The sequence below is a fragment of the Streptomyces sp. NPDC049687 genome, assembly GCF_044465285.1.
Taxonomy (GTDB): domain Bacteria; phylum Actinomycetota; class Actinomycetes; order Streptomycetales; family Streptomycetaceae; genus Streptomyces.
The window spans coordinates 56,598-110,474 of the sequence record NZ_JBITLN010000020.1 but is presented as its reverse complement, the minus strand read 5'-3'; the positions used below and the strand labels follow the sequence as shown (position 1 = coordinate 110,474).

The 53,877-nt window shown below is 71.4% G+C and carries 50 protein-coding genes (1 of these 50 cut by a window edge); 30 read left to right on the top strand and 20 right to left on the bottom strand.

Going from position 1 to position 53,877, the window contains the following annotated elements; all coding sequences use genetic code 11:
• Window positions 1-90 precede the first annotated feature (90 nt).
• Window positions 91-600: a MarR family winged helix-turn-helix transcriptional regulator gene (locus tag ACIBVL_RS39450; protein ID WP_399105413.1), complete on the bottom strand. Its 510-nt coding sequence runs from the start codon at window positions 598-600 to the stop codon at window positions 91-93.
• A gap of 166 nt (window positions 601-766) precedes the next feature.
• Here ACIBVL_RS39450 and ilvA point away from each other — a divergent pair, with 166 nt between their 5' ends.
• From ilvA to ACIBVL_RS39435, 3 genes are all read left to right on the top strand, one after another.
• Entirely contained in the window at window positions 767-1,996 is a 1,230-nt protein-coding gene (gene ilvA, locus ACIBVL_RS39445; protein ID WP_399105411.1) for a threonine ammonia-lyase, read from the top strand.
• Between the two features lie 183 nt (window positions 1,997-2,179).
• Complete coding sequence (locus ACIBVL_RS39440; protein ID WP_399105409.1) at window positions 2,180-3,172, top strand: ATP-binding cassette domain-containing protein; 993 nt, start codon at window positions 2,180-2,182, stop codon at window positions 3,170-3,172.
• Complete coding sequence (locus ACIBVL_RS39435) at window positions 3,169-3,966, top strand: ABC transporter permease (RefSeq protein ID WP_399105407.1); 798 nt, start codon at window positions 3,169-3,171, stop codon at window positions 3,964-3,966. The genes ACIBVL_RS39440 and ACIBVL_RS39435 overlap by 4 nt, the downstream gene beginning before the upstream one ends.
• 67 nt (window positions 3,967-4,033) lie before the next feature.
• On the opposite strand, the gene greA is transcribed toward ACIBVL_RS39435, so the two are convergent.
• Both greA and ACIBVL_RS39425 read right to left on the bottom strand, forming a co-directional pair.
• A complete protein-coding gene (greA, locus tag ACIBVL_RS39430) occupies window positions 4,034-4,534 on the bottom strand; it encodes a transcription elongation factor GreA (RefSeq protein WP_399105405.1) in 501 nt (166 codons plus the stop codon).
• Between the two features lie 212 nt (window positions 4,535-4,746).
• Window positions 4,747-5,148 carry a DUF4307 domain-containing protein gene (locus ACIBVL_RS39425; RefSeq protein WP_399105403.1) on the bottom strand — a complete coding sequence of 134 codons (402 nt, stop codon included), beginning with the start codon at window positions 5,146-5,148 and terminating at the stop codon, window positions 4,747-4,749.
• Window positions 5,149-5,283: 135 nt separating this feature from the next.
• Here ACIBVL_RS39425 and mca point away from each other — a divergent pair, with 135 nt between their 5' ends.
• Window positions 5,284-6,144 carry a mycothiol conjugate amidase Mca gene (mca, locus tag ACIBVL_RS39420; RefSeq protein ID WP_399105421.1) on the top strand — a complete coding sequence of 287 codons (861 nt, stop codon included), beginning with the start codon at window positions 5,284-5,286 and terminating at the stop codon, window positions 6,142-6,144.
• Complete coding sequence (locus ACIBVL_RS39415) at window positions 6,137-6,388, top strand: hypothetical protein (RefSeq protein WP_399105401.1); 252 nt, start codon at window positions 6,137-6,139, stop codon at window positions 6,386-6,388. Before mca ends, ACIBVL_RS39415 begins: the two co-directional genes overlap by 8 nt.
• Before the next feature lie 91 nt (window positions 6,389-6,479).
• Here ACIBVL_RS39415 and ACIBVL_RS39410 read toward each other — a convergent pair whose 3' ends face one another.
• Window positions 6,480-9,686: a tetratricopeptide repeat protein gene (locus tag ACIBVL_RS39410; RefSeq protein ID WP_399105399.1), complete on the bottom strand. Its 3,207-nt coding sequence runs from the start codon at window positions 9,684-9,686 to the stop codon at window positions 6,480-6,482.
• 216 nt (window positions 9,687-9,902) lie between these two features.
• Between ACIBVL_RS39410 and ACIBVL_RS39405 the strand changes: the two genes are divergently transcribed.
• Window positions 9,903-11,945, top strand: coding sequence for a thioredoxin domain-containing protein (locus ACIBVL_RS39405; protein WP_399105397.1), 2,043 nt, complete (start codon window positions 9,903-9,905; stop codon window positions 11,943-11,945).
• A 210-nt stretch (window positions 11,946-12,155) separates the two neighbouring features.
• Here ACIBVL_RS39405 and ACIBVL_RS39400 read toward each other — a convergent pair whose 3' ends face one another.
• The 4 genes from ACIBVL_RS39400 to ACIBVL_RS39385 form a co-directional block, all read right to left on the bottom strand.
• Window positions 12,156-12,881, bottom strand: coding sequence for a Mut7-C RNAse domain-containing protein (locus tag ACIBVL_RS39400; protein WP_399105395.1), 726 nt, complete (start codon window positions 12,879-12,881; stop codon window positions 12,156-12,158).
• Between the two features lie 34 nt (window positions 12,882-12,915).
• On the bottom strand, window positions 12,916-13,551 hold the full coding sequence (locus tag ACIBVL_RS39395) for a TetR/AcrR family transcriptional regulator (RefSeq protein WP_399105393.1): 636 nt from the start codon (window positions 13,549-13,551) through the stop codon (window positions 12,916-12,918).
• A gap of 2 nt (window positions 13,552-13,553) precedes the next feature.
• The gene (locus ACIBVL_RS39390; RefSeq protein WP_399105391.1) at window positions 13,554-15,122 is read right to left on the bottom strand and encodes a DHA2 family efflux MFS transporter permease subunit; all 1,569 of its coding nucleotides are present in this window, start codon (window positions 15,120-15,122) and stop codon (window positions 13,554-13,556) included.
• Window positions 15,123-15,245: 123 nt separating this feature from the next.
• Window positions 15,246-15,959, bottom strand: coding sequence for a hemolysin III family protein (locus tag ACIBVL_RS39385; protein ID WP_399105389.1), 714 nt, complete (start codon window positions 15,957-15,959; stop codon window positions 15,246-15,248).
• A 342-nt stretch (window positions 15,960-16,301) separates the two neighbouring features.
• Between ACIBVL_RS39385 and ACIBVL_RS39380 the strand changes: the two genes are divergently transcribed.
• Window positions 16,302-18,125, top strand: coding sequence for a phosphoenolpyruvate carboxykinase (GTP) (locus ACIBVL_RS39380; RefSeq protein ID WP_399105387.1), 1,824 nt, complete (start codon window positions 16,302-16,304; stop codon window positions 18,123-18,125).
• Window positions 18,126-18,312: 187 nt separating this feature from the next.
• On the opposite strand, the gene ACIBVL_RS39375 is transcribed toward ACIBVL_RS39380, so the two are convergent.
• The gene (locus ACIBVL_RS39375; RefSeq protein ID WP_399105385.1) at window positions 18,313-18,741 is read right to left on the bottom strand and encodes a GtrA family protein; all 429 of its coding nucleotides are present in this window, start codon (window positions 18,739-18,741) and stop codon (window positions 18,313-18,315) included.
• 100 nt (window positions 18,742-18,841) lie between these two features.
• Here ACIBVL_RS39375 and ACIBVL_RS39370 point away from each other — a divergent pair, with 100 nt between their 5' ends.
• A complete protein-coding gene (locus ACIBVL_RS39370; RefSeq protein WP_399105383.1) occupies window positions 18,842-19,834 on the top strand; it encodes a glycosyltransferase family 2 protein in 993 nt (330 codons plus the stop codon).
• Here the strand turns inward: ACIBVL_RS39370 and ACIBVL_RS39365 are convergent.
• The 4 genes from ACIBVL_RS39365 to ACIBVL_RS39350 form a co-directional block, all read right to left on the bottom strand.
• Window positions 19,777-21,030 carry a glycosyltransferase 87 family protein gene (locus ACIBVL_RS39365; protein WP_399105381.1) on the bottom strand — a complete coding sequence of 418 codons (1,254 nt, stop codon included), beginning with the start codon at window positions 21,028-21,030 and terminating at the stop codon, window positions 19,777-19,779. The two genes, ACIBVL_RS39370 and ACIBVL_RS39365, sit on opposite strands and share 58 nt — an antisense overlap.
• On the bottom strand, window positions 21,027-21,617 hold the full coding sequence (locus ACIBVL_RS39360) for a tetratricopeptide repeat protein (RefSeq protein WP_399105379.1): 591 nt from the start codon (window positions 21,615-21,617) through the stop codon (window positions 21,027-21,029). Before ACIBVL_RS39360 ends, ACIBVL_RS39365 begins: the two co-directional genes overlap by 4 nt.
• 99 nt (window positions 21,618-21,716) lie before the next feature.
• Complete coding sequence (locus tag ACIBVL_RS39355) at window positions 21,717-22,139, bottom strand: hypothetical protein (protein ID WP_399105377.1); 423 nt, start codon at window positions 22,137-22,139, stop codon at window positions 21,717-21,719.
• Window positions 22,140-22,240: 101 nt separating this feature from the next.
• On the bottom strand, window positions 22,241-23,452 hold the full coding sequence (locus ACIBVL_RS39350; protein ID WP_399105375.1) for a pyridoxal phosphate-dependent aminotransferase: 1,212 nt from the start codon (window positions 23,450-23,452) through the stop codon (window positions 22,241-22,243).
• A gap of 125 nt (window positions 23,453-23,577) precedes the next feature.
• Here ACIBVL_RS39350 and ACIBVL_RS39345 point away from each other — a divergent pair, with 125 nt between their 5' ends.
• On the top strand, window positions 23,578-24,195 hold the full coding sequence (locus ACIBVL_RS39345) for a hypothetical protein (RefSeq protein WP_399105373.1): 618 nt from the start codon (window positions 23,578-23,580) through the stop codon (window positions 24,193-24,195).
• A 155-nt stretch (window positions 24,196-24,350) separates the two neighbouring features.
• Window positions 24,351-25,217: a serine protease gene (locus ACIBVL_RS39340; RefSeq protein WP_399105371.1), complete on the top strand. Its 867-nt coding sequence runs from the start codon at window positions 24,351-24,353 to the stop codon at window positions 25,215-25,217.
• Between the two features lie 33 nt (window positions 25,218-25,250).
• Here ACIBVL_RS39340 and ACIBVL_RS39335 read toward each other — a convergent pair whose 3' ends face one another.
• Both ACIBVL_RS39335 and ACIBVL_RS39330 read right to left on the bottom strand, forming a co-directional pair.
• The gene (locus ACIBVL_RS39335; protein WP_399105369.1) at window positions 25,251-26,861 is read right to left on the bottom strand and encodes an amidohydrolase family protein; all 1,611 of its coding nucleotides are present in this window, start codon (window positions 26,859-26,861) and stop codon (window positions 25,251-25,253) included.
• A gap of 10 nt (window positions 26,862-26,871) precedes the next feature.
• On the bottom strand, window positions 26,872-28,140 hold the full coding sequence (locus tag ACIBVL_RS39330; RefSeq protein WP_399105367.1) for an amino acid deaminase: 1,269 nt from the start codon (window positions 28,138-28,140) through the stop codon (window positions 26,872-26,874).
• 111 nt (window positions 28,141-28,251) lie between these two features.
• Here ACIBVL_RS39330 and ACIBVL_RS39325 point away from each other — a divergent pair, with 111 nt between their 5' ends.
• The 5 genes from ACIBVL_RS39325 to ACIBVL_RS39305 all read left to right on the top strand — a co-directional run bounded on the left by ACIBVL_RS39325 (window position 28,252) and on the right by ACIBVL_RS39305 (window position 32,687).
• The gene (locus tag ACIBVL_RS39325) at window positions 28,252-29,316 is read left to right on the top strand and encodes a sugar kinase (RefSeq protein WP_399105365.1); all 1,065 of its coding nucleotides are present in this window, start codon (window positions 28,252-28,254) and stop codon (window positions 29,314-29,316) included.
• Window positions 29,313-30,083, top strand: a complete 771-nt coding sequence (locus ACIBVL_RS39320) for an IclR family transcriptional regulator (RefSeq protein WP_399105363.1) — start codon at window positions 29,313-29,315, stop codon at window positions 30,081-30,083. The genes ACIBVL_RS39325 and ACIBVL_RS39320 overlap by 4 nt, the downstream gene beginning before the upstream one ends.
• Complete coding sequence (locus tag ACIBVL_RS39315) at window positions 30,080-30,490, top strand: RidA family protein (RefSeq protein WP_399105361.1); 411 nt, start codon at window positions 30,080-30,082, stop codon at window positions 30,488-30,490. The genes ACIBVL_RS39320 and ACIBVL_RS39315 overlap by 4 nt, the downstream gene beginning before the upstream one ends.
• A gap of 111 nt (window positions 30,491-30,601) precedes the next feature.
• A complete protein-coding gene (locus ACIBVL_RS39310) occupies window positions 30,602-32,083 on the top strand; it encodes a GntP family permease (protein ID WP_399105359.1) in 1,482 nt (493 codons plus the stop codon).
• A gap of 64 nt (window positions 32,084-32,147) precedes the next feature.
• Complete coding sequence (locus ACIBVL_RS39305; RefSeq protein WP_399105357.1) at window positions 32,148-32,687, top strand: hypothetical protein; 540 nt, start codon at window positions 32,148-32,150, stop codon at window positions 32,685-32,687.
• Here the strand turns inward: ACIBVL_RS39305 and ACIBVL_RS39300 are convergent.
• Window positions 32,684-34,051, bottom strand: a complete 1,368-nt coding sequence (locus ACIBVL_RS39300; RefSeq protein ID WP_399105355.1) for a M14 family metallopeptidase — start codon at window positions 34,049-34,051, stop codon at window positions 32,684-32,686. The genes ACIBVL_RS39305 and ACIBVL_RS39300 overlap by 4 nt on opposite strands.
• A gap of 306 nt (window positions 34,052-34,357) precedes the next feature.
• Here ACIBVL_RS39300 and ACIBVL_RS39295 point away from each other — a divergent pair, with 306 nt between their 5' ends.
• The 4 genes from ACIBVL_RS39295 to ACIBVL_RS39280 all read left to right on the top strand — a co-directional run bounded on the left by ACIBVL_RS39295 (window position 34,358) and on the right by ACIBVL_RS39280 (window position 39,756).
• Entirely contained in the window at window positions 34,358-36,760 is a 2,403-nt protein-coding gene (locus tag ACIBVL_RS39295; protein WP_399105353.1) for an ATP-binding protein, read from the top strand.
• A gap of 42 nt (window positions 36,761-36,802) precedes the next feature.
• Window positions 36,803-37,717 carry an anti-sigma factor RsbA family regulatory protein gene (locus tag ACIBVL_RS39290; protein ID WP_399105351.1) on the top strand — a complete coding sequence of 305 codons (915 nt, stop codon included), beginning with the start codon at window positions 36,803-36,805 and terminating at the stop codon, window positions 37,715-37,717.
• 82 nt (window positions 37,718-37,799) lie between these two features.
• Window positions 37,800-38,249, top strand: a complete 450-nt coding sequence (locus ACIBVL_RS39285) for an ATP-binding protein (protein WP_399105349.1) — start codon at window positions 37,800-37,802, stop codon at window positions 38,247-38,249.
• Window positions 38,250-38,430: 181 nt separating this feature from the next.
• The gene (locus ACIBVL_RS39280) at window positions 38,431-39,756 is read left to right on the top strand and encodes an Nramp family divalent metal transporter (protein ID WP_399105347.1); all 1,326 of its coding nucleotides are present in this window, start codon (window positions 38,431-38,433) and stop codon (window positions 39,754-39,756) included.
• Between the two features lie 46 nt (window positions 39,757-39,802).
• On the opposite strand, the gene ACIBVL_RS39275 is transcribed toward ACIBVL_RS39280, so the two are convergent.
• Entirely contained in the window at window positions 39,803-41,065 is a 1,263-nt protein-coding gene (locus ACIBVL_RS39275; protein WP_399105345.1) for a hypothetical protein, read from the bottom strand.
• A gap of 67 nt (window positions 41,066-41,132) precedes the next feature.
• Window positions 41,133-41,642, bottom strand: coding sequence for a SigE family RNA polymerase sigma factor (locus tag ACIBVL_RS39270; RefSeq protein ID WP_399105343.1), 510 nt, complete (start codon window positions 41,640-41,642; stop codon window positions 41,133-41,135).
• Between the two features lie 211 nt (window positions 41,643-41,853).
• Between ACIBVL_RS39270 and ACIBVL_RS39265 the strand changes: the two genes are divergently transcribed.
• Window positions 41,854-42,162 (top strand): hypothetical protein, encoded by a 309-nt coding sequence (locus ACIBVL_RS39265; protein ID WP_399105341.1) that lies wholly within the window; start codon window positions 41,854-41,856, stop codon window positions 42,160-42,162.
• A gap of 51 nt (window positions 42,163-42,213) precedes the next feature.
• On the opposite strand, the gene ACIBVL_RS39260 is transcribed toward ACIBVL_RS39265, so the two are convergent.
• On the bottom strand, window positions 42,214-42,672 hold the full coding sequence (locus ACIBVL_RS39260; protein WP_399105339.1) for a DUF5707 domain-containing protein: 459 nt from the start codon (window positions 42,670-42,672) through the stop codon (window positions 42,214-42,216).
• A 216-nt stretch (window positions 42,673-42,888) separates the two neighbouring features.
• On the opposite strand from ACIBVL_RS39260, the gene ACIBVL_RS39255 reads away from it, so the two are divergent.
• The 3 genes from ACIBVL_RS39255 to ACIBVL_RS39245 are packed head-to-tail and all read left to right on the top strand — an operon-like array spanning window position 42,889 to window position 46,174.
• On the top strand, window positions 42,889-45,183 hold the full coding sequence (locus ACIBVL_RS39255; protein WP_399105337.1) for a histidine kinase: 2,295 nt from the start codon (window positions 42,889-42,891) through the stop codon (window positions 45,181-45,183).
• A complete protein-coding gene (locus ACIBVL_RS39250; protein WP_399105335.1) occupies window positions 45,180-45,860 on the top strand; it encodes a response regulator in 681 nt (226 codons plus the stop codon). The genes ACIBVL_RS39255 and ACIBVL_RS39250 overlap by 4 nt, the downstream gene beginning before the upstream one ends.
• Window positions 45,861-45,883: 23 nt before the next feature.
• Window positions 45,884-46,174, top strand: a complete 291-nt coding sequence (locus ACIBVL_RS39245; protein WP_399105333.1) for an SCO4225 family membrane protein — start codon at window positions 45,884-45,886, stop codon at window positions 46,172-46,174.
• Window positions 46,175-46,273: 99 nt separating this feature from the next.
• Here ACIBVL_RS39245 and ACIBVL_RS39240 read toward each other — a convergent pair whose 3' ends face one another.
• Entirely contained in the window at window positions 46,274-47,983 is a 1,710-nt protein-coding gene (locus ACIBVL_RS39240; protein WP_399105331.1) for a chitinase, read from the bottom strand.
• A gap of 239 nt (window positions 47,984-48,222) precedes the next feature.
• On the opposite strand from ACIBVL_RS39240, the gene ACIBVL_RS39235 reads away from it, so the two are divergent.
• The 7 genes in view from ACIBVL_RS39235 to ACIBVL_RS39205 are tightly spaced (at most 56 nt apart) and all read left to right on the top strand, a layout consistent with a single transcriptional unit that may run on beyond the window.
• Window positions 48,223-49,092: a hypothetical protein gene (locus tag ACIBVL_RS39235; protein WP_399105329.1), complete on the top strand. Its 870-nt coding sequence runs from the start codon at window positions 48,223-48,225 to the stop codon at window positions 49,090-49,092.
• A gap of 56 nt (window positions 49,093-49,148) precedes the next feature.
• Complete coding sequence (gene cpaB, locus ACIBVL_RS39230; protein WP_399105327.1) at window positions 49,149-49,856, top strand: Flp pilus assembly protein CpaB; 708 nt, start codon at window positions 49,149-49,151, stop codon at window positions 49,854-49,856.
• Window positions 49,857-49,869: 13 nt separating this feature from the next.
• The gene (locus ACIBVL_RS39225; RefSeq protein WP_399105325.1) at window positions 49,870-51,123 is read left to right on the top strand and encodes a CpaE family protein; all 1,254 of its coding nucleotides are present in this window, start codon (window positions 49,870-49,872) and stop codon (window positions 51,121-51,123) included.
• A 4-nt stretch (window positions 51,124-51,127) separates the two neighbouring features.
• Window positions 51,128-51,523 (top strand): TadE/TadG family type IV pilus assembly protein, encoded by a 396-nt coding sequence (locus ACIBVL_RS39220; RefSeq protein ID WP_399105323.1) that lies wholly within the window; start codon window positions 51,128-51,130, stop codon window positions 51,521-51,523.
• Window position 51,524: 1 nt separating this feature from the next.
• Window positions 51,525-51,881: a TadE/TadG family type IV pilus assembly protein gene (locus ACIBVL_RS39215; RefSeq protein WP_399105321.1), complete on the top strand. Its 357-nt coding sequence runs from the start codon at window positions 51,525-51,527 to the stop codon at window positions 51,879-51,881.
• Between the two features lie 17 nt (window positions 51,882-51,898).
• A complete protein-coding gene (locus tag ACIBVL_RS39210) occupies window positions 51,899-53,236 on the top strand; it encodes a CpaF family protein (RefSeq protein ID WP_399105319.1) in 1,338 nt (445 codons plus the stop codon).
• A 5-nt stretch (window positions 53,237-53,241) separates the two neighbouring features.
• Window positions 53,242-53,877 carry the 5' portion of a type II secretion system F family protein gene (locus ACIBVL_RS39205; RefSeq protein WP_399105317.1) on the top strand. Its footprint extends 309 nt past the window's final position, so only the first 636 of its 945 coding nucleotides appear in the window; its start codon is at window positions 53,242-53,244; its stop codon lies off the right edge, out of view.

Genomic DNA, 53,877 nt, shown 5'->3' with positions numbered 1-53,877 from the left:
CGTGCACACCGTCCGCAAACCAGGCACTACGAAACAGCGAACCAAGAAGTCAACAACCCCACGACCCCGCCGCACAGGTTAAAGATCAAGCTAGGAGGCGGCGGGTGCCGGCTCCGTGCCCGGCAGGCCCTGGGCGGCCATCCGGGAGGACAGCGCGAGGTTGAAGCGGGTGAGGAGCGTGCAGAAGGCCTCCCGCTCCTCCGGGGCCCACTCCTCCGTCAACTCGGCCATCAACTGCCGCCTGGAGGACCGCACTTCCTCCAGCCGCGACTGCCCGCGCGGGGACAACTGGAGCACCACGGCCCGGCCGTCCTCGGGGTGCGAGGTCCGCTTGACCAGGCCGGTGTCGACGAGCGGAGCCACCTGCCGGGTGACGGTCGACGAGTCGATCCCCATGCTCGCGGCGAGCGCCTTGACGCCCATCGGGCCTTCCTTGTCGAGGCGGTTGAGCAGGAGGTACGCGGCGCGGTCCATGGAGTTGCGCACCTGCCCGACGCCGCCGAGCCGGGTCTGTTCGGCACGGCGCGCGAAGACCGCGACCTCGTGCTGCAGCGCGTCGAGAAGACCGGTGTCACCGACGGTCGTCATGTCCATCGACATTTCAGGTGTTGTGGGCATGGCCGGGGGCTCACTTCATGAAGGGGGTGTGGCTGGAATGGGGGACAGAGTACGCGGCTGGAAGCCGGGCCGTACCGGCGCTGCGCAAACCAGTCTCGGTGGTTGGTCACAGCGGCCGTTCCCGCCTGTGAACTGCGATGCTGATGTCATGAGCTATGGCACGGCTGACTCCTTGCGGCCCGTCACCCTCGACGACGTGCGCGGCGCCCAGAAGATGCTCTCGGGCGTGGCGCGGGTGACCGCGATGGAGGGCAGCAGGCATCTGTCCCAGCTCGTCGGGGCGCCGGTGCACCTCAAGTGCGAGAACCTCCAGCGGACGGGATCGTTCAAGCTGCGCGGCGCGTACGTCCGCATCGCCGGGCTGCTGCCCGAGGAACGGGCCGCCGGGGTCGTCGCGGCGAGCGCGGGCAACCACGCGCAGGGCGTGGCGCTGGCCTCGTCGCTGCTGGGCGTGCGCTCCACGGTGTTCATGCCGAAGGGCGCCCCGCTCCCGAAGATCAGCGCCACCCGGGAGTACGGCGCGGAGGTTCGCCTGCACGGTCAGGTGGTCGACGAGACGCTGGCCGCCGCGCAGGAATACGCGGCCGGGACGGGCGCGGTGTTCATCCACCCCTTCGACCACCCGGACGTGATCGCGGGGCAGGGCACGGCCGGCCTGGAGATCCTGGAGCAGTGCCCCGAGGTGCGGACGATCGTCGTCGGGATCGGCGGCGGGGGTCTCGCGGCGGGCATCGCGGTCGCGGTGAAGGCGCTGCGGCCGGACGTGCGGATCGTGGGCGTGCAGGCGGAGGGGGCGGCGGCGTATCCGCCCTCGCTGGCGGCCGGGCGGCCGGTGTCGATCGAGAGTCCGGCCACGATGGCCGACGGGATCAAGGTCGGCCGGCCCGGTGACGTGCCGTTCGCCATCATCGGCGACCTGGTGGACGAGGTGCGCACGGTCACGGAGAACGAGCTGTCCACCGCGCTGCTGCTGTGTCTGGAGCGGGCCAAGCTGGTCGTGGAACCGGCCGGGGCGAGCCCGGTCGCGGCGCTGCTGAGCGATCCCGGGGCGTTCGAGGGGCCGGTGGTCGCGGTGCTGTCCGGAGGCAACGTCGACCCGGTGCTGATGCAGCGCGTGCTGCGGCACGGCATGGCCGCGCAGGGCCGCTACCTCGCGGTCAGCGTGCGGCTGACGGACCGGCCGGGGGCGCTCGCCACGCTGCTCGGGGTGTTGTCAGTGGTCGACGCTAACGTCTTGGACGTGAGCCATGTGCGGACCGACCCGCGTCTCGGGCTGACCGAGGCGGAGGTCGAGCTGCATCTGGAGACGAAGGGGCCGGCGCACTGCGCCGAGGTCGGCCAGGCCCTCCGCGAGGCGGGGTACCGGATCGTCGGCTGAGGCGCAGGACCGCCATACGATCGACGAAACCCCAGGTCACAGCCCCTTTCTCACTCGAACGAGCGAACTCCATTGTGAGTCGCGATACATCGCGTTATGGTGGACGCGGTCGCCCGTCGCGGGCGGCCCCAACAGCGCAAACCTAGGCTTTTCGAAGGATCCCCGAAGACGTGGAGAACTTTTATGCCAGGCGCCATCTATGCCGAAGGCCTGGTGAAGACCTTCGGTGACGTAAGGGCTCTGGACGGCGTCGACCTCGACGTCCCGGAGGGCACCGTCCTCGGCCTGCTCGGGCCGAACGGCGCAGGCAAGACCACCGCGGTCCGCTGCCTCACCACCCTCCTGCGCCCCGACAGCGGCCGTGCGCAGGTCGCCGGCCTCGACGTGCTCAAGCAACCCAACGAGGTGCGCCGCTCGATCGGCCTGTCCGGCCAGTTCGCCGCGGTCGACGAGTATCTGACCGGCCGCGAGAACCTCCAGATGGTCGGACAGCTGTACCAGATGAAAGCAAAGCCCGCGAAGGCCCGAGCCGACGAACTGCTCGAGCAGTTCGACCTCACCGACGCCGCCGACCGCACGGCCAAGACCTACTCCGGAGGCATGCGCCGCAGGCTCGACCTGGCCGCCGCGCTGGTGGTCTCGCCCCCCGTGATGTTCATGGACGAGCCCACCACCGGCCTCGACCCCCGCAACCGTCAACTGCTGTGGGACGTGATCAAACGCCTCGTCTCCGGCGGTACGACCCTTCTGCTCACCACCCAGTACCTGGAAGAGGCCGACCACCTCGCGCACGACATCGCGGTCGTCGACCACGGCCGGGTCATCGCCCGCGGCACCTCCGACCAGCTCAAGGCCCGCACCGGCGGCGAGCGCATCGAGGTCGTGGTCCACGAACGCGAGCAGATCCCCACCGCCCGCGAGGTACTCGCCGGCTTCGGCAAGGGCGACACCACCGTCGAGGAGCACACCCGCAGACTCACCGTGCCCGTCACCGGCGGTGCGAAGCTCCTCGCCGAGGTCATCCGGGAACTGGACACACGCGGTATCGAGATGGACGACATAGGCCTGCGCCGCCCCACCCTCGACGACGTCTTCCTCTCTCTGACAGGACACGTGGCCGAGGCGAGGAACGGAGACGCGGAGGACCGGAAGCCGGCCGAGGGAGCGGTGAAATGAGCGACTCACTGGTCGTTGCAAAACGCAACCTGATCCGGATGTCACGGATTCCGGAAATGGTGATCTTCGGGCTCATTCAGCCGATCATGTTCGTGGTGCTGTTCACCTATGTCTTCGGTGGCTCCATGCAGATCGGCGGCAGTACCAGCGCCACCGACTACAAGAACTTCCTGATGGCGGGGATCTTCGCCCAGACCGTCACCTTCGCCACCGCGGGGGCCGGCGCGGGTATCGCCGACGACATGCACAAGGGCCTCATAGACCGCTTCCGTGCCCTGCCCATGGCCCGCGGCGCGGTCCTCACCGGCCGCACCCTCGCCGACCTCGTCCAGACCGCGCTCACCCTGCTCGTCCTCGCGGTCGTCGCCCTCCTGGTCGGCTGGCGCGTGGGATCCGACGGTTCCACCAACGCCGCCCGGGTCCTGGCCGCCTTCGGTCTGCTGCTCCTGCTCGGCTACGCGTTCACCTGGATCGGCGCCCTGATCGGCCTGAGCGTGCGCACCCCGGAGGCGGCCACCTCCGGCGGGCTGATCTGGCTCTTCCCGGTGACCTTCATATCCAACGCCTTCGTGGACACCAGCAACATGACGCCCTGGCTGCGCCACATCGCGGAGTGGAACCCCTTCAGTGCCACCGTCCAGGCGTGCAGGGTGCTCTTCGCCAACCCCGGTCAGTCCCCGTCCGACGCCTGGCCCATGCAGCACCCGGTCTGGGCCTCGCTGATCTACTCGGTGCTGATCGTCCTGATCTTCCGCACGCTCGCGGTCCGCAAGTACCGTTCGGCGACGGCCTGACCCCGGACACGGCGAAGCCCCCGGCGGCACGGGTCGCCAGGGGCTTCGCCGACGAAAGGATGGCGGCTCAGCCGCTGTAGGGCTCGGCCTTGAGGATGCGCACGGAGGCCTTCTTGCCGTTCGGCAGTTCGTACTCCGCGTCCTCGCCGACCTTGTGGCCGATCACGCCCGTGCCCAGCGGGGACTGGGGCGAGTAGGTCTCGATGTCGGCGCTCGCGTACTCGCGCGAGGCGAGCAGGAAGGTCATCGTGTCGTCCTCGTCACCGTCGAAGGCGATCGTCACGACCATGCCGGGCGCCACCGCACCGTCCGCGGAGGCCGGGGCCTCGCCGACCTTGGCGTTCTCGAGAAGCTGGGTCAGCTGGCGCACACGGAGCTCCTGCTTGCCCTGCTCCTCCTTGGCCGCGTGGTACCCGCCGTTCTCGCGCAGGTCGCCCTCCTCGCGCGCGGCCGCGATCTTGGCGGCGATCTCCGTGCGCGCAGGACCAGTAAGGTACTCAAGCTCGTCCCTGAGCTTGTTGTACGCCTCCTGGGTAAGCCAGGTGACGGACTCGCTGGTCTGGGTCACAGGTGCTCCTCGTCGGTACTGGGAATACAAAGCATCGCCCTACCCACAAGCATGTTCCTCATGGGATGGGCGAAACCACGAGCCTAACAATTCCGTGGGCAAAGGGGGAGGACATAAGCCACCAGAATTACGTCTACGCAGGTCAGCGTGTACGCATTGCGGCGTATCGACCGGCGGACGGCGTGGCGGACCGGGCGTAGGTGTCCTCGGCCTCAGCTCGCATGGCAGCCCAGTAGCTGGGCCGTCGTCCCCTTGGCCGTCGTACGGAGGGTGACCACCTTGTCGATGCGCGTGTCCGAGCCGGAGAAGTGGAAGTCGGCCCGGCCCACCTCGGCGCCGTCGGCGGCCTGCGAGCGCACCGTGCAGTAGCCGTCGGCCCCGGCGTCCTTGCGGACCTCCAGGTGGATCTGCACCGCCTCGTCCGAGGTCGCCTTGAAGGTGATCACCTCGGCGCTGATCTTGTTCTGGCCGACATACTGGTAGCCGAAGTAGCCCACGACCACGAGCAGGATGCCGCCGAGCGCGGCGCCGACGATCTTCAGGGTGCGGTCGGCCCGCTGGTCCGAGGCACGGCCGTAACGGCCCTCGGGCAGTCGCGCGCTCGCCGTACTCATGATCGTCCTCTCGGCAGGCCAGGGCCCCGGAATTATTCGCCCCCCGATTCGGTCACTATAGAAGCCTGCGATCGCGCCGGTTCACACGGGCGCCGACTTACCGAGGATTGAGTCTTGACTGACCAGCTGCGACTGATGGCCGTGCACGCGCACCCCGACGACGAGTCGAGCAAGGGCGCGGCCACCATGGCGAAGTACGTGTCCGAGGGGGTGGACGTGCTGGTCGTGACCTGCACGGGCGGGGAGCGTGGTTCCATCCTCAACCCCAAGCTTCAGGGCGACAAGTACATCGAGGAGCACATCCACGAGGTACGCAAGAAGGAGATGGACGAGGCGCGCGAGATCCTCGGCGTCAGGCAGGAGTGGCTCGGCTTCGTCGACTCCGGGCTGCCCGAGGGCGACCCGCTGCCGCCGCTGCCCGAGGGCTGCTTCGCGCTGGAGGACGTCGACAAGGCGGCCGGCGAGCTGGTGAAGCAGATCCGCTCCTTCCGTCCCCAGGTGATCACCACCTACGACGAGAACGGCGGGTACCCGCACCCCGACCACATCATGACCCACAAGATCTCGATGGTGGCGTTCGAGGGCGCGGACGACACCGAGAAGTACCCCGAGGACGAGTACGGGCCCGCTTACCGCCCGCGCAAGCTGTACTACAACCAGGGCTTCAACCGCCCCCGCACCATGGCGCTGCACCAGGCGATGCTCGACCGTGGCCTGGAGTCGCCCTACGGGGAGTGGCTCAAGCGCTGGGAGGAGTTCGGGGTGAAGGAGCGCACGCTCACCACGCACATTCCGTGTGCGGACTTCTACGAGATCCGCGACAAGGCGCTGATCGCCCACGCCACGCAGATCGACCCCGACGGCGGCTGGTTCCGGGTGCCGATGGAGATCCAGAAGGAGGTCTGGCCCACGGAGGAGTACGAGCTCGCGAAGTCACTCGTCGATACCTCCCTCCCCGAGGACGACCTCTTTGCGGGCATCCGAGACAATGCCTGACATGAGTGCAAGCGTGAGCCTGGCAATGACGCATCTCGTCCCCCTCGCCAAGGAGGTCGACGAGAACAAGGTCACCCCCGGCGTCCTCGGCTTCATCGTCTTCGCGGCGATGGCACTGGCGGTGTGGGCCCTGATGAAGTCCATGAACAAGCACATGGGCAAGGTCGACTTCAAGGAGTCGCCGGAGACGGACGACACCTCCGCCTCCGGTGCGACGGGGAAGACCTCGCCGGCGAAGGGCTGAGGCAAGGGGTGGGGGGTACGACGGGTACGGCCCCCGCCCCTTGCTTGACCCGCCCCTTGCTTGACCCTCCCTTGCTTGAACATCGCCGCCGCTACGCCTGGCTCACCGCCACCCCCATCACCTCCCGCTCGTGCCGTCCCGGCACGAGCCCCAGCCGCCAGGCCTGCCAGCCCGCCTCCAGACGTATGCCCCGCTCCAGCAGCACGGCGTACGCCTCGATGCATTCGGTGAGCTTGGCGTCCCGGAGGGGGTGGGAGGAGCGGCCCAGCTGGGTCAGCTCCTCCTGGGCCACGGCGGCGCCGACCTCCACCCCGCCCGGTGCCCCGTACGGCAGGAGGGTGCAGCGCAGGAAGCGCGCCCAGTCCTCGCCGCGGCGGTCGCCGTAGGAGGCGAAGAGTCCCGCCGCCTCGTCGCACAGAACCAGCGCCTGCTGGGTACGGGCGTTGCCCGCCTCGACGATCGCCAGTTCCAGGCAGGTCCACGCCTCGCCGTGGGCGACGCCGATGCGCTGGAAGTCGGCACGGGCGTCGACGAGGAGCTGCCGGGCGAAACCGGAGTTGCGCAGGGAGCCGGTCTGGGCCGCCCGCTGGTCGCGGGTCACCCGGGCCGAGTGGTGGCGGGCGCAGGCCAGGCCGTAGACGTCGCGCATCCGGGAGAAGAGGGAGCGGGAGCGTTCGAGCTCGCGGACGGAGTTGTCCAGGTCGCCGGTCTCCTCCAGGGCGAGGCCCAGGTAGTACACGGTCCAGGCCTCGCCGCGGGCGTCCTCGTTGTTGCGGTGCCGGGCCGCCGCGGCGCGCAGCCCCTGCACGGCCGGCGACGGATCACCGGCGATCATGCGGGCTCGGGCCAGCTGGGTCAGCGCCCAGGCCTCGCCGCGGGCGTCGCGGGTACGGCCGTACAGATCGAGGGCGCGGCGCAGGTCGGCCTCCGCGGCGGGGACATCGCCGCGGCGCAGGTTCAGCTGGCCCAGCTGGAAGTGGGCCCAGGCTTCCCCGTGCACGGAGCCGCCCTCGCGGTGCAGTACCAGGGAGCGGGTCAGCAGGTCCAGGGCCTCGCCGAGACGGGCCCGGTCCCGCTCCACGGCCGCGAGCGCGTGCATCGTCCAGGCGCGGTCCGTCGCCAGCTCGGGCGGGGACTGCAGGTCCATGGCCTCGCGCAGTTTCGCCGCCGCCTCCGTGAGGTTGCCCTGGTGGTGCAGGGTGATGCCGAGCGAGCACAGGGCGCGGGCCGCGCCCGCGTCGTGATGGGCCTGGAGGTAGAGGTCGACGACCGAGCTGAGGGTCGTCCGTGCCTTGTCCAGTTCGCCCAGCTGACGCGCCGCGATGCCGGTGCGCCACTGCACGGACCGCACCAGCAGGTCCTGGCCGACGGACTGGGCCAGCTCGCTGATCTCGCCGAGGCGGTAGAGGTCGCCGCGCAGCAGGCAGTAGTCGCACAGCGCGCCCAGCAGGCTCAGTACGGCCGTCTCGTGCACGCCCTCCGCCTTGCGCAGGGTCGCGGTGATGAAGCTCGACTCGTCGTCCAGCCAGCGCAGCGCCTCGTCGAGGGAGGTGAAGCCGTGCGGGGTGAAGCGGTCCGAGCGGGTGGACATGTTGCCGTCGACGAGGCGCAGGACGGAGTCGGCGAGTTCGGCGTAGCTGACGATCAGGCGTTCCTGGGCCGCCGTGAGTTCCGCCTGCTCCTCCTCGTCCAGCAGCCGGGCCTGTGCGAAGGCGCGGACGAGGTCGTGCAGGCGGTAGCGGTCGCCGCGGACCCGGTCGGCCAGGCCGGCGTCCGCGAGTGCCGTGAGGTGCCGGGCGGCCTCGCCGCGGTCGGTGGCCAGGAGAGCGGCGGCCGCGGCGACGCCGAGGGAGGCACGTCCGGCGAGCGCCAGGCGTCGCAGCAGTCGGCGGGTGCCCTCGGGCTGGTCGGTGTAGCGCAGCCACAGGGCGCGCTCGACGGGTTCGACGGGGCCGTACGCCCCGAGGTCCGTGGCCAGCGCGCGCGGTGAGCGCGGACCGAGGGAGGAGCCGGCGACGCGCAGCGCCAGCGGTAGCCCGCCGCACAGCTCCCGTATCAGGTCGGCGGATTCGGCGTCGTACGGGCCCGACGTGTCCTGGGCGGCCGCGCTCAGCAGTTCCTCCGCGCCCGCCGCTTGCAGGGGCCGCACCGGCAGCTCGTGCACCCAGGCGGACAGCTCGGCGGGGAGCTCCAGGGGGGTCCGGGAGGTGACCAGGACCAGGCTGTCGGAGCGTTCCGGGACGAGCGCGCGCACCTGCTCCGGGTCGGCGGCGTCGTCCAGGACGACGATGACCGGCAGACCGGTGAGGTGCTGGTAGTAGAGGTCCGCGAGGCGTTTGACCTGCTGGTCGGGGGAGGAGCGCTCACGGAAGAGCAGCTGTTCGCGCGGTGCGCCGAGCCGGTTCAGCAGGTGCAGCAGGGCGTCCCGGGTGGGCAGGGCGGCGGCGCCCTCGGAGCTGTTGCCGCGCAGGTCGACGACGCATGCTCCGCGGAACTGGTCCCGCAGGTCGTGCGCGGCCCGCACGGCGAGTGTGCTGCGGCCGCTGCCGGGCGGGCCGTGCAGCACGACGACCGTGGGTCTGGTCTGGGTACTGGCGCGCGCGGCCTGTACCCACTGCCGGATCTGCGCCAGTTCGGATCGCCGCCCGGCGAACGGCCCGACGGGCTCGGGCAGTTGTCCGAAGGACTGCTCGAGCACGGTCCGTCCGCGTGCCGCCGCGCTCTTGTCCGCACCCCTCAGCTGCGGCCCGGGCGCCTTCTTCGGCCCGGTGGTCGCGCTCAGCATCCGCTGCTGATCGAGGAACGGCCGGATCCCCCGTACTTCCAGCGCCGCCAGCCACTGCAACCGCAACTGCTCGGCGCCGCCCGGCTGTCCGGCCTCGCCGGCGCGGTGGTGCGCGGCCGGCAGATGCGACCCGGCCACCTTCACCACGGTCGCCGCGGCCCCCACCACGCCGACGGTCACGCCGGCCCCCAGGGCCGTACCGGGACCGGTCCCCAGCACCAGGTCGGCGACCGCCGCCGTCACGGCCGCGACTCCCGCCACCAGCAGGGGAGTCCGGCCACCGCCCTCGCGGGCGTACCGCTGCGCGAAGCTGACCCGGTCGGCCTCGCGCTCGTCCAGGGCGCGGGCGTACGCCTCGTACTCCTCGGCGGCGGTCCGCGCCATGGCGTCCAGCGCCCCGCGCGCCCGGGTCATGAGCACCTGCCGGTCGGTCCGGCCACCGGAACGCCGTACCTCCTCCTCCACGGCCCGCACCAACAACCGCTCCGCTTCCGCTTTATGGCTGTCCCGCATGTCCCGTCCCCCTCGAGCGGCCTCACCTTTCGGTTGGTCAAGTGTGCGGCGGGCGGCTCCGGGGCGCGAGGGTGCGGAGCGTTCCCCTGCTCGCCTCCTGGATCCGAGGCTCACCTCAGCGACCCCAGAGGCCCCAGTGGCCCCGCAGGACGCGAGGGCACCGTCCGGTGGGCGCCTGACGCGTCACGGGCTGGGTACTGCGGCAGGATGGACCCCATGGCGAACCGACTGGCCCATGAGACATCCCCCTACCTCCTCCAGCACGCCGACAACCCCGTCGACTGGTGGCCCTGGTCGGAAGAGGCCTTCGAGGAGGCGCGCAGGAGGGGTGTCCCGGTGCTGCTCAGCGTCGGGTACAGCAGCTGTCACTGGTGCCATGTCATGGCGCACGAGTCCTTCGAGGACCAGGAGACCGCCGACGATCTCAACGCGCACTTCGTGAGCGTCAAGGTCGACCGGGAGGAGCGCCCGGACGTGGACGCCGTCTACATGGAGGCCGTCCAGGCCGCCACCGGGCAGGGCGGCTGGCCGATGACGGTGTTCCTGACGCCGGATGCCGAGCCCTTCTACTTCGGTACGTACTTCCCGCCCGTCCCCCGGCAGGGCATGCCCTCGTTCCGGCAGGTGCTGGAAGGGGTGCGGCAGGCCTGGGCCGACCGGCGGGAGGAGGTCGCCGAGGTGGCCGGGAAGATCGTGCGGGACCTGGCCGAGCGGGAGATCTCCTTCGGGGACGGCCGGGCGCCGGGGGAGCAGGAGCTGTCGCAGGCCCTGCTCGGGCTGACCCGCGAGTACGACCCGCAGCGCGGTGGGTTCGGCGGGGCGCCGAAGTTCCCGCCGTCCATGGTGATCGAGTTCCTGCTGCGGCACCATGCGCGGACCGGCGCGGAGGGCGCCCTGCAGATGGCCCAGGACACGTGCGAGCGCATGGCGCGGGGCGGGATCTACGACCAGCTCGGGGGCGGGTTCGCCCGGTATTCCGTCGACCGTGACTGGACCGTGCCGCATTTCGAGAAGATGTTGTATGACAATGCTCTGCTGTGCCGGGTCTATGCGCATCTTTGGCGTGCCACCGGCTCTGAGCTCGCCCGCCGCGTAGCCCTCGAGACCGCCGACTTCATGGTGCGGGAGCTGCGTACCGCGGAGGGCGGGTTCGCCTCGGCGCTCGACGCCGACAGCGACGACGGGAGCGGGAAGCACGTAGAGGGTGCCTACTACGTGTGGACGCCCCAGCAGCTCACCGAGATCCTCGGCGCCGACGACGCCGGGCTCGCCGCGCACTACTTCGGCGTCACCGACGAGGGCACCTTCGAGCAGGGTTCCTCGGTCCTCCAACTCCCGCAGCAGGACAGTGTCTTCGACGCGGAGAAGATCGCCGGCATCAAGCGGCGGCTCCTCGACGCCCGTGCCCGGCGCCCCGCCCCCGGCCGGGACGACAAGGTCGTCGCGGCCTGGAACGGGCTCGCGATCGCCGCGCTCGCCGAGACCGGCGCCTACTTCGACCGCCCCGACCTCGTCGAGGCCGCGCTCGGCGCCGCCGATCTCCTCGTACGGCTGCATCTCGACGAGCAGGCCCGGCTCTGCCGTACCAGCAAGGACGGGCGGGCCGGGACCAACGCGGGCGTGCTGGAGGACTACGCCGATGTCGCCGAGGGGTTCCTCGCGCTGGCCTCGGTGACCGGGGAGGGTGTCTGGCTGGAGTTCGCCGGGTTCCTGCTCGACCATGTGCTGGTGCGGTTCGCCGACCCCGAGTCCGGTGATCTGTACGACACGGCCGCCGACGCCGAGCGGCTGATCCGCCGGCCTCAGGACCCCACCGACAACGCCACTCCCTCCGGCTGGTCGGCCGCCGCGGGCGCGCTGCTGGGCTACGCCGCCCACACCGGCTCCGCTGCGCACCGCACGGCCGCGGAGAAGGCGCTCGGTGCCGTCAAGGCGCTGGGTCCTCGGGTGCCCCGGTTCATCGGCTGGGGGCTGGCCGCCGCCGAGGCGCGGCTCGACGGGCCGCGCGAGGTCGCCGTCGTAGGACCCACGGCGGACGATCCGGCCGCGAAGGCCCTGCACCGTACGGCCCTCCTCGGCACCGCTCCCGGCGCTGTCGTCGCCTACGGCACCACCGGGAGCGACGAGTTCCCCCTGCTCGCCGACCGCCCGCTGAGCAACGGTGAGCCGACCGCCTATGTCTGCCGCAACTTCACCTGTGACGCCCCGACGACCGACCCCGAAAGGCTCAGCGCCGCGCTGAGCGGGTTAAACGCCTGACAACGCGGCGGGACTTGCACAGCACGCCTAGGGGGTGTTTCGAAAGTCCCGCACAGCACCCACGGCGCCCGGCACGCTCCCCCCAGGGGGCGCCCCCACTCGCCGCACCGGCCGAAAGCCCAAGTACGTCCAGTACGAGGGCTTCCCTCCGGCACACCGAGAGCACGCACCGGACACCGCGGGCACCGCACAGGACTTTCGACACACCCCCTAGCTCGCGAACTCGGCCAGGGCACGCTCCACGATGGCCTCCAGCTGTTGGTGGTGTGCGCCCTTCCAGTAGGCGCGGCCGCAGGACTCGCACTGGGCGAAGACGTCGTACGAGCGGTGGGTGCCGTGTTCCAGCTGGGCGGCGACCTCGTCCTTGGTGGCCTCGCGGAGCAGGCCGTTGCAGGCGGTGCAGCGGGTCCAGGGCCGCAGGCCGGGGCGGAAGCGGTCGAGGATGTCGCGGAGCTGGTCGTCGGGGCTGGTGCTGTAGACGAAGGCCCCGGACCAGAGTTCGCGGCGGCGGAGCAGGCCGCGGTCGCGGCTGAGCATGACCCGGTGTTCGGCGGCCGAGCGGGCGGCGAGGGCCGGGTCGCCGATGTCCGTGGACTCGTAGGCCGTGTCCACGCCGAGGAGGCGCAGCCGGCGGGCGAGGGTGCCGAGGTGGACGTCGAGGAGGAAGCGGAGAGGGGCGCCCGGGACCTGCTGGGGGCGGGTGACCGGGCGGACGGTGACCGACTCGCCGTTCGAGGGGATGTGGGAGACCGGGACCTCCCGCCCGTCCACCACGAGGGTGCCGACCTCCGTCAGCGGGACGCCGAGGGACTCGATGACATGGCCGAGGGTGGAGACGCCGTCGACGCTGAGGGGGTGGGCGCCGGCCCGCCGGGCGTGCGGGACGAACACCGCCAGCTCGGGGGCCACTTCGACGTGGATCTCGGGTGCGTTCACCTGGTCAGGATGGCACGGGGGAGGAGCGCCGGTCTCAGGGGTTCTGCCCGGGGAGACCGTGCTCCAGGACGTCCAGGGTGCGCTTGACGAGGTCGACGAAGTCGTCCCGGTGGTCCCGCTCGCCCCAGTACAGGGAGGTTTCCATCAGCCCGCCGACGAGGGACATCGCGTACACGCGGACTTCCAGGCTCTCCGGGTCGCGGCCGGTGCGCTCGCCGATCGCGGAGCAGAGCATGCGGCCGGTGACCGACATGCTCTGCATCATCCGCGAGCGCACCGCGGGCACATGGACGACCAGGTGGCTGCGCATCCGCGCGACCTCGGGGTCGTCCTGGAAGGCCTGGCGGGCCGCCAGCAGTATCACGTGCCGGATGGTCTCGGGCCACGGCTCGTCCGCCGGCCGGGCGCGCAGTTCCTCCACGATGACCGGGTCGTACTCGTCGGTGAGGACGATGTCCTCCTTGGTCGGGAAGTACCGGAAGACCGTCGACGGCGACACCTCGGCGCGTTCGGCGATCTGGTCGATCGTCGTGGCGTCGTAACCCTGCTCCTCCACCAGCGCGTACATCGCCGTGCGGATCGCTTCGCGGGTCTTGATCTTCTTGCGCTCACGGAGGCTCGGCCCGGGGCGGTCGGCGGAGGAGGTGCGTGCGGCCGTCATGGGAGTCATTGTCAGGCATCCGTCTTCACCGCGGCCATCTCGGGGCCTCCGCTTTCCGTACGGCGCCTCCCGGTCGTCCCAGCCGTCCCCGGCAGGAAGGCCGCCGACAGCAGCGCCGAGACGAGGGCGGCGATTCCGCATACCAGCAGGGCCAGGGTCATGCCGTGGACGTAGGCGCCGTTCGCGGAGGCCGCGAGGTGCGCCGAGCCGGTCCTCTCGGCGATCAGATGTGCGGCGACCACCGAGTCCCCCGCGGTGTCGGTGAGTCCGGCGGGCAGGCCGGTCACGTCGAGGCGGTCCCGGTAGGCGCTCGCCAGCAGGCTGCCGAGAAGGGCGATGCCGATGGCGCTGCCGACCTGACGCAGGGTCATCAGCAGTCCGGAGCCGCTGCCGGCCCGGTCGGCGGGCAGGGTGCCGAGGGCGCCGGACATCGCGGGCACCACCGAGAACCCGAAGCCGAGGCCGGCGACGGACAGCCACAGCGCGGTGAAGCCGTAGCCCGAGTCGCCCGTCGTACGGCTGCCCAGGAGCGCGGCGAAGGCGAGGACGACGAGTCCCGCGCTGACCACGGCCCGTGGGCCGAAGCGGTCGACGACCGGCTGCGCGGCCCGCGCGGCGACCATCAGCCCGCCCATCATCGGCAGCAGCCGCACCCCGGTGCCGAGGGCGTCATGGCCGAGGACGGCCTGGAGGTAGGGCGGCAGGACGAAGAGCAGGCCGGACAGGACGAACATCACCAGGGTCGCGGCGAGCGTGTTGAACAGGAATCCGCGCTGGGCCAGCAGCCCCATGTCCAGCATGGGCCGCACGGCCCGCCGCTCACGCAGGACGAGCACGGTGATCAGGACGACGGCTGCGGCGGACATCGCGAGCACCAGGGGGTCGCCCCAGCCCCGGGTGGGCGCCTCGATGATCGCGTAGATGAGCGCGCCGAGTCCGGTCGCGGTGAGCGCGGTGGAGACGGTGTCGACCCGGGGCGAGGCGGGGTCGCGGGTCTCCGGCAGCAGCAGGACGCAGGCGGCGATGCCGATCGCGGCCATCGGCAGGTTGATCAGGAAGACCGAGCCCCACCAGAAGTGGTTGAGCAGCCAGCCGCCGATGATCGGACCGAGCGGCAGACCGAGGGTCGAGGCGGCGGAGACGATGCCCACGGCCTTGGTGCGCTCCTCGGGCCGGAACAGGGACGGCAGCACCGACAGCGCGAGCGGGGTGACCAGCGCGCCGCCGACGCCCATCAGCGCGCGGGCCGCGATCACCCAGTTCACGTCCTCGGCCAGCGCGCCCATACCGGAGCCGACGAGGAAGATCGCGAGGCCGGTGATGAGCATCCGGCGCCGTCCGAAGCGGTCGCCCAGCAGGCCGGCCGGGAGCATCAGTGCCGCGAAGACGACGACGTAGGAGTCCGCCATCCACTGCTGCTCGCCGGTGGTCGCGTCGAGTTGCCCGGCCATGGTCGGCAGGGCCACGTTGAGGATCGTCATGTCGAAGCCGAGCGTGAGCATGCTCGCGACCAGGGCGCCGAGGGCCCACCAACGGCGGGGGTCGCGCCCCGCCTCCGAAGCGTTCGTGACAGTAACCATGAAATGACAGTAGCTATCAAAATCCAGTTACTGTCAAACTCTCCCCGATGTCAGAGCATGAAAATGGCCACGGCTCGCAAGCCGTGGCCAGGAAGGAGGCGGGAAGTAGGCGGAAAACCGACCCTACGCGTGCTGATACGCCACCAGCGAGATGCCGACGTAGTGGACGACGAACGCGGCGAGCGTGAGGGAGTGGAAGACCTCGTGGAAGCCGAACCAGCGCGGTGAGGGGTTCGGCCGCTGGATGCCGTAGATCACGCCGCCCGCGCTGTAGAGCAGCCCGCCGACGATCACCAGGACCAGCACGGCGATGCCGCCCGTGCGCATGAAGTCCGGGAGGAAGAACACCGCCGCCCAGCCCATCGCGATGTAGCACGGCGTGTAGAGCCAGCGCGGGGCGCCGACCCAGAAGACCCGGAAGGCGATGCCCGCCAGCGCCGCGCCCCAGATGCTCCACAGCAGCCACTGGCCCTTGGACTCCGGCAGGAGCAGCAGGGTCAGCGGGGTGTAGGTGCCGGCGATGATCAGGAAGATGTTCGCGTGGTCCAGGCGGCGCAGGACGCCGTCCATGCGCGGGCTCCAGTCGCCGCGGTGGTAGAGCGCGCTCACGCCGAACAGCAGGCAGGCGGTGAGGGCGTAGATGCCGCAGGCGATCCGGCCCCGGGTGGAGTCCGCGAGGGCGGTGAGGACCAGGCCGGCGATGAGTGCGGCCGGAAACATCGCGAGGTGCAGCCAGCCGCGCAGCTTGGGTTTGACCGGATGCGGCAGGGAGAGCGCGACGGGACCACGGCCGGCGGCCGGCGTGTCCGTGGGCGCGTCGGGAACGGGCGCAGTCATGGGCCGCATCGTACCTACGGAACCGTAAGTTACGGATCAATCAAGCCGGTTAAGCGGCGAAGAGTGGCCATCATCTCACGGTGCCGTGCAGCCACGCCTCCCTGCTTCATCTCAAGGAATCTTCCGCTGAACGCCAAGTGGACGCAAAGAGACGCGGTTATGCGTGGCAATCCTCACTCTGCTCACCTGTGACGCCGTCTGGACAGATGGGCGCGAGCGTCGGATGATCAGATGAGTGCGGTCGGCACCGGATGAGCGCCCAGAGGTCGAACCCGTGAAGCAGCATCCGGGCCGCAGCCCCCACGGGGCCTCCAACACAAAACCCCTCATTTAGGAGCGATCGTGGCGCGCGACATCGCGGCTCCCACCGTCATCCCCACCAACCATCAGGAACTGATCTCGTGGGTCAACGAGATCGCCGAACTGACGCAGCCGGACAGCGTGGTCTGGTGTGACGGATCCGAGGCCGAGTACGAGCGACTGTGCGGGGAGCTCGTCGAGAAGGGCACCTTCAAACGCCTCGACCCGATCAAGCGCCCCAACTCCTACTACGCCGCTTCCGACCCGACCGATGTCGCCCGGGTCGAGGACCGGACGTTCATCTGCTCCGAGAAGGAGGAGGACGCCGGCCCGACCAACCACTGGAAGGCCCCCGCCGAGATGCGGGAGATCTTCGCCGGTGAGAAGGGCGTCTTCCGCGGATCGATGCGGGGCCGGACGATGTACGTCGTCCCGTTCTGCATGGGTCCCCTCGGCTCGGACCTCTCCGCGATCGGGGTCGAGATCACCGACTCCGCCTATGTCGCGGTCTCCATGCGCACCATGACCCGCATGGGACAGCCCGTCCTGGACGAGCTGGGCTCCGACGGTTTCTTCGTGAAGGCCGTCCACACGCTCGGCGCCCCCCTCGAGGAGGGCCAGGCGGACGTCCCGTGGCCGTGCAACTCCACCAAGTACATCTCGCACTTCCCCGAGGGCCGCGAGATATGGTCCTACGGCTCCGGCTACGGCGGCAACGCGCTGCTCGGCAAGAAGTGCTACGCCCTGCGCATCGCCTCCGTCATGGCCCGCGACGAGGGCTGGCTGGCCGAGCACATGCTCATCCTCAAGCTCACCCCGCCGCAGGGCGAGTCCAAGTACGTCGCCGCCGCCTTCCCGTCCGCCTGCGGCAAGACCAACCTCGCCATGCTGGAGCCGACGATCTCCGGCTGGACGGTCGAGACGATCGGCGACGACATCGCCTGGATGCGCTTCGGCGAGGACGGCCGCCTCTACGCGATCAACCCCGAGGCCGGCTTCTTCGGCGTCGCGCCCGGCACCGGTGAGCACACCAACGCCAACGCGATGAAGACCCTGTGGGGCAACTCGGTCTTCACCAACGTGGCGCTGACCGACGACAACGACATCTGGTGGGAGGGCATGACGGAGGAGACCCCGGCCCACCTCACCGACTGGAAGGGCAACGACTGGACTCCGTCCTCGGAGACCCCCGCCGCCCACCCCAACGCCCGCTTCACCGTGCCCGCCTCGCAGTGCCCGATCATCGCGCCCGAGTGGGAGGACCCCAAGGGCGTGCCGATCTCGGCGATCCTCTTCGGCGGGCGCCGCGCCAGCGCGGTCCCGCTGGTGACGGAGTCCTTCGACTGGAACCACGGCGTCTTCCTCGGCGCGAACGTGGCCTCCGAGAAGACCGCCGCCGCCGAGGGCAAGGTCGGCGAACTGCGCCGCGACCCCTTCGCCATGCTGCCGTTCTGCGGCTACAACATGGGCGACTACATGGGCCACTGGGTCGACGTCGCCAAGGGCAAGGACCAGGCGAAGCTGCCGAAGATCTACTACGTCAACTGGTTCCGCAAGAACGACGAGGGCAAGTTCGTCTGGCCCGGCTTCGGCGAGAACAGCCGCGTCCTGAAGTGGATCGTCGAGCGCCTCGAGGGCAAGGCCGAGGGCGTCGAGACCCCGATCGGCATCCTGCCGACCAAGGAGGCCCTCGACACCAAGGGGCTCGATCTGGCCGACGCCGACCTCGACTTCCTCCTCACGGTCGACAAGGAGATCTGGCGCGAGGAGGCCGCACTGGTCCCCGAGCACCTCAACACCTTCGGCGACCACACCCCGAAGGAGCTGTGGGACGAGTACCACGCTCTGGTGCAGCGCCTGGGCTGACGCCCTCCCCCTACGCCGCGGCCGGCGCCGATCGTGCCCTGACCAGCTCCATCGTCACAGCCGGCCGCGGTGACAGCACCAACCGCACCACAGACCGGCGAGGTTCCGCACAACGGCGTGGGGAGCCACAGGCCTGTCGTCACGCCCGTCCGCCCCGACGGGAGGTGACGGCAGGCCTTCGCCCGTCTCACCGTGGCGCGAAGACCCACATCCGCAGCAGCGTGAAACGCAGCACCGTCGCGGCGCCATTGGCGACGATCAGTGCGCCGACCTCAACGGACGTCGAGTCCGACAGGGTCCGGTGCACCAACGCCAGGGCGCCGCTGCTGAGCGCGAGCCCGGCGGCGAAGGCCACCAGCCCCTGGAGCTGATGCCGGGCGGCTCCCTCCGTGCCGCGCACCCGGAAGGTGAACCGGCGGTTGGCGGCGGTGTTCGCCACCGTGGTGACCAGCAGCGCGACCAGGTTGGCGAGCTGGGCGTCGAGCACCGGCCGCAGCGCCGTGAACAGGCCGAGATGGGCGAGGGTGGACAGCACACCGATGACCGCGAACAGGGGGAGCTGCTGGGCCACCCCGGCGGCGGGGCGGGGTGCGTGTGTCTGGGCGCGCTGAGCCATCCCAGCATTGTACGGTAAGTGAGCAAATATTACCGTAGGTGAGCAAGCCGGGCGCTTTTCGCTACCCCGGCCCGCTCCGGAGACGTACAGGGACCGCCGCATGATCGAGTCGTCAGTCGAGGTGCAGGTCGAGCCGTCGGTCGAGCTGTCGGTCGTGATCCCGATGTTCAACGAGGAAGAGGCCCTGCCCGCTCTGGCGGAGCGGCTGCGGCCGGTGCTCGACGGGACGGGGGAGACGTACGAGGTCCTCGCGGTGGACGACGGTTCCACGGACGGCACGGCCGGTCAACTGGCGCGCCTGCGGGACGGCTGGCCCCAGCTGCGGGTGGTGCGACTGCGCCGCAACAGCGGACACCAGGCCGCGCTGACCGCCGGCCTGCACCACGCCCGCGGCCACTACGCGGCGAGCCTCGACGCCGACCTCCAGGATCCCCCGGAGAAGATCCCCGAGATGCTCGCGCTGGCCCGCTCCCGGCACCTGGACATCGTCTACGGCGTGCGCGGCAACCGCTCCAGCGACACCGGCTTCAAACGCCGTACCGCCGCCGTCTACTACTGGCTCATGCGCCGCATGGTCGGCGACCATGTCTCCGCCCAGGCCGGCGACTTCCGGCTGCTGTCGCGCAACGCCCTCGACGCCCTGCGGGCCCTGCCCGACCAACCGCAGGTGTACCGGCTCCTCATGCCCTGGTTCGGCTTCCCCAGCGGCGAGGTCGTCTACCGCCGCGACCCCCGCGTCGCCGGTCGCACCAAGTACCCCCTGCGCAAGATGGTCCTGCTGGCGGTCGACAGCGTCATCAGCTTCTCCGTCGCCCCGCTGCGGCTGGCCGTCTGGCTCGGCACGCTCGCCTTCTGCGTCTGCCTCGCCATGGTCGGCTACACGCTGGCCGTGTACGCGGCGGGCGACACCACCCGCGGCTGGACCTCGCTGATCATCGCCGTGCTCTTCGTCGGCGCCGTCCAGCTCATCTGCCTGGGCGTGCTGGGCGAGTACATCGGCCGTCTCTACACCGCCGCCCAGCAACGCCCGACGTACTACGTGGCCGAGGACACCGGTGACCGGGTTCCCGCGGCGGTCGCGGGACGTTCGTAGGACACCCCCGGCTCCCGCCCCCGGCGCAGCTCGCGGGCGGTCGTACGGACCACGGCCAGCAGCGCCAGCAGCATCAGCGCGCTGTGCGCGGGCATCGACAGATACGGTGCCAGCTGCCCGGAGTTGCACTTCAGATAGCTGCCGAACGAGGCGAGCTGAACCAGCACCGGCACATACCAGAGCCGCCGGGGCAGCGCGAACGCGGCCGTCACGGTGAGCACGTCCGCGACATAGAAGTACCGCTCGTGCATCGAGGGCAGCAGGAAGGGCACCACGATCGCGGAGCAGACGGCCGTCAACACGACCTGGGTGTCGGTGGGTCGGGGCCCGTCGGGCCGGCCGCGCCGCAGGGCCCACACCGTCAGTGCGGCCAGGAGCGCCACGAGCGTCCCCGCGACCAGCACACCCGCCGTGCGCACGGCGTCCGTGTCACCGGGCACCGAGACGAACTCGTAGAGGGACGGCGCGTTGACGGACAACAGGCGGTAGGTGCCCGTCTGCCGGGCGTAGACCGTCAGCAGCCGCCACGGGTCGGCGCCGAGCGCGAGAGCGGGCAGGTCGAGGACGAGGTACGCCCCCGGAACGGCGAGCAGGCTCCGCCACGGCACCCGGCCCAGCAGCACCAGCACGAGCAGGAACGGGAAGAGGAACACGGCCTGGAACTTGAACGCCAGCGCGACCCCGAAGAACGTGCACGCCCACCACGGCCGGTGGCGCAGCACCTGGTGGATTCCACCGACCAGGAAGGCCGCGTAGACGGCGTCGCACTGTCCCCACCAGCCGCTGTTGGTCACGACGGTCGGCAGGAAGAGCACCACCGCGCCCGCGCCGAACGCCGCCCAGGAAGGGGTGGGCCGGAGCCGGGCGACGATCCGGAAGGTGGTGTACGCCAGTGCCAGGTCGAAGAGGATCGAGACGCACTTGATGCCCGTCAACGGGGACAGCGGCAGGTAGGTCAGCGCGGCCAGCAGGTAGAGGTAGGGGACGTTGTAGTCCGAGAAGCCGGGGTCGGCGAGGGCCTGGAACCCGCCGTGGTCGGCGATGTGCCGGGTCCAGGGCTCGAGAAAGGTGACGTAGTCCCCCGACTTGTCGGCCATCAGGAAGACGCGGGCCGAGAGGGCTGCCACCACGGTCGTGTACGCGGCCAGCGCAAGCACCGTCCGGTCGACCCGCACCGGCGAGGCGTTGGACGTCATGTCGTGCTCCCGTTCCTGAACGGTGCCGGCACTTCGGAACGGAGCGAGGGATCGGCCGTCATGGCCAGACGGAATTCCTCCGCGGCTTCCCGGCCGCGGTTCTTGCGCGCCCAGATCTCCCCGAGGTGCAGATGGGCCGAGGCCGCCTGTGGCTCGATGCCGACGACGCGTTCCAGGAGTCCCATGGCGCGGTCGGGATCGCTCGGCTTCAGCAGGATCGCCTCGTTGAAGAGGGCCGACACGAAGGTCGGATCGATCTTCAGGGACTTCTCGTAGGCCGTGCGGGCCTCGGCCGTCCGTCCGCCCTCATGGGCGATGACGCCCAGGTTGTACCAGGCGAACTTGTTCCGCGGGTCCAGTCTCAGCACCTGCTGGTACGTACGGACGGCCCCTTCGGAATCGTGGCTCCCCTGCAGCAGAAGGCCGACCTGGACCAGTGCGGCGGCCTGGCTCGTCGGATTCACCGACGGCCGGGCGGCCGGGGACTCCGGGGTCGCCGCCGCGTGGGAATGCACCGCCCACGCCATCACTGCGGTGGCGACCGCGGCCGCAGCGGTGAGCATGACCAACAAATGCCTGCGTTTCACCGTGTCAAATTACGACAAACGCAGAAAAAAATATGGCGCCCGGTCCGCGCGTCGCTGCGGGTGCACGCGGACCGGGGCCGTCTGGGGGACCCCGGAGGGTCAGCCGGCGGTGCTCAGTTCCTTCTCCTCTGCCAGGGCGGCGGCGTGCGCGTCCATGCGCTCCGCCGCCAGGATCGCCGCCGCCGTGTCCGCGCGGGACGCGGCGACGACCAGGGCGCGCCCGGCGAGGGAGTGCGCCCGCTGGTGCAGGGCCGCGCGGCGGGACATGCGGCCGGCGGAGGGGGCGGCGCGGACCGGCGTCCGTCCTCCCCGCAACCGGGTCACCTGCTGCGCGAGCCGTGCGGCCGCGGCGTCGAGATCGGCGGACGGTGCCGGTCCGCGCAGTTCGTCCGTGACGGCGAGCAGCGCCGCGAGATGACCGGCGAGCTGAATGTCCAGCTCCTCCTCGCGGGAGCGGTGGGGGAAGTCCGAGGCGCCGGCCATCGTGCTGTGGACCGACTTGGTGCGGATCGGCTCGTACATGAGGATGGCCTCCTGTGCTCTGACAGGAAGCCATCCTAGCTTAGATTTCGTCTAAAGTTGAGCCGTTCACAGAACAGGACGAATGCTCACCGATCGTGAGCTCAGGGCTGGCCGTAGCCGTCGAGGAAGCGTCCGATGCGGCCCACGGCGTCCCGCAGATCCGTCGCCGTCGGCAGGGTCACCACCCGGAAGTGGTCCGGCTCCGGCCAGTTGAAGCCGGTGCCCTGGACGACCATGATCTTCTCCTGCCGCAGCAGGTCCAGGACCATCTGCCGGTCGTCCTTGATCTTGAAGACGGTGGGGTCGAGCCGGGGGAACAGATACAGCGCCCCCTTCGGCCGTACGCACGTCACCCCCGGGATCTGCGTCAGCAGCTCGTACGCCGTGTCCATCTGCTCCTTGAGCCGCCCGCCCGGGAGCACCAGGTCGTTGATGGACTGCCGTCCGCTGAGGGCGGCCACGACTCCGTGCTGGCCCGGCATGTTCGCGCACAGGCGCATGTTCGCCAGGATCGTCAGGCCCTCGATGTAGGAGTCGGCGTGCGCGCGCGGGCCGGAGATCGACATCCAGCCGACCCGGTAGCCGGCCACCCGGTAGGCCTTCGACATCCCGTTGAACGTGAGCGTCAGCAGGTCCGGGGCCACGGCGGCGGTCGGCGTGTGCGTGGCGCCGTCGTAGAGGATCTTGTCGTAGATCTCGTCGGAGCAGACGAGCAGGTTGTGGCGCCGCGCGATGTCGGTCAGCCCCTGGACCATCGCCCTGTCGTACACCGCCCCCGTCGGATTGTTCGGGTTGATGATCACGATCGCCTTGGTGCGGTCGGTGACCTTGCGCTCGACGTCCGCGAGGTCGGGCATCCAGTCCGACTGCTCGTCGCAGCGGTAGTGGACGGCCGTACCGCCGGAGAGCGACACGGCGGCCGTCCACAGCGGATAGTCGGGCGACGGCACGAGCACCTCGTCCCCGTCGTCCAGCAGCCCCTGCATCGCCATCACGATCAGCTCGGAGACGCCGTTGCCGATGAAGACGTGCTCGACGTCCGTCTCTATCCCGAGTGTCTGGTTGTGCATCACGACGGCCCTGCGCGCGGCCAGCAGTCCCTTGGCGTCGCCGTAGCCGTGCGCCGTCGAGACGTTGCGGAGGACGTCCTCCAGGATCTCCGGCGGGGCCTCGAAGCCGAAGGCGGCCGGATTGCCGGTGTTCAGCTTCAGAATGCGGTGACCAGCCGCTTCGAGACGCATCGCCTCCTCGAGAACCGGACCCCGGATCTCGTAACAGACATTGGCGAGCTTGGTCGACTGGATCACCTGCATGTCTGGGAGCTTACGGCTCGGTAACGCTCCTTGGGGCGTGTTTCTCGCCACGCGGGTCGGGTGATTTGTTCGGTTATCGCCCGCGGCTGTCCCAGGGACCCCACCCGTCCCTACAATGCGCGGCCATGTCCAGGCCAGGTGAGAGTGGCGTGCCCCCGGTGCGGCCGATCGTGTACCACCCCGACGCCGAGACCGACCCGTCGTCGTACGAGCGGTACGCCGATCCGGCGGCGGCGCACGGGTGGCAGAACGCGTACGACGAGACCCAGCAGCTGCCGCGGATCGCTCCCGTCGAGGGCGACGTTCCGGCCGGCCGGGCGGAACGCCGGCGCGCCGCGCGCCGGACGGGCGGCCGGCGCTCGCGGCGGGTGGTGGCCGCGGCGGGGGCGGTGGGCGCGGTGTCGCTGGCCGCCCTGGTGGCGGGGGTGTCCCTCACCTCCTCCGGTTCGCCGGCGGGGGTGGAGCAAAGCGAGCACGGGGGTACGCGCTCGGCGTCCGGTGACACGGTGAGCCCGTCGGAGTCCCCGTCCGCGAGCGGCTCCGCCGGGGCCGCGAGCGCGTCCGCGTCGCCGAGCGAGGGTTCGGTGCGGTCCGGGGCCACGGCGTCCGGCTCGCCGCCGGCTTCGTCGTCGGCCGGGGTTGCCGGCAGTCCGGCGGTGAGCGGCTCGACCTCCGCTTCGGCCTCCGGGGCGGCGAAGGGGAAGGCCGGGAAGGGGCGGGGAGCGGGAAAAGGCGGCCGGTAGGCCGGGTGCCTACCGAGTCGGGTGATGCCTCTGTGGACTCCGGTGGCTGAAAGGCGACCCTTGTTCTCTCCTCTGTGTGCACTAACAATGCGCATGACAAAACAGCGGGCGGCCGGAAGATCTCCGGTCGCCTTGTCGTAAGAGGGGACCCCCACATGAGAAAGCCTCTCGTTGCCGTCGTTTTCGCCCTGGCCGTCGCCGGGGCCGGTGCGGCACCCGCGGTCGCGGCACCCGTGAGCGCGGAGCCCGCGGCCAAGGCGCAGACCAAGGCGGCCGCGCCGACGCTCCAGGCGGTCAACCTCGCCGGGACCGTGGCGCTCAGCAACTGTTCGGGATCGGTCATCCGCTTCCCGAACTCCCTGGACACCGACCCCGCACTGGTGCTCAGCAACGGTCACTGCCTGACCTCCGGCTTCCTGGACCCGGGCGAGGTCGTCACCAACCAGACCTCCACCCGTACCTTCGGGCTGCTCAACTCCGCCGGCACGCGGGTCGCGACGCTGCGCGCAAGCAAGCTCGCCTACGCGACGATGACCGACACGGACGTCTCGATCTACCAGCTCACCAGCACCTACGCGACGATCAAGAGCTCCTACGGGATCTCCGCGCTGACCGTGCAGGCCACCCACCCGACCGCCGGCACCGCCATCACCGTGGCGTCCGGCTACTGGAAGACGCTCTACAACTGCAACATCGACGGGTTCGTGTACCGGCTGAAGGAGGGCGACTGGACCTGGAAGGACTCAGTCCGTTACACCTCGGCCTGCCAGACCATCGGCGGCACCTCCGGCTCGCCGGTGATCGACCAGTCCACCGGCAAGGTCGTCGCCGTCAACAACACCGGCAACGAGGACGGCCAGACCTGCACGGAGAACAACCCGTGCGAGGTCGACGCGAGCGGCAACGTCACCGTCCGCGAGGGCATCAACTACGCCCAGGAGATCTACCAGATCCCGGCCTGCTTCACGACCGGCAACCAGCTCAACCTGAACGCGAGCGCCTGCACCCTGCCGAAGCCGTAGGGCACGCGCCGCAGGGTACGCAGGGGCGTTCCGTCACATGGGACTGCGACGGACCGCCCGGCCCGCCAGGGTGTCCGTCCGGCGGCCGTCCTCGATGACGAAACGGCCGTCGACCAGGACGTGGGGGATGCCGGTCGGAGGTGTCCGAGGCTTCTCGAAGGTCGAGCCCGCCGCCACGGTGGCCGGGTCGAAGAGCACGAGGTCCGCCTTGTAGCCCTCGCGGACCAGGCCACGGTCGGGGAGGCGGAGGCGGGCCGCCGGGCGTGAGGTGAGATGGGCTACGCACTCCTCCAGGGAGAGGACACCCAACTCCCTTACGTATCGGCCGAGATAGTGCGGGAACGTGCCGTATGCGCGGGGGTGCGGCTTGGCGCCTCGGAGGATGCCGTCCGAGCCTCCGGTGTGGACCGGATGCCGCATGATCGCCCGCACGTTCTCCTCGTGCCCGACGTGCTGGAGGATCGTCGGGCCGAGCCGGTCGTCCAGGAGGAGCCTGCGGGCGGTGGTCCACGGGGTCTCGCCGCGCGCGTCCGCCGACTGCTGGATCGTACGGCCGACGGCATCCGTGAGCTCCGGCCGCGTCACGCCCGAGATCTCGATCGTGTCCCACTCGACGGGGACGCCGTGGCAGCCGTCGGCGCCGACGGCCTCCATGTGATGGCGGATCCGCTCGGCCGTCGCCTCGTCCGCGAGCCGCCCGAGGGTCTCCTCCGGCCCGCCCTCGCTCGCCCAGCTCGGCAGCAGGGCCACCAGGGTGGTGCAGCCGGGGGTGTAGGGATACGTGTCCAGGCTGATGTCGGCGCCGGCCGCCAGCGCCTCGTCCAGCAGTGCCAGCAGCTCGGGCGCCCGGCCCTTGTTCACGCCGAAGTTCATGGTGGCGTGGGCCAGGTGGAGGGGGCAGTCCGCCTCGCGGGTCAGGGCCACCATCTCCGCGTACGCCTCCAGCGCGCCCGCCCCGTAGGAGCGGTGGTGGGGGCAGTAGTAGCCGCCGTAGCGGGCCACCACCCGGCACAGTTCGGTCAGTTCGGCGCCCTTCGCGTACATCCCGGGCGTGTACGTGAGCCCCGACGACATGCCGACCGCGCCCTGCTCCATCCCCTCCGCGACCAACTGCCGCATGCGGTCCAGCTCCTGGGGTGTCGCCTCGCGGTCCTCCCAGCCGACGGCGAGCGCGCGGACCGTGCCCTGGGGGATCAGATAGGCCGCGTTGACGGCGATGCCCCGGTCCAGGCGGTCCAGGTACTCGCCCACCGAACGCCAGTCGAAGTCGATGTCGTCGCCGTAGCCGTTCCAGCCCGTGATCGCCCGGCGGACCTCTTCCAGCGTGCGGTCGTCGACCGGGGCGTACGACAGTCCGTCCTGGCCGAGGACCTCCAGCGTGACGCCCTGCGCGGCCTTCGCACCGTGGTCCGGGTCGCGGAGCAGGGCCAGGTCGCTGTGGGCGTGCATGTCGATGAAGCCGGGGGAGAGGACGAGCCCTTCCGCGTCCACCTCCCGCCGTGCCATGGGCCGTTGGCAGCCCGCTGCGGCCGCCTCCCGCACGATGGAGACGATCCTGCCGCCGTCGACGACGACATCGGCGCGGTACGACGGCTCGCCGCTGCCGTCCACGACGTCCGCGTCCCGGAAGACGAGCTCCTCCACGACGGGCCTCCTAGAAGAACGTGCGGATGTAGTCGACGACCGTGCCGTCCGCCTCGACCAGCGGGATCAGCTGCCACTTGTCGAAGGACGTGCACGGATGGGACAGCCCCATCCCCAGCCAGTCCCCGACCTCCAGGTCCGCCTCGTCGGTCGTCCGCAGCCACGCGTGCTGGTCGGACAGTCCGGTCACCGAGACGCCGGTCGCCGGGCGCTCGACGCCGTCACGGCGGACCACCTGGGCGAACGGGAGATCGAGGTCGTGCGCCGCGTCCCGCTTGCCCGCGTTGACGAACGCCTGGTCGGCGGAGGGGCGGGAGACGACCTGCGCCCACAGACGGAAGGCCGGCTCCAGGGCGCCCTCCTCGGGGACCCGGTTGAAGGGCGTCAGTCTGCGGTAGTGGCCGTCGTCGTGCGAGACGTACGCGCCCGAACGCAGCAGCTTCAGTACCGGGGAGGAGAGTGCGGGGATCTCGGCGAAGACGCCGGCGACCGCGTCGAACCAGGCGCTGCCGCCCGCGCTGACGACGATCTCCTCCACGCCGGCGAACCGCCCCGCCTTGTCGAAGTCGACGGCGAGCGCCACCAGCCGGAGCAGCCAGGCCCGCACCCGCTCCGGGTCGGCCCGCGGGACCTCGCCCTCGTACCCGGCCACCCCGACCAGCCGCAGGGTGGGGGCCGCCGCCACCGCGTCGGCGACCGCCGCGCACTCCGCCTCCGTACGGACGCCGGTACGGGCGCCCTCGCCCGCCGCCAGCTCCACCACGACCTCCAGGGGGCGGTCCGTGACGCCGCGCAGGGCCGCGTCCATCAGCTCCACCCCCCGAACCGAGTCGACGTAACAGACGAGCCGGAAGTCCGGGTCGGCGGACAGCTGCCCGGCGATCCAGCGCAGCGCAGCCGGGTCCACCACCTCGTTCGCGAGGAACACCCGCTGGATGCCGTACGCCCGGGCCACCCGGACCTGGTGCGGGACGGCGAGGGTGATGCCCCAGGCGCCGTAGTCGATCTGCCGCTGGAAGAGCTGGGGCGCCATGGTCGTCTTGCCGTGCGGGGCGAAGGCGAGGCCGTGGCGGGTCGCGTACGTCTCCATCAGGCGCAGGTTGTGCTCCAGCCGCTCGGCGGAGAGGGCCAGGACGGGGGTGGCGAAGCCGTCGGTGAAGAGATTGCGGCGCTGGGCGGCCAGCGCGGCGACGGTGAGGCCGTCGGCGTCCGGCGGGAGGCCCTTGAAGCGGTGGTCGACATGTTCCTCGGCGAGTCCGGCGAGCGCCTCGGTGCTCATGGAACCTCCCTGATGAGGAGCGTTGCAGTAGGTGCAACGTCCATTGCGTATATCGCTTACTGCTGTCTAACATCTCGGCCAACGCGGGGTCAACGGAGCCGCCTCGACCCCATGGACATCGGAGCCACGACGATCGTGACCGAGACCGGAGCCCGCAACGCCCCCGACGCGGTGGACGTCGTCGCGCTCGGCGAGTCCATGGTCACCTTCCTTCCCTCCCGGCCGGGCCGCCTCGCCGACGTGCCGTCCTTCGACCGGGCCATCGGCGGCGCGGAGTCCAACGTGGCCTGCGTGCTGGCGGCGGCCGGGCACGCAGTGCGCTGGGTCAGCCGGGTGGGGGCGGACGGGTTCGGCGACCATCTCGTCGAGACGATTGCGTCGTACGGGGTGGACGTGACCTCCGTACGGCGGGACGCCGACCGTCCGACCGGCGTCTACTTCCGCACCGCGGGGGACCGGGGCACCGACGCGCACGAGGTGGCCTACTACCGGGCCGGATCGGCTGCTTCCGCGATGTCCGTCGACAACGTGGACCTGGCGGCGGCGCGGTCGGGACGCGTCCTGCACCTGTCGGGGATCACGGCCGCCCTGTCCGAGGACTGTCTGGGGCTGCTGCGCGAGCTCACGGCCCCCCGGCCGGGCCGGCCGCTCGTCTCCTTCGACGTCAACCACCGGCCCCGGCTGTGGACGGACGACACCGGCCCCCAGGTGCTGCTGGAGCCGGCGCGCGGCGCCGACCTCGTCTTCGTCGGCGAGGACGAGGCCGAGGAGGTATGGGGCCTGAGGGGCGTCGACGCCATCCGCACCGCCTTCCCCGGCCCGGAGGTGCTCGTCGTCAAGCAGGGCGAGCGCGGGGCGACCGTCTTCGACAAGGGGAGCGTCCTCCACGTCCCGGCCCCGCGCGTCGACGTCGTCGCCGCCGTCGGGGCCGGCGACGCCTTCGCCGCCGGCTTCCTGTCCGCCACGCTGCGCGGACTGCCGGTGCGCGACCGGCTCCGGCACGGGCATCTGTGGGCCGCCGCCGCCCTCACCGTCCCCGGCGACCTCGCCGTCCCCCCTTCCCGTGACCACGCCGACCGCCTCGCCGCCCTCGACGACACCGCGTGGGGGACACTTCGACTCGGCCCCGGCTGGACGCAAGCCGCAGCGGCCCCGGAGGAGGTACGCACCCCATGAGCCAGACCGTCGACCGAGCCCTGAGCATCCTGCCGCTGCTCGCCGAGGGCCCCGCCGACCTCGGACAGGTCGCCGACCGCCTCGGCGTGCACAAGTCGACCGCCCTGCGGCTGCTGCGCACCCTCCACGAGCACGGACTCGTCTACCGCCAGTCCGACCAGCGCTACCGGCTCGGCGCCCGCCTCTTCGCCCTCGCCCAGGAGGCGATGGAGAACCTCGACATCCGCGAGATCGCCCACCCCCACCTGGTACGGCTGAACGAGCAGTGCGGGCACACCGTGCACCTCGCCGTGTACGAGGAGGGAGAGGTCCTCTACATCGACAAGGTGGAGAGCCGCTACCCGGTGCGGATGTACTCACGGATCGGCAAGCCGGTCGCCATCACGGTCGCCGCCGTCGCCAAGCTGCTCCTGGCCGACCTGCCCGAGGCCGAGCGGCGGGCGGTCGCCGAGAAGCTCGACTACCCCCTCTACACGGCCCGCTCCACTCCCAACGCCCCCGCCTTCCTGCGGGAGTTGGAGAAGGTGCGGGAACAGGGCTGGGCCACCGACCTCGGCGGCCACGAGGAGTCCATCAACTGCGTCGCCGCCCCCATCCGGGGCGCCGACGGCCGGACGGTCGCCGCGATGTCGGTCTCCGCGCCGAACGTCGTCGTCACCGCCGAGGAACTCCTCACCCTCCGCCCGCTGGTGCGCCGTACGGCGGACACGATCAGCGGGGAGTACTCCGGAAGAACGCCAGTGAAGGACGTGAAGGACACCCCGTGACCGAGAAGATCGCGCTCACCCCCAAGACCCACACCACCCCGCCGGCCACGTTCTCCCACGGAGTGCGGAAGGGGAACATCCTGCAGGTCGCCGGCCAGGTCGGCTTCCTCCCCGCCGAGGAGGGCAAGCCTCCGACGCCCGCCGGCCCCACCCTGCGCGAACAGACCCTCCAGACCCTCGCCAACGTCAGGGCGATCCTGGAGGAGGGCGGCGCGAGCTGGGACGACGTGATGATGATCCGTGTCTATCTGACGGACACGGCTCACTTCCCCGAGCTGAACGAGATCTACGACGCCTACTTCGAGGAGCAGGCCCTCACCGCCCCGCCCGCCGCCCGTACGACGGTCTACGTCGGCCTCCCCGCCGGGCTTCTCATCGAGATCGACGCGCTGGCCGTCCTCGGCTGAGACCTCGTCGACTCCCGCACCCCGTACGCCGGTACGGCGCCCCACCGGTGGGCGCCGGGCCGCGATCCCCCCTGCCCAGAAGCACCGTGCACTCACTCAGAGGACCCCCCATTGTCCTATTCCTCACTCGCGGCATCCGCCCCCACCCAGGCCCCGCCCCACACCGGTGGCCTGCTCCTCCTGATCGACGGTACGGCCGGCCTCCTGACGGTCGCCGCCCTCGGTATCGCCCTGCTCCTCTTCCTGATCATCAAGGTCAGGATCCAGCCCTTCGTCGCGCTCCTCGCGGTCTCCATAGCCGTCGGCCTGCTGGCGGGGCTGTCCGTCACGGAGCTCTTCGGCACCGTGCAGCGCTCGGACGCCGTCTCCACCATCGAGTCCGGGATGGGCGGCATCCTCGGCCATGTCGCGATCATCATCGGCCTGGGCACCATGCTGGGCGCGGTGCTCGAAGTCAGCGGCGGGGCGGAGGTGCTGGCGTCGAGGCTGCTGGGCCTCTTCGGCGAGAAGCGGGCCCCGCTGGCCATGGGCCTCACCGGCCTGATCTTCGGCATTCCGGTCTTCTTCGACGTGGGCATCTTCGTCCTCGCCCCGATCGTCTACGCGGCCGCCAAACGCGGCGGCAGGTCGATCCTCCTCTACTGTCTGCCGCTGCTGGCGGGCCTGTCGATGACCCACGCCTTCCTGCCCCCGCACCCCGGGCCGGTCGCGGCCGCCGGTCTCCTCCACGTGGACCTCGGCTGGGTCATCCTCATGGGTGTCGTCTGCGGCATCCCGGCGGTGCTGGCGGCGTGGGCGTTCTCGGCGTGGATCGGGCGGCGCCTCTTCGTCGCCGTACCGCAGGACATGGTCGAGGCGGCGGCGGAGGCGAAGCAGGCGGTCGTCGACGAGCAGCGCGCGCAGGGAGTGGTCCCGCGTGAGGACCCGGTGCCGCTGGGCACGGTCCTCGGCATCATCGGCACACCGCTGCTGCTCATCCTGGCGGCCACCTTCTCCTCGATCGCCCTGGACCCCTCCACGGGCCGCTCGGTGATCGAGTTCTTCGGCCATCCGTTCGTGGCCCTCACCATCGCCCTGCTGCTCGCCTACTACCTCCTCGGCATCCGGCGCGGCTGGTCCCGCAAGTCCCTGGAGACGGTGTCCACCGCGTCGTTGAAGCCGGTCGGCAACATCCTGCTGGTCGTCGGCGCGGGCGGGATCTTCGGCGCCGTCCTGAAGGCGAGCGGGGTGGCACAGGCCCTGTCGGACACCTTCAACGACGTCGGGCTGCCGGTGATCGTGCTGTCGTACCTGATCTCCGTGGTGCTGCGCGTCGCCCAGGGCTCGGCGACGGTGGCGATCGTGACGACGGCGGGCATCGTGGCACCGCTCCTGGCGGAGGGTCACCACTCCCAGGCCTTCGTCGCCCTCGTCATCATGGCCATCTCGGCGGGGTCCATTTTCGCCTCGCACGTCAACGACGGCGGCTTCTGGATGGTGGCGAAATACTTCGGCATCACCGAGCGGGACACCCTGAAGACCTGGACCGTGCTGGAGACGGTGCTGTCGGTGGTGGGGTTCGCGGTGGCGGCCGTATTGAGCCTCTTCGTGTAGGTCTCCGGTAACGAAGTAGGGGCTGGCTGTGTCCGGCACAGGATCTTCGACCATACTGCCCGCTGTGGAGCAGCGCATAGGTTCGAGCAGCCAGCCCCTGGAGGGCGCCGGATTCGACCCGGCATTCATCCCCGGGCTCACGTCGCCCGTGACCGCGGAGCCGGAGGAGGCGAAGGCGGCCGAGGAGGCCGCGGACGTCGAGGACGGCGACGACGTCCAGGACACGGTCGTCGAGGCCGGGGCGGAGGAGACTCCCGCCGAGGAGGAGGCGGACGAGTCCCCCGACGGGCCCGTCTTCGAGGCCTCCGATCGGCGGGCGCGGATCACCGCCGACGCCAAGGGCGTCCGGCTCCGGCTCGACGAGGAGGCGTGCGAGTTCCGTTGGGACGAGATCGGCGCGATCGAGACGGAGGCACCGCGCTTCGGCAAGCGGTTCACGATCACGGTGCACACCCCTGACCGCCGCTGGTACCCGATCGAGATCGAGGCGACGGCCAGGGCGCGCTTCAAGGAGTGGGAGGACCAGCTGGACGCGGTCCTGGACGCCTACTTCGAAGAAGGCGACGCCGAGGACGAGGACGCCGACCGGCCGGACGGGTCCTAGCCGCAGTACTGGGTCGCTTTCCCGATCGACCGGTACATGCAGTCAGCGTTCTCCAGCAACTGCAGCACCGCATCACGGTTGCGGGACGTCTCCCGCTCGATCACCTCGTCGGGCGGGTAGAACCCACCCCCGGAGCTGGACGCCGGATACATCTCGAAGGTGTACGAGAAGATCTTCTGCGTACCCCAGAGGTAGTCGTCGATCGACCCGTCGGTGATGTACAGGTCGCTGGACTGCTCCGCGGTGTACCCGTTGCTCGCGGCCATCTTCTGCCCGACAGCCTTGAACGCGGCGTTGTCGTCGGCCGTCATCCCGGTGGCCGTGTCGGCGGTGGTGTAGCCGAACGGCCACAGCACCAGCTGGCTGTAGGTGTGGAAGTCGATCCCGGCGGTGATCTGCTGCTTGCCGCCCACGACCCGGCTGCGCACGAAGTCGGCGACGACCTTCACCTCCGGCGCGGACTCGGCCGCCGAACCCCGGTAGGTCTCGGAGGACGTGGAGCCCGAGGAGCCGCCGCAGCAGCCCCACCGGTAGTTCCAGTTCCGGTTGAGGTCCGTACCGACGTACGAGGAACCCGAGTTGGGCTGGCGGTTCTTGCGCCACGAGCGGTAGGAGCCGGTGGCGATGTCGTACTCGCCGCCGTCCGGGTTGAGGTCGGGGACGATCCAGATCTCGCGGCCGTTGACCATGCTGGTGACGCGGGAGTCGGAGCCGTACCCGGCGCCCAGCTCGCGGATCAGGTACAGGGCCATCTCGACGGTGAGGTGCTCACGGGCGTGCTGGTGGTGGGTGAACAGCACCTCCGGCTCGGCCTCGTCGGTGCCGACGTTGTCGCTGATCTTGATGGCGACGATGTCCCGGCCGCTGTACGACTTTCCGATGACCCGCTTGCTCATGATGCCCGGGTAGGCGGCGATGCGCTGGTCGATCTCCGACGTCATCTCGGCGTAGTTGTGGTACTTGGAGTCGGCGGTCGGGAAGTCGTAGAGCCGCACCTCGCTCTCGGCGAGGCGGTCGGGGGCGGAGCCCAGCAGGGTGACCTCGTAGCCCTGCGCGCGCAGCTTCTTGACCTGGTCCGCCCGCCCGGAGACGACCACGGTCTCCTCGTCGGCCTCGTCGACGCTCACCCCGGCCTGGGCGATGGCGGTGCGGGTGAGGGGGGTGCTGTGGTCGACGTGGATCTCGTACTGACGGATGTCGTCGGCCGAGGAGGACGCCTTCGGGGCGCTGTCGGCCGAGGCGTCGGTGACCGCCGAGACGGGTGCCGCGAGGGCGAGGGCCAGCAGGGCGGCGAGGCCGGCGGTCCGTCTGCCGCTGCGGGCGCGGGTCGCGCCGGCGCCTGAGCCGCGGATGCGAAGTCGCATGAAGTCTCCTTGTGGGAGGGATGTGGGGGGTCGTCACTTCGTGCTGTGCGCTTGCTGTGTGCGGCGGTGCGGTGCCGCTCATGGTCCGAGGTTGGCATGGTCAGGTCAATAGGCGACAAGGAGTCGCTGGCCTGAATCATGCGGAACGCGGCGGCTGGTAGGGCGGCGCAGTGTACGCATGGGCGTGTCGCCGGGGGCAGTCCTCCGTGAAGTGCACCCGGGGGAGTGAGGGTGAGGTGCACATATGTGCATTCCGGGGAAGCCTGGGGGTCCGCACGAACGCACCACCCAGAGGACTGGCTGATCATGGGCGGATCAGCGCCACGCCGGGAGAGTCACCTGCCGGTGGAGACGACCAGCTTCGTCGACCGGCGGAGCGAACTGGCCGAAGGGCGCGAACTGTTGGCCAGGGCGAGACTGGTGACCCTGACGGGCCCGGGCGGTGTGGGCAAGACCCGCCTGGCCGGCCGGATCGCCGCCCGGGTCGAACGCGCCTTCCCCGACGGCGTCCGCTTCGTCTCCCTCTCCGGCGTGCACGACCCCGCCCTGGTCCCGCTGGCCGTGGCCGGCGCACTCGGCCTGCACGACTACTCCGAACGACCGGCGCTGGAGGCGCTGGTGGAGCGGGTACGGGAGCGGCGCCTGCTGCTGGTCATGGACAACTGCGAACACCTGCTGACCGCCTGCGCCGCGCTGGCCGGCGCCCTCCTGCACGGCACGGCCGGCATCCGCCTCCTCGCCACCAGCCGCCACCGTCTGGGCCTCACCGAGGAACACCTCATGGAGGTACGGCCGCTGCCGGTCCCCGACCCGGACGGTGACCTCACCGCCGCCGACGGCTACCCGGCGCTCGCCCTCTTCGCCGACCGGGCCGCCGCGGTGGTCCCCGGCTTCCGCCTCACGGCGGCCAACCGCGCCTCCGTCGCCCGCCTCTGCCGCCGCCTCGACGGGCTCCCCCTCGCCATCGAACTCGCCGCCGTCCGGATGCGTGCGCTCGACGTCCACCAGCTCCTCACCCGTCTCGACGACCGCTACCGCCTCCTGACCGGCGGCAGCCCGGCCGTCCTGCCCCGCCACCAGACCCTGCGGGCGGCGGTCGACTGGAGCCACGACCTGTGCGACGAGCGGGAACAAGCCGTGTGGGCGCGGCTGTCGGTGCTGGCGGGGAGCTTCGACCTGGAGACGGCGGAGGCGGTCTGCGCGGGACCGCCGGAGGGCTCCACCCCCCGGGCCCCCGGGCCCGTGCCCACCCCCCGGAAGAGGTCCCCCCGTCCAGCCGGCCCCGCCCTGCACCACCACGACATCCTCGACGCCGTCGCCGGGCTCGTCGACAAGTCGGTGCTGTGCCGGGAAGCGGGCCCGGACGGGGGACTCCGGTACCGGCTGCTCGACACCCTGCGGCACTACGGGCTGGAGCGGCTGCGGGAAACCCCGGGCGAGGAGCGCGCCGCCCGGACCCGGCACCGGGACTGGATGCAGCAACGGGCCGCCACCTGTGAACGCGACTGGTTCGGCCCCGGCCAGCCCGTCATCGTCGCCCGCCTCCGCGCCGACCAGGACAACCTCCGAGCCGCCCTCGACTTCAGCCTCACCACCCCCGGCGAGGCCCACGCCGGCCTCCGCCTCGCCGGCACCCTGTGGTTCCACTGGCACGCCTGCGGAGCCCCCCGGGAGGGCCGCTACTGGCTCGACCGCGCCCTCGACGCCAACCCCGAACCCACCCCCGAACGGGCCCGCGCCCTCTGGGCGGCCGGCCTCCTCGCCGGCTGCCCCGAGGACCTCACCCGCGGCCTCCGCCGCGCCGAGGAGGCCCGCGACCTCGCCCACCGTCTCGGCGACCAGGCCGAGGAGGCCCACGCCGACTACGCCATCGGCGTGATACGCCTCTTCGGCGACGACCTCCCCGGCGCCCTCACCCACTTCCGCACCGCCGTCGCCCGCGGCCGGGTGCCCGGCCAGCACCTCAGCCTCCTCGGCCTCGACCACGTCGAACTCGCCTGTGCCCTGGCCTACCTGGGCCATGCCGACGAGGCCATCGAGGTCTGCGAGCAGACCCGCCGGCTGTGCGCGGCACACGGCGAGCAGTGGGTGCTGTCGTACACGGAGCGCATCCTCGCCCTCGCCCACACCGTGAAGGGGGACGGGGAGCGGGCGGAGGCGCACGCCCGTGAGGCCCTGCGTCTCAAGCTGGCGGTGCACGACGTCCTCGGCATGGGCCTCACCCTCGATCTGCTGGCCCGGATCGCCGCCGACCGCGGCGCGCACGACCGCGCGGCCCTCCTGCTCGGCGGCGCCGACCGGGCGTGGGCGGACGTGGACCGCGACCGCTGGGGCTCGGCCTGCCTCAACGCCACCCGCCGCGCCGCCGAGGACCGCGTCCGCGAGGCGGTCGGCCCCGCCGCCTTCCGCCGGGCCTACGACCGCGGCGCCGCCCTCGCCCTTCCCGCCCTCGCCGGCCACGTACTGGCACCGGCCGCCTCCGCGAGCGGGACCGGGACCGGGACGGCGTCCGAGGTTCCGGCCGTCCGCCTCACCCGCCGGGAGGCCCAGGTCGCCGAACTCGTCGCCGAGGGACTCGCCAACCAGCAGATCGCCGACCGCCTGGTGATCGCCCGCCGCACCGCCGAAGGACATGTCGAACGCATCCTCAGCAAGCTCGGCTTCAGCAACCGCAGCCAGATCGCCGCCTGGGTCGCGGCCCAACGCTGACGCAGGCATCAACTCCACCACCACCCGACCCATGGGGGATCCATGACCGCTCAGCCCTCGCCCTCCCTCTCCCCGGGGACGTTCGACCACCGCATGACCGTCTTCGGCACCGACGAGGACTTCGTCGCCGCCGCCCTCCCCTTCCTCGCCGAGGGCCTCGCCGCCCCCGACGAGCCACCGCCGACGGCGATCCTCGCCCCGGACAAACTGGACCTCCTGCGCGACGCCCTCGGCGCGGACACCCGGCACGTCGGTCTCCTCCCGCACACCGACTGGTACACCGGCTCCGCCGCCAACGCCGTGGCCCGGGCCGCCGCCCACCTCGCCGGACACTCCGGCCCCGGCGGCCGCGCCCACCTCCTCATGGAACCGGTGTGGAACGGCCGCGCCGGCCGCTCCCCGCGCGAGAGCGCCGAGTGGATCCGCTACGAGGCGCTCGCCAACCTCCTCTTCGCCTCCAGCGCGACCACGGCGATGTGCGTCTACGACACCCGTACCGCGGGCGCGGTCCTCATCGAGGCGGCCCGCCGCGCCCACCCCGACTCGGGCGTGTACGAGGACCCGGTGCGGATCGCCGCCGAGCTGGACGCCGTACCCCTGCCGCCCACCCCGTCCGACGCGCAGCGGCTCACCGAACCGGCGCCCGAGGCGGTCCGGGCCTGGGCGATCGGGCACGGTCTGGGCGTCGCCGACGCGGAGTCGTTCGTCACGGCCGTCACCGAGGCGGCCTCCCTCGGGCAGGTCACCGGCGCCCTGCTGTGGGGCGAGGCGCCCGGCTGCGTCTGCGAACTCACCCTGGCCGAGCGGATCGACGACCCCCTCGTCGGCTTCGTCCCGCCACCGGCCACCGGGCCGGCGCCCGGCCAGGGGCTCTGGTACGCCCGCCAGGTGTGCGCGTACGTGGACGTCCGTGACGCGGCCGGCGGGGGTACGGCCGTACGCCTGCAGTACGCGTGAGCCCACCCCCGGGAGCGGTGCGGGTACGGAATCGGGTAGTCCTCCCCGTACGCGTGCGGGCCGGGGAGGACATGCTGAAGCCATGGCCATGCTGCGACTCTCCGGGGGAGGACCCCGCCCGGACCCCGCCTTCCGCTACGGTGCCTACCCCCAGCCGCCGATGGGGGCGGGCCACTGGAGCACCGAGTACGACTCCCGGCCCGCCGCCGTCCGCGAGGCCCGGGCGCAGGTGCGGGGGCGGCTGGAGGACTGGGGGCTCGCCGACCGGGCCGGGCTGGTGGACACGGCCGCACTGCTCGTGAGCGAGCTGGCCACGAGTTCCGTGCTGGACGCGGGCAGCCGCTTCCGGCTGACGCTGACCGCCGCGCACGGGATCCTGCGCTGCGAGGTCACCGACACCGGCCGGCGCGTGGGGCCGGCGGGCGGACCGGGACGGTTCCTGGTCGACGCGCTCGCCCGGCGCTGGGGCTGTTACCGGGACGGTCCGGGCAGAACCGTGTGGTTCGAACTCGGCACCTGCGCCTGCGAGTAGCTCCCCCGGTCCGGCCACGGCGGCCCGCCCAGCGGCACCGGGCCTGCTCGGGCCGCGGGTTCGCCCCGGCCGGTCGGGCCCACGCGGCGCAGCCGCACATCGGTACAGCCCCGCGGCCCTTCGGGGGAGGTCGGCTCGCGCCCTCTTGCGGGTCCGGCCTCTTTGGGCTTTCTTGACCGTCATGGCGGACACCACGGGAAACCCCACGGACACCGAGGCACCATCCGGCATCGACAACACCTCCCCCCGCAAGTCCAGCTGGAAATACATCGGCCCCGGCATCGTCGTCGCCGCGACCGGTGTCGGCGCGGGCGACCTGGTCGCCACCCTCATCGCGGGCAGCAATTTCGGCTACACCCTCCTCTGGGCGGCGGTCGTCGGCTGCCTGGTGAAGATCTCCCTCGCCGAGGCGGCCGGCCGCTGGCACCTCTCCACCGGCCGCACCCTCTTCGACGGCTGGGCGAGCCTCGGCCGCTGGACGACGTGGTTCTTCGTCGTCTACGCGGTCATCTGGGGCTTCGTCTACGGCGCGGCCGCGATGTCGTCGAGCGCGCTGCCGCTGCAGGCGCTGTTCCCGGACGTGATGGACCTCAAGTGGTGGGGCATCGCGTGCGGGCTGGTGGGACTGGTCTTCGTCTGGTTCAACAAGTACGAGGTCTTCGAGAAGGTCATGACGCTGCTGGTCGGCGTCATGTTCGTGGTGACGGTGTACCTGGCGATCCGGGTCACCCCGAACCTCCCGGACGCGCTGGCCGGCCTGCTGCCCGTCCTGCCCGACGAGAAGGACTCCGTCCTCAACACCCTCGGTCTGATCGGCGGTGTCGGCGGCACCATCACCCTTGCCGCGTACGGCTACTGGGTCAACGCCAAGGGCTGGACCGACACGGGCTGGATGAAGGTGATGCGGCTCGACAACCGCGTCGCCTACGCGACGACCGGCATCTTCGTGGTCGCGATGCTCTTCGTCGGCGCGGAGCTGCTGCACTCCGCGAACGTGGCGATCGCGAGCGGCGACAAGGGGCTCGTGCAGCTGAGCGACATCCTGGAGGCGGAGTACGGCGGGGCGACCGCCAAGTTCTTCCTGATCGGCTTCTTCGCCACCTCCTTCACCTCGCTGATCGGCGTCTGGCACGGGGTGAGCCTGATGTTCGCCGACTTCGTGGCGCGTTACCGCGACAGCGCGGGGACGACGGGCTCGGCGGTCGCCTCCGGCGCGCGCGAGCGCTCCTGGCCGTTCCGCGCCTACCTGCTCTGGCTGACCTTCCCGCCGATCGTCCTGCTCTTCCAGGGCCAGCCCTTCCGCCTGGTCATCCTGTACGGCGTCCTGGGCGCGGCCTTCCTGCCGTTCCTGGCCGGCACGCTGCTGTGGCTGCTCAACTCCTCCCGTACTCCGGGGGAGTGGCGCAACGGGCTGCTGAGCAACGCGATGCTGGTGCTGGCGGGAGTGCTGTTCCTGGTGCTGTGCGTGAAGCAGGTCTGGGACCAGCCGTGGTCGGAGTTCTTCTGAGCGGCCCGCCGCAAGGGGGTGGCCCGGCCGGCCCCGACCCGGACATTCACGGTGTGGTCGACGCGCTCAGCCACTGCGGGCTGAGCGCGATCCTCCGCAGCTGCGAGAGGGTGAGGGCGGGCGTCTCGCGGGTCGCGGCCCGGTTCTGGTCACCGGTGTTGAAGGCGGTGACGACGACCCTCAGCCCGTTCTTCCGCAGGGTGTCGGCGGTCCACATCACGACTCCCGCCCCACCCTTCTCACCGGGGCCCTGGCGGACCACCACCTGAGTTCCGTCGGCGAGCGTCTCGGCGTCGGAGCCGTAGCTGCCGGCGACGTCGGACATGCCGGGCTGCACATTGATCTGGACGAGGCTCCGGCCCTTGCCGTCGTCGACGACGAAATAGCCGTACTCGGTCTCCTGGCTGCCGCTGGAGACGACCGAGACCCCCTCGGGCAGCAGGAGCTTGAGCTTGCGCAGGATCGTCGTGCCGGACATCTCTCCGGGGCGGGTGGGGGCGGCCGGGGACAGGGCCGGCGGCTTCTGCTCGGGCAGGGCGTCGATGATCTCGCGCCACTGCGCGGCCGAGGCCAGCGCCTTCAACTGCCGTGTGTTCAGGGGCGGGTCGGTCCGGGTGATCGGCTTGTCCTTCTCCGCCGGGGAGTTCCACTCGATGACGCTGACGTGGTGTCCTGCCGGGGTGACCAGGTCGGCGCCCCACGCCTTGGTGTCGACGCGGCGGTCGGGATACTCGTAGCCCTGGTAGACGGTGATCGCGGAGCCGTCGGACAGGGTTTCGGTCGTGCAGCTGTCGAAGCCCGACTGGGTGCCCTCAGGGCAGGGCATCACCTCTTCGGACGGGTTGACGTCCCTCCCGTTCCCGGAGGTCCGGTCCAGGCCCACCGAGACGGCCCCCTCACCCTTGCCGTCGTCGAACACACCCACCGCGAGGGGCGGCAGGTCCTCGTCCGTGCCGCGCGCCTCCGTCGTGGTGAACGTGCCCCGGGGCAGGAGCCGCTGGAGCGTACGGACGACGTCGTCGGCGGAGTAGGCGGAGGACCGCTCGGGGGTGCGGCTCGCCGCGACGGAGCCGGGCTTCGGGGCGGGTGTACCGCCCCACGGCACGAGCAGCGCCCCGCCCACCCCCACGAGGGCGAGGCCGGCCGCGCTGCCCGCGATCGCGGTCCGGCGCTGCAGCTGCAGCCGCCGTCCGCGCCTCGCACCGGCGGCGGCGAGCTCGGTGCGCGGGGCGTCGAAGGTGCCGCCCGCCTCGTGCAGGGCGGCGGAGAGACGGTCCTCGAAGGGATCGCCGTGCTGGTCTGCGGGCATGGTGAACCACCGTTTCACGAGCTGTGTCGGGGTGAGGTCGAAGGGTGGGGAAGAGCCAGGGGGATGCTCAGGGCCGGACGTAGTCGCCGATGTCCTCGCCCAGCAGCTCGCGCAGCCGCCCGAGCGCCCGTGAGCACCGGGTTCTCACGGCCGCCGAGCTGGCGTTCATGGCACCGGCGGTCTCCTCGATGGACCGGTCCTCCCAGTACCGCAGCACCACGACGGCCCGGTCCTTCGCGGGCAGCCGCCCGAGGGCCTGGAGCAGCGTGAGCCGCAACGGGGTGTCGGTGCCGCTCCCGTCGGGCAGGTCGGGGAACACCTCCACGGCCCGTTCGCGGCTGCTGCGGCGCCGTTGGTGGGCCAGGAAGGTGCGGGTCAGCACGGTCTGCGCGTACCCCGCCGGGTTGTCCACCCGGGACACCCGCCCCCAGCGGACGTACAGCCTGCCGAGGGTCTCCTGAACCAGATCCTCGGCGAGGTGGGTGTCCCCGGCGGTGAGCAGACACGCGGACCGGTACAGGTGTCCGGTGCGCGCCGCCGCGAACTCGGCGTACTCGTCCGCGCGGACCTTCCTCATGCGAGTCCCCCTGTCAGGTGGCCGTGCTGTCCTCACCTCATTGATGCGGTGGGGTGGGGGAAATGTTTCAGAGGCGGCCGAAAGAGAATGCACAGGGGGTGCCGGGTAGGTTGCCGGGGTGACAGACCAGCCACCACCGCCGCCGCCTCCAGCCGTCCCGCCGGGCTTCGGTCCGCCCCCGCCCCCGTACGCGCCGGGATCGCCCCAACCCGTGGCGGGACCACCCCAGCCGGCGCCCGCCGGACCGGAGTTCCTGGCCGTCGACAAGCACAACGCGATCGTCGTCGACTCCTCGGGTGTGGGCTTCGAGATGTACGACATCACGGTCGACTTCCCCTGGCCCGAGGTCCGCAGCGTGCACTACAAGGCGAGCCCCAACGGCAAGGCGCTGATGGTGGCGGTGGTGCACCTGGACGGCCGGGTCTACGAGTGCCTGGTGAACGCGAAGCCCCGGGAACTGCTGCAGGGGTGGTTCGCTCAGTTGGCGTGGGTGCTGGGCTACTACCGCCCGATGGGATAGCAGCGCGGCCGGGCCCTGGGGGATGGGCCCGGCCGCGCTGGGGAGGGTTGGTCAGTGGGCGGTCGCGGTGACTTCGAAGCCGGCCGCCCGCGGGAGGAACTTCGTGTTGCCGTCCTTCGCCGTCGCCAGGGCGGAGACGTACCAGGTGCCCTTGGCCAGTTCGGCGGCCTGCGCCTTCGTGACCTTCAGGGTGTAGGTGCAGCGGGAGGTCTCGTCCGAGGTGCTCTCGCAGGTGGCCTTGTCCACGTGCCGAAGTTCCGCCTCGGTCGGGGCGAGCTTCGAACTCGCCGGCCAGGCGACGACCTTGAGGCTCTTGACACCGGAGGCGTCGCTGACGTCCGCGGTGAAGGTGAGCGAGCCGGCCTGGCCGTCCGAGGGGGCGACGTAACGCGCCGAGCTGTGCGCCACGGACAGTTCCGTGGCGGCGGAGGCCATCGCGAGACCGCCGGCGGCCACCCCGCCGAGAGCAACGACACCGATGAGCGAGGAGAGGAGAACGCGCTTGGACATGGGAGATCCCCCTGAGCCGGTTGGAGTGCGGAGGCGGTGGTCGACCGCTTCCTCGATGTGATCGAGCCTAGGGTCGGCGACCGGGCGCAGTCCTCGCGCTGGGGGACGATCGGCGGTTCGAACCGGAGGTGGAGGATCTGCAACCCAGGTAAGAGAACGGGATACGACTTCAGCGGGAGTCGGGCCCCTCACCTGCGGACATAGCCTGGTCCCGTCATGAATCGAACCGACGACCGGCTGCTCCCGGTCCTGTTGATCTGCGTCCAGGCCGTGGTGTGGCCGGGGTCGGCGCTGGTGCGCGGGGCCGTCCCGCCGGCGTCCGCCCTGCTCGTGGCGGCCCTGGTGGCCGGCCCGGTGACGGCCGCGCTCGCCCTGCGCCGCACCCGCCCCGTGGTCACCCTGATCCTCGTCGCCGCCGCCTGCGCGCTGGGGGCCGGGCCGCTGCCCACCGGGGCGACGGCGGTCCTGGGCACCGCGGGTGTCGCGCTGGCCCTGTTCACCGTGGCGACCGAACGCGACACCTTCACCACCGTGCTGTGCGTGGTGGCGCTCGCCGTCTGGCAGGTGCTGCAGTCCATCAGCCTGCACGGCCTCAGAGACCACGACGGACTCGACCTCGTCCTGACCGCCCTGCTGTACGCCGCCGCGTGCGGCGCCGGCCTCCTCGTACGACGCACCCGTGGCGCGCGCCGGGCGGCCGAGGAACTGCTCAGGCGGGCCGAGGCCGAGCGCCACCGGCTCCCGGCGGTCGAACGGCGCCGCATGGAAAGGGAGTTGCACGATGTCAGCGCCCACCACCTGACCGCCGTGGTGGTCACGGCGGGCGCGGCGCTGGGGTTGCGCGAGCGCCGTCCCGAACTGGCCGGGGAGGCCCTTCGGTTCGCCGTCGAGACCGGCCGCGAGGTGACCCGGGCGCTCGGCGCGGTCCGGGCCCCGGCGCCCTCCCGCGAGGACCTGCCGTCGCCGGAGGAACGGCTGCTGGGCCTGGTCGCCGGGTTCCGCCGTCTCGACCAGCGCGTGGACTGCGAGATCGACTCCCTGCCGGACGGCCTGGTCGCGGACGCGGCGTACGGCATCGTGCGCGAGGCGCTGACCAACGTGGCACGGCACGCCCCCGGTGCGGACACGAGGGTGCTGCTGCGGTACGGCGACACCGGCACGGACGTCGTGGTCACCAGCGCGGCCCCGCCGGCCGGTGCGGCGGCGCACGGCGCGGGCCTCGGCGGCGGACGCGGCCAGGGCTTTCTGCGGTCCCGGGCACGGGAGGCGGGCGGCACCCTGACCAGTGGCCCGACCGCGGACGGCGGTTGGGAGGTCCGCGCGACCCTGCCCGGCCGGACGGCCGCCCCAGTGGAGCGGGCCGTGCCCCCGGGCTACCGCCTGGCGCAGGTCGTGGCCGCCGTGGGCCTGGTCCTGCAGCCGTTGCTTCCCGCGCTGGTCATCCGGCCGGAGACCACGACGGCCGGTTCGCAGGTGTCCGCCGGCATGCTCTTCGCGCTGCTCGCGGCGGCACAGGCGGTCGCGCTGCTGTGGCTGCGCCGGGCGCCCCGCGCCGCCCAGGGCGTCCTGGTCGCTCTGGCCCCGCTCTGGCCGGTGGCGATGGCCGTCGGCGACTACACGGGCCCGGTCGTCCTGCCGCCCGCGCTGAGCATGCTCGCCACCTGCGCGGCGCTCGCCGCGGACGCGTCCCGTACGACCGCCGGATCATCCCGTGCGCGGGCGGTGTTGCCGGCGGCGGCCGCCGCCGTGCACGCGACCGCCGTGACCGCCGCCGTCCTGGACCGGGGTACGACGGTCCCCGGCTGGGCGGTCGTGGCGGGGGCGACGGCCGGAGCGTCCGTGGCGGCCGCCGCGGCCCGCTGGGGCGGAACCCTGCGGGGGCGGCGTGACCGGGCCGCCCAGGGCACCCGGAACGAACGCCTCGCCGCCTGGACCGAGGAGGCCGTCAGGGACGCGTGGGCCGAACGCCGCCGGATCGCCGCCGGCCTGGAGACGACCGTCCTGGCGCGCACCGCCGCCATGGTCACGGAGGCGGAGGAGGGCCGGCTGGACGCGACCGCCGACCGTGCCCGTGAGGCCCTGGCCGCGATGCGAGCCCTGCTGGACGCGGTCCGGGAGGGGGACACGGGCCCCGAACTGCGCCCGCAGCCCACCCTCCAGGCCCTCGACCTGCTCGCCCACCAGATCCGGGCCACCGGCCGGGCCGTGGAGATACGGCTGACCGACCGCGTACCGGAGCGACTGCCCACGGCCGTGGACCTGGCCGCCTACCATGCCGCCGAGACGGTGCTGGCGGCCGGCGGCGAGGAGCCCGCGATGCTCGAACTCGACGCGGACAACGGTACGTTGACGCTCACGGCCACCGGCGTACCCCCCGTCGCCGACGCCGCCGTACGGGAGCGGCTGACGGCGCGGATCGCGCCGCTCGGCGGCACCCTGACCACTGGCCCGCCGGGCAGGGTCCGCCTCCGGTTGCCACTCGCGCCGGTCGACGAGGAGAGAGAACGATGAGCCTCACCGTACTGGTCGTCGACGACCAGGGCATCGTCCGAGCGGGTTTCGCCGCCGTGATCGACGCCGAGGAGGACATGACGGTCGTCGGCGAGGCCGCCGACGGCGCGGCCGCGGTGCGGCTGGCCGGGGAACTGGCGCCCGACGTGGTCGTCATGGACGTACGGATGCCCGAACTGGACGGCATCGCCGCCACCCGGATCATCACCGGCGGGGAGAACGCGCCCCGGGTCCTGGTCCTGACCACCTTCGACCTCGACGCGTACGTCTTCGACGCGCTGCGCGCGGGAGCCTCCGGTTTCCTCCTCAAGGACGTCCATCCCGCCGAACTCCTCCAGGGGATCCGGGTGGTCGCGGCCGGTGAGAGCGTGCTCGCCCCGTCCGCGACGCGCCGCCTCATCGGCCACTACGCGTCGGGAGGCGGCGGCCCGGCGGCCGGGGAGGCCTCCCCGGAGCTGGACAGCCTGACCGCCAGCCAGCGCAACGTCCTCACCCTGGTCGCGTCCGGCCTCACCAACGCGGAGATCGCCGAGCAGCTCGGCATCACGGTGGGCACCGTCAAGTCCCATGTGAACGCCCTGCTCCGCAAACTCGGCCTGCGTGACCGGGTCCAGGCGACGATCCTGGCCTACGACCTGGGCCTCGCCCGTCCGAACCCACCCGGCACGCACCTCTGACCCCCACGAAGAAGGAGCCCCCCGTGACCCTCGCAGGCCGCCTGCGCCACGCCCTCACCGATGTCGTCGCCCTCGCCTATCTCGCGGTCTGCGCGGGGCTGTTGACCTGGGCCCTGGTGATGTCGGCCGTGGACGACTCGGGCGAGTCCATGGCAGGAGTCGTCCCCCTCCTCGCCACGGCCCCCGCCAGCCTGGTCCTGATCTTCCTGCCCGACCACCTCTCGATGACCCTGCTCGCCATCGTCTTCGGCGCTCTGTTCAACGCCACGATCATCGGCTGGTGCTCCCGCGCCCTGCGCGGTCGGAGCAGGTGATCGGCCTTCGGACGGGACCGCGCATGCGCCCGCCCGGCCCCGGCCCTGCCGGGAACCGGGCGTCGCCCGCTCAGCTCACCTCACCGCGACCGCCGCGTCTCACGGCAGCGCGTGCACATGCGGCCCCACCGCTGACGACCACGCGTTCCCCGCCGCCGCGTCCCAGTTCGTCGACCACGTCATCGCGCCCCGCAGGTCGGGATACGTCTTCGCGGGCTTGAAGGTGCCGCAGTTCGTGCCCTTCGTCAGGCAGTCCAGGGCGTTGTCGACCACCGTGGGCGGGACGTAGCCGCTGCCCGCGCCGCTCGTGGAGGCCGGCAGTCCGAGGCCCACCTGGGACGGGGACAGGCCGCCCTGCAGCTGGATGCAGGCCAGGGCGGTCAGGAAGTCCACCGAGCCCTGCGAGTACACCTTGCCGTCGCAGCCCAGCATCGAACCGCTGTTGTAGTACTGCATGTTGACGACCGTGAGGATGTCCTTCACGTTCAGGGCGGTCCGGAAGTACGCGTTCGACGTCGACTGCATGTCGATCGTCTGGGGTGCCATCGTCAGGACGAGCCCGGCCCCGGCCTTCGCCGACAGCGACCGCAGCGCCTGGGTCATGTACGTCGGGTTGAGGCCGTTCTCCAGGTCGATGTCGACGCCGTCGAAGCCGTACGTCTGCATCAGCGTGTACACCGAGTTCGCGAAGGCGGACGCGGAGGCCGTGTCGTTCACCGACACCGTGCCGTTCTGGCCGCCCACCGAGACGATGACCTTCTTCCCGGCGGCCTGCTTCGCCTTGATGTCGGCCTTGAACCGGTCCACCGTGTAGCCGCCCAGCCCTGCCGAGTCGAGGTTGAAGGTCACCGCGCCCGGTGTGGTCGTCGCGTCGGCGAAGGCCACCGCGATGATGTCGTACTGGGCGGAGACGTCCGAGAGGCGCTGGACCGTCGCGCCGTTGTTGAAGTTCTGCCAGTAGCCCGTCACCGCGTGCCGGGGCAGCGCACCGCCGCCCCCGCCGCCCGTCGCGGAGGTCGTCCCCGTCACCGCCGTCGACTTCGCCGACTCGCCCGCCGTGTTCGTCGCCGTCACCTGGAAGCTGTACGAGGTCGACGCCGCGAGCCCGGTCACGGTCGCCGAGGTGCCGGTCACCGAGGTCACCTTCGTACCGCCCCGGTAGACGGTGTAGCCCGTCGCGTTCGACACCCCGGACCAGGACAGGGACACCGACGACGAGGTCGTACCGGACACGGTGAGGCCGGCCGGTGCGGACGGGATCGTCTGGGCCGGGTCGCCGCCACCGCCGCCGTCGGGGCCGTAGACCGAGACGTCGTCCGCGTAGTAGGGCTGCTGGCCGTACCAGCCGTGTGTGTAGACGGTCACCGAGGTGGTCGACGAGCCGGTGGTGAAGGTCGTCGACAGCTGCTTCCAGGAGGACGAGTCGGGGGTCCACGTCGACACGTCCGTCGTGCCCGTGCCGGTCACGCCCAGGTAGGCGTAGCCGCCCTGCACCCATGCGCTCAACGCGTAGGTCGAGTTGGGCTTCACGGCCACCGTCTGGGTGCACTTGGCGTTGTCCTGGCCCGCGGGGGTGGCCTTCAGGGCGGCCGCACCGCCGTGCACGGGGGAGGAGACCGTCGTACCGCTGCCCGCGGAACAGGTCCAGTCGGTCAGGCCGGACTCGAAGCCGGCGTTCTTGGCGTTGTCGAGGTCCGCGGCGGACGCCTGAGCCGCGCCCGCCAGGGAGAGGGTGAGGGCGGCGATTGCCGCTCCCGACCGGAGCCGGGTCCATCGTGTGCGTGGGCACATGCCTTTGTGTGGGGACATGACAACAAGTTGGTCCAGACCAATTCCGTTGTCAAGGGGTCCGGTCGTGGAGGGCTCGTGTGCGCAACATGCCCTCATATGGGAGGACTTGTGAGAAGAACAGTTGGCCACCGGCTACGGAAAGCTGTTCTCCGGCCACAGGGGCGTGGTTACAGTGCTGAGGTAGTCACGCAATGAAGTCACCTCGGTGCACCGGAGTAACCCCGGTGGGCCGGGCCGCGGGAATCGGGGAGCTGCGCGTGCCAACTGCCATTGCCGTGACCGGCGCCGATCTGGCCCTGCCGCCGCAGGACGAACGGACCCTGCCCGCCGCCGTGCTCGACGGCCTCGACCGCCGGCCGCTCGACGAGGCCCTGACCGCCGTCCAACTGCTGCTCGAGCAGTACGGGCATCTGGTGGTCGTGTACTCACGGGCGGCCCCGCCGGCCGTGGAGCAGCGGCTGCACACCATCCGCTCGCTGCTCGAGAGCGACCGCATCGCGCTCTTCCGGCCCGATCTGCCGCCGCTCGGAGTCGCCGTCCTCGCCCGCCAGTTGCGCCAGCTCGCCTCCTGCGATCTCGGGCCGGGCGTGCTGGCCTCGGCGGGCCGGCTGCTCACCCACTACATCCACGCCGGCGCGCTCCTCGGGTCCGTCGCCCGGCTCGACCGTGTTCCGGTCGTCGGGCTGAAGTCGCATGCGAGGTCATGGGTTCCGGGTAGTCAGTTCGGCGTGCTCGCCCATCCCCAGGCGGAGTTGGTCAAGGCCGCCCCGGACGTCGTCCTTCCCGGTCCCGAGTTCGGGACCTGGATGCTCGTCGGCCGCGGCCAGCTGCAGTCCGACTGGGTCACCGGCACGCTCGCCCCCGCCTGGCGGGTGCAGGGCCTGCGCGAGACCGAGGCCCCGGCCGAGTCCGCCGAGTGGTGGGGAACCCCCAAGCTGATCGAGTTCTGCTCCTATCTGCCCGACCTGTCGGTCCTCTACCAGCTGGTCGCCTCGGTCCGGCAGGGCGTCTGCCACTGGTGCGGGATCGACGTCATCGGCGACCGCTGCGTGTTCTGCTCCGCCACCCCGCCGCCCGCCTCCGAACTCACCGCCCGCCCCGTCCGCGCGCTCACCGCGGGCGGCTGAGACCGCCGAAAGACCCTTCCCGCTCGACCCGACCCCCAACGAGGTTGCACGGTTTCATGAACTCCCGTCAGCGCCGCGGCGTGATTCTCCTGCTCCTGTCGGTGTTGTGCGCCCTCGCGGCCTTCGCCGGCGTCCTCTCCGTCATCGACGACGTGAACTCCAAGGTCGGCCCCGAGGTCACCGCGTACGAGCTGCGGTCCGACGTGGCGCCGTACACCCCCCTCAGCGCGGGCCAGTTCAAGAAGATCGAGATGCCCGAGCGCTGGCTGTCGGAGAACGCCGTGACCGATCTCGCCGCGATCCGCAAGAAGATCGCCGTGACGACACTCAAGAAGGGCTCGCTCCTGCAGAGCGACATGTTCGTCGACCAGCCCGCCCTGCGGCCGGGGCAGCAGGAGGTCGCGATCATGATCGACGCGGCCACGGGCGTGGCGGGAAAGATCACCCCGGGTTCCTCCGTCAACGTGTACGCCACCTTCGAGGGCGCCCGCGACACCGACCCCGACCAGTCGAAGATCATCGTCACCAACGCGCGCGTACTCGACGTCGGCGAGCTGCCCGTCCTCCAACGCGACCAGGACGACCGCGACCGGTCCGCCACCGAGGTCGTCCCGATCACCTTCGCGCTCTCCACGCTCGACGCCCAGCGCATGACCTACGCCGAGTCCTTCGCCAAGCGTGTCCGCCTCGCCCTCGTGGCCCCCGGCGGCGACACCACGGTCCCCGACCAGGACCGTACGTACGAACTCGCCACGGACAAGTGAGAGGCCGCCGCCCATGCCCACGAGGATCCTCCCGGCCGTCGGCGACGCGGACGCGGTCCGCTCCCTCACCACCCTGCTCAGCCAGCTCCCGGACGCCGAACCGGTTCCCCCGGTCGCCGACTCCACCCAGCTCGTCGACACCCTCGCCCGCCTGGCCGCCGAGTCGGTCGACGAACTCCCCGAGGTCGTCGTCGTCCACGAACGCATCGGCCCCGTACCGGCCCTGGAGCTGGTCCGCGAGGTCGCCCTGCGCTTCCCGGCGGTCGGCGTCATCCTCGTCACCACGGACGTCGGACCCGGTCTCTTCCAGGCCGCGATGGACTCCGGCGCGCGCGGGCTCGTCACCCTCCCGCTGAGCTACGAGGAACTGGCCAGCCGGGTCCAGGCCGTCGCCCAGTGGTCGGTCGGCGTACGGCGTCATCTCGGCCACGGGGCCGACGTGTTCACCGGAGTCGGCGGTACGGTCGTCACGGTCAGCGGTGCCAAGGGAGGCGTCGGCGCCACCCTCACCGCCGTCCAGATCGCCCTCGCCGCCCAGGCCTCCGGCCGCCCCACCGCCCTCGTCGACCTCGACCTCCAGACCGGCGACATCGCCTCCTACCTGGACGTCCAGTTCCGCCGCTCGGTCGTCGACCTCGCCGCCATCACCGACATCTCGCCCCGCATCCTCGCCGAGGCCGTCTTCCGGCACGACACCGGCCTGGCCCTGCTCCTCGCCCCCGGCGAGGGCGAGCGCGGCGAGGAGGTCACCGACCGAGCCGTCCGCCAGATCCTCAGCGCCCTGCGCTCCCGCTACGAGGTCGTCGTCGTCGACTGCGGCGCCCAGCTCAGCGGCGCCGGCGCGGCCGCCGTCGAGATGGCCGACCGCGCGCTGCTCGTCACCACCCCGGACGTGGTGGCCGTCCGGGGCGCCAAACGCACCGTCCGCATGTGGGACCGGCTCCAGGTCCGCAAGGCCGAGGAGACGACCGTCGTCGTCAACCGCCACAGCCGCGGTACGGAGATCCAGCCACCGCTCATCCACAAGATCACCGGCACGGCCGTCGCCGCGACCGCCATCCCCGCCAACTTCAAGGAACTCCAGGCCGCGGTCGACGCCGGCCGCGTCCACGCCCTCGACGGCAAGGGAACCGTCCGTCAGGCCCTGTGGGCGCTCGCGGCCGAACTCGGGCTGGTGAAGGCGCCGGACGGGGCCGTCGTGCGCCGGGGCGGGCGCGGGCGGGGCGGGGACCGGGGGGCGGTCGGGTTCCGGCGGCGGAAGGAGTGAGGCCATGAGGAGGCTCTTCACGCCGGCGGGCCGCCGTGACCGGGGGCAGGTCACCGTCGAGTTCCTCGGCATGACACCGCTGATCATCGTGACCCTCGTCCTGGTCTGGCAGTTCGTGCTGGTGGGGTACACCTTCACGCTCGCGGGGAATGCTGCCGACGAGGCGGTGCGGGCCGGAACGGCGGTGCCTCCGGGGCAGCGGCCGGGGGTCTGCGAGCAGGCGGGCCTGGACAAGCTGGGCGACGCGTGGAGGGGGAACGCCGAGGTGAGCTGCGGCGGCAGCGGCTATGTGACGGCCGACGTCACACTGCGCGTCCCGGTCCTCTTCCCGGGCCTGATCGACTTCCCGTTCCCGGTGCACGGCCACGCCGGCGCCGTAGAGGAAGAGGACGGCGACTGAGATGCCGTACGGACAGCGCAGGCGTGGCGACCGGGGGCAGGTGGCACTCGAGTACCTGGGGTTCCTGCCCCTCCTGTTGCTGGTGGGGCTGGCCGCCGTACAGCTCGGACTGATCGCGTACGCCGCCCAGCAGGCGGGGACGGCGGCCCGGACCGGGGCGCGCAGCGCCTCACTCGACGGGGATGTCCAGGGGGACTGCAGCCGGGCGGTGAGCAGCTGGCTGACCGTGAGCTGCCCACCCGCCTACCTGGGCGACGAGGTCCAGGTCACCGCCGAGGTCAGGATCCCGTCCGTCATCCCCGGCATCGGGAACTTCGGCACGGCCCGCAAGACGGCCACGATGCCGGTGGACCACTGAAGGAAGGCGGCGAAGCCATGAGCCTGCGGGCACGCATCACCACCCCCGAGGAGCAGGGCGGCCGGGGCGAGGACGGCCATCTGGTCTCCTCCTACCGTACGAAGCTGCTCGAGGAGATCGACCTCGCCGAGATGAGTTCGCTCGCGGCGGCCGAGCGCAGGGCGCGGCTCGAGCGGGTGCTCGGGCACATCATCAGCCGCGAGGGCCCGGTGCTGTCGACGGGGGAGCGCTCGCAGCTGATCCGGCGGGTGGTCGACGAGGCGCTGGGGCTCGGCATTCTGGAGCCGCTCCTCGAGGACGCGTCGATCACCGAGATCATGGTGAACGGCCCGGACGCGATCTTCGTCGAGCGGGCCGGCCGGGTGGAGCAGCTCCCCCTCCGTTTCGCCTCGCACGACCAGCTGATGCAGACCATCGAGCGGATCGTCTCGACCGTCAACCGACGGGTCGACGAGACGAACCCGATGGTGGACGCGCGGCTGCCGTCCGGCGAGCGCGTCAACGTGATCATTCCGCCGCTGTCCCTCACCGGCCCGATCCTCACCATCCGCCGCTTCCCGCGCTCCTTCACCCTCAACGAACTCATCGGCTTCGGCTCCCTCGACGAACCCATGCTGTATCTGCTGGCCGGCCTGGTGCAGGCGAAGTTCAACGTGATCGTCTCGGGCGCGACGGGCACCGGGAAGACGACCCTGCTGAACGCCCTCTCCGGGCTGATCCCCGAGAGCGAACGCATCATCACCATCGAGGACTCGGCGGAACTCCAGCTCCAGCAGTCGCATGTGATCCGCCTGGAGTCCCGTCCGCCGAACGTCGAGGGCAACGGCCGTATCACCATCCGCGACCTGGTGCGCAACTCCCTGCGGATGCGCCCCGACCGGATCGTGGTCGGTGAGGTCCGGGGCGGTGAGTCGCTCGACATGCTCCAGGCGATGTCGACGGGCCACGACGGCTCCCTGGCCACCGTCCACGCCAACAGCGCGGAGGACGCGCTGATGCGGCTGCAGACCCTGGCGTCGATGTCGGACGTGGAGATCCCCTTCGTCGCCCTGCACGACCAGATCAACAGCGCGGTCGACGTGATCGTCCAGCTCACCCGGTTCGCCGACGGCGCCCGGCGCGTCACCGAGATCGCCCTGCTCGACAGCCACGGCTCGGAGCCGTACCGGCTGGCGACGATCGCCCGCTTCAACGCCCAGCCGATGACCGCCGACGGCCGCGTTCCCGGCGCCTTCGCGCACTTCCCCCTCCCGCGCCGCAGCGCCGACCGCCTCTACATGGCGAGCCAGCCGATCCCCCAGGCGTTCGGGGTCGCACGGGACGCACTCGAACTGACGACAAGGGAAGCCCGGTAGCAGCCATGGATCTCGACACCCTCATCACCCTCACCACCGGCGTGACCCTCCTGACCTGCGCCCTGGCCGTCGCGGGCGTGCACGTCTACGCCAAGGGCCGCGCCCAGCGCGCCGCCCTCGTGGAACGGCTGTCGTACACCGGCCAGGCCCCCCCGAGCGGACGCCGGCGCCGCTTCCGCGACCTGGACCGGCGCCTGCGCCGTACCAAGACGGGCCGCAGGCTGGAACTGAAGCTGGCGGCCACCGGTCTGGACGTGACGCCCGGCGAGTTCTTCGTGTACATGCTGGCGGCGGTGGCGGGGCTGTGGCTGGTCGGCCAGGCCGTCCTCGCCCCCTTCTTCGGCCCGCTGGCCGGACTGCTGGGCATCTGGGCGGCCCTGCAGTTCCTCACCTGGCAGCGCCAGAAACGCATCGAGAAGTTCATCAACCAACTCCCCGAACTGGCCCGCATCCTGGCCAACGCCACCCACGCCGGTCTCGCCCTGCGCACCGCGATCGGCATGGCGGCGGAGGAGCTGGAGGCCCCGGCTGGCGAGGAACTCGGCAAGGTCGCCAACCAGTTGGCGGTCGGCCACTCCATGGACGACGCCCTCGGCGAGCTCGCCGACCGCCTCCCCTCCCGCGAGCTGGTCGTCCTCGTC

Coding starts and splice junctions, on each gene's coding strand:
- ACIBVL_RS39450 (WP_399105413.1), bottom strand. CDS start 600: ATGTCGATGGACATGACGACCGTCGGTGACACCGGTCTTCTCGACGCG.
- ilvA (WP_399105411.1), top strand. CDS start 767: ATGAGCTATGGCACGGCTGACTCCTTGCGGCCCGTCACCCTCGACGAC.
- ACIBVL_RS39440 (WP_399105409.1), top strand. CDS start 2,180: ATGCCAGGCGCCATCTATGCCGAAGGCCTGGTGAAGACCTTCGGTGAC.
- ACIBVL_RS39435 (WP_399105407.1), top strand. CDS start 3,169: ATGAGCGACTCACTGGTCGTTGCAAAACGCAACCTGATCCGGATGTCA.
- ACIBVL_RS39425 (WP_399105403.1), bottom strand. CDS start 5,148: ATGAGTACGGCGAGCGCGCGACTGCCCGAGGGCCGTTACGGCCGTGCC.
- mca (WP_399105421.1), top strand. CDS start 5,284: ATGGCCGTGCACGCGCACCCCGACGACGAGTCGAGCAAGGGCGCGGCC.
- ACIBVL_RS39415 (WP_399105401.1), top strand. CDS start 6,137: ATGCCTGACATGAGTGCAAGCGTGAGCCTGGCAATGACGCATCTCGTC.
- ACIBVL_RS39410 (WP_399105399.1), bottom strand. CDS start 9,686: ATGCGGGACAGCCATAAAGCGGAAGCGGAGCGGTTGTTGGTGCGGGCC.
- ACIBVL_RS39405 (WP_399105397.1), top strand. CDS start 9,903: ATGGCGAACCGACTGGCCCATGAGACATCCCCCTACCTCCTCCAGCAC.
- ACIBVL_RS39395 (WP_399105393.1), bottom strand. CDS start 13,551: ATGACTCCCATGACGGCCGCACGCACCTCCTCCGCCGACCGCCCCGGG.
- ACIBVL_RS39390 (WP_399105391.1), bottom strand. CDS start 15,122: ATGGTTACTGTCACGAACGCTTCGGAGGCGGGGCGCGACCCCCGCCGT.
- ACIBVL_RS39385 (WP_399105389.1), bottom strand. CDS start 15,959: ATGACTGCGCCCGTTCCCGACGCGCCCACGGACACGCCGGCCGCCGGC.
- ACIBVL_RS39375 (WP_399105385.1), bottom strand. CDS start 18,741: ATGGCTCAGCGCGCCCAGACACACGCACCCCGCCCCGCCGCCGGGGTG.
- ACIBVL_RS39370 (WP_399105383.1), top strand. CDS start 18,842: ATGATCGAGTCGTCAGTCGAGGTGCAGGTCGAGCCGTCGGTCGAGCTG.
- ACIBVL_RS39365 (WP_399105381.1), bottom strand. CDS start 21,030: ATGACGTCCAACGCCTCGCCGGTGCGGGTCGACCGGACGGTGCTTGCG.
- ACIBVL_RS39355 (WP_399105377.1), bottom strand. CDS start 22,139: ATGTACGAGCCGATCCGCACCAAGTCGGTCCACAGCACGATGGCCGGC.
- ACIBVL_RS39350 (WP_399105375.1), bottom strand. CDS start 23,452: ATGCAGGTGATCCAGTCGACCAAGCTCGCCAATGTCTGTTACGAGATC.
- ACIBVL_RS39345 (WP_399105373.1), top strand. CDS start 23,578: ATGTCCAGGCCAGGTGAGAGTGGCGTGCCCCCGGTGCGGCCGATCGTG.
- ACIBVL_RS39340 (WP_399105371.1), top strand. CDS start 24,351: ATGAGAAAGCCTCTCGTTGCCGTCGTTTTCGCCCTGGCCGTCGCCGGG.
- ACIBVL_RS39330 (WP_399105367.1), bottom strand. CDS start 28,140: ATGAGCACCGAGGCGCTCGCCGGACTCGCCGAGGAACATGTCGACCAC.
- ACIBVL_RS39325 (WP_399105365.1), top strand. CDS start 28,252: ATGGACATCGGAGCCACGACGATCGTGACCGAGACCGGAGCCCGCAAC.
- ACIBVL_RS39320 (WP_399105363.1), top strand. CDS start 29,313: ATGAGCCAGACCGTCGACCGAGCCCTGAGCATCCTGCCGCTGCTCGCC.
- ACIBVL_RS39300 (WP_399105355.1), bottom strand. CDS start 34,051: ATGCGACTTCGCATCCGCGGCTCAGGCGCCGGCGCGACCCGCGCCCGC.
- ACIBVL_RS39295 (WP_399105353.1), top strand. CDS start 34,358: ATGGGCGGATCAGCGCCACGCCGGGAGAGTCACCTGCCGGTGGAGACG.
- ACIBVL_RS39290 (WP_399105351.1), top strand. CDS start 36,803: ATGACCGCTCAGCCCTCGCCCTCCCTCTCCCCGGGGACGTTCGACCAC.
- ACIBVL_RS39285 (WP_399105349.1), top strand. CDS start 37,800: ATGGCCATGCTGCGACTCTCCGGGGGAGGACCCCGCCCGGACCCCGCC.
- ACIBVL_RS39280 (WP_399105347.1), top strand. CDS start 38,431: ATGGCGGACACCACGGGAAACCCCACGGACACCGAGGCACCATCCGGC.
- ACIBVL_RS39275 (WP_399105345.1), bottom strand. CDS start 41,065: ATGCCCGCAGACCAGCACGGCGATCCCTTCGAGGACCGTCTCTCCGCC.
- ACIBVL_RS39270 (WP_399105343.1), bottom strand. CDS start 41,642: ATGAGGAAGGTCCGCGCGGACGAGTACGCCGAGTTCGCGGCGGCGCGC.
- ACIBVL_RS39260 (WP_399105339.1), bottom strand. CDS start 42,672: ATGTCCAAGCGCGTTCTCCTCTCCTCGCTCATCGGTGTCGTTGCTCTC.
- ACIBVL_RS39255 (WP_399105337.1), top strand. CDS start 42,889: ATGAATCGAACCGACGACCGGCTGCTCCCGGTCCTGTTGATCTGCGTC.
- ACIBVL_RS39250 (WP_399105335.1), top strand. CDS start 45,180: ATGAGCCTCACCGTACTGGTCGTCGACGACCAGGGCATCGTCCGAGCG.
- ACIBVL_RS39240 (WP_399105331.1), bottom strand. CDS start 47,983: ATGTCCCCACACAAAGGCATGTGCCCACGCACACGATGGACCCGGCTC.
- cpaB (WP_399105327.1), top strand. CDS start 49,149: ATGAACTCCCGTCAGCGCCGCGGCGTGATTCTCCTGCTCCTGTCGGTG.
- ACIBVL_RS39225 (WP_399105325.1), top strand. CDS start 49,870: ATGCCCACGAGGATCCTCCCGGCCGTCGGCGACGCGGACGCGGTCCGC.
- ACIBVL_RS39220 (WP_399105323.1), top strand. CDS start 51,128: ATGAGGAGGCTCTTCACGCCGGCGGGCCGCCGTGACCGGGGGCAGGTC.
- ACIBVL_RS39215 (WP_399105321.1), top strand. CDS start 51,525: ATGCCGTACGGACAGCGCAGGCGTGGCGACCGGGGGCAGGTGGCACTC.
- ACIBVL_RS39210 (WP_399105319.1), top strand. CDS start 51,899: ATGAGCCTGCGGGCACGCATCACCACCCCCGAGGAGCAGGGCGGCCGG.